54 protein-coding genes, 1 pseudogene and 1 other annotated feature (1 of these 56 cut by a window edge) are annotated in these 56,080 nt (G+C 56.8%); of the genes and pseudogenes, 17 read left to right on the top strand and 38 right to left on the bottom strand.

Annotated elements, in window-relative coordinates; translation table 11 throughout:
- A protein-coding gene (locus FZF21_RS00275) for a LacI family DNA-binding transcriptional regulator (RefSeq protein WP_003861033.1) crosses the window boundary here: on the bottom strand, window positions 1-175 show its beginning. Its footprint begins 776 nt before the window's first position; 175 of the gene's 951 nt are visible here — the first part of the coding sequence; its start codon is at window positions 173-175; its stop codon lies beyond the left edge, outside the window.
- Between the two features lie 293 nt (window positions 176-468).
- Between FZF21_RS00275 and FZF21_RS00270 the strand changes: the two genes are divergently transcribed.
- The 6 genes from FZF21_RS00270 to FZF21_RS00245 all read left to right on the top strand — a co-directional run bounded on the left by FZF21_RS00270 (window position 469) and on the right by FZF21_RS00245 (window position 6,379).
- Window positions 469-783 (top strand): PTS sugar transporter subunit IIB, encoded by a 315-nt coding sequence (locus FZF21_RS00270; RefSeq protein WP_032668892.1) that lies wholly within the window; start codon window positions 469-471, stop codon window positions 781-783.
- Window positions 784-794: 11 nt separating this feature from the next.
- Window positions 795-2,120 (top strand): PTS cellobiose transporter subunit IIC, encoded by a 1,326-nt coding sequence (locus tag FZF21_RS00265; protein ID WP_017694004.1) that lies wholly within the window; start codon window positions 795-797, stop codon window positions 2,118-2,120.
- Between the two features lie 17 nt (window positions 2,121-2,137).
- Window positions 2,138-3,514: a glycoside hydrolase family 1 protein gene (locus FZF21_RS00260; RefSeq protein WP_047741037.1), complete on the top strand. Its 1,377-nt coding sequence runs from the start codon at window positions 2,138-2,140 to the stop codon at window positions 3,512-3,514.
- 5 nt (window positions 3,515-3,519) lie between these two features.
- Window positions 3,520-3,822: a PTS lactose/cellobiose transporter subunit IIA gene (locus tag FZF21_RS00255; RefSeq protein ID WP_208971016.1), complete on the top strand. Its 303-nt coding sequence runs from the start codon at window positions 3,520-3,522 to the stop codon at window positions 3,820-3,822.
- 137 nt (window positions 3,823-3,959) lie between these two features.
- Window positions 3,960-5,339: a carbohydrate porin gene (locus FZF21_RS00250; RefSeq protein WP_086524143.1), complete on the top strand. Its 1,380-nt coding sequence runs from the start codon at window positions 3,960-3,962 to the stop codon at window positions 5,337-5,339.
- A 134-nt stretch (window positions 5,340-5,473) separates the two neighbouring features.
- The gene (locus tag FZF21_RS00245; RefSeq protein ID WP_017383673.1) at window positions 5,474-6,379 is read left to right on the top strand and encodes an EamA family transporter; all 906 of its coding nucleotides are present in this window, start codon (window positions 5,474-5,476) and stop codon (window positions 6,377-6,379) included.
- Window positions 6,380-6,427: 48 nt separating this feature from the next.
- On the opposite strand, the gene nepI is transcribed toward FZF21_RS00245, so the two are convergent.
- The 3 genes from nepI to FZF21_RS00230 all read right to left on the bottom strand — a co-directional run bounded on the left by nepI (window position 6,428) and on the right by FZF21_RS00230 (window position 8,856).
- Window positions 6,428-7,618 carry a purine ribonucleoside efflux pump NepI gene (gene nepI, locus FZF21_RS00240; RefSeq protein ID WP_023302830.1) on the bottom strand — a complete coding sequence of 397 codons (1,191 nt, stop codon included), beginning with the start codon at window positions 7,616-7,618 and terminating at the stop codon, window positions 6,428-6,430.
- A gap of 169 nt (window positions 7,619-7,787) precedes the next feature.
- A complete protein-coding gene (locus FZF21_RS00235; protein ID WP_017694007.1) occupies window positions 7,788-8,306 on the bottom strand; it encodes an SRPBCC domain-containing protein in 519 nt (172 codons plus the stop codon).
- A 97-nt stretch (window positions 8,307-8,403) separates the two neighbouring features.
- A complete protein-coding gene (locus FZF21_RS00230) occupies window positions 8,404-8,856 on the bottom strand; it encodes a DUF1198 domain-containing protein (protein WP_045333531.1) in 453 nt (150 codons plus the stop codon).
- Between the two features lie 99 nt (window positions 8,857-8,955).
- On the opposite strand from FZF21_RS00230, the gene FZF21_RS00225 reads away from it, so the two are divergent.
- The gene (locus FZF21_RS00225; protein WP_015570111.1) at window positions 8,956-9,858 is read left to right on the top strand and encodes a LysR family transcriptional regulator; all 903 of its coding nucleotides are present in this window, start codon (window positions 8,956-8,958) and stop codon (window positions 9,856-9,858) included.
- On the opposite strand, the gene FZF21_RS00220 is transcribed toward FZF21_RS00225, so the two are convergent.
- The 10 genes from FZF21_RS00220 to FZF21_RS00175 all read right to left on the bottom strand — a co-directional run bounded on the left by FZF21_RS00220 (window position 9,846) and on the right by FZF21_RS00175 (window position 19,130).
- Window positions 9,846-10,850, bottom strand: a complete 1,005-nt coding sequence (locus FZF21_RS00220; protein WP_032667760.1) for an alpha/beta hydrolase — start codon at window positions 10,848-10,850, stop codon at window positions 9,846-9,848. The genes FZF21_RS00225 and FZF21_RS00220 overlap by 13 nt on opposite strands.
- Window positions 10,851-11,020: 170 nt before the next feature.
- Complete coding sequence (gene uhpT, locus FZF21_RS00215) at window positions 11,021-12,412, bottom strand: hexose-6-phosphate:phosphate antiporter (RefSeq protein ID WP_126506923.1); 1,392 nt, start codon at window positions 12,410-12,412, stop codon at window positions 11,021-11,023.
- Window positions 12,413-12,544: 132 nt separating this feature from the next.
- On the bottom strand, window positions 12,545-13,855 hold the full coding sequence (locus tag FZF21_RS00210) for an MFS transporter (protein WP_017383677.1): 1,311 nt from the start codon (window positions 13,853-13,855) through the stop codon (window positions 12,545-12,547).
- On the bottom strand, window positions 13,848-15,353 hold the full coding sequence (gene uhpB / locus FZF21_RS00205) for a signal transduction histidine-protein kinase/phosphatase UhpB (RefSeq protein ID WP_126542953.1): 1,506 nt from the start codon (window positions 15,351-15,353) through the stop codon (window positions 13,848-13,850). The genes FZF21_RS00210 and uhpB overlap by 8 nt, the downstream gene beginning before the upstream one ends.
- Window positions 15,350-15,943 carry a transcriptional regulator UhpA gene (gene uhpA, locus FZF21_RS00200; protein WP_003861054.1) on the bottom strand — a complete coding sequence of 198 codons (594 nt, stop codon included), beginning with the start codon at window positions 15,941-15,943 and terminating at the stop codon, window positions 15,350-15,352. Before uhpA ends, uhpB begins: the two co-directional genes overlap by 4 nt.
- Window positions 15,944-16,068: 125 nt before the next feature.
- Window positions 16,069-16,356, bottom strand: coding sequence for an acetolactate synthase small subunit (gene ilvN, locus FZF21_RS00195; protein ID WP_015570113.1), 288 nt, complete (start codon window positions 16,354-16,356; stop codon window positions 16,069-16,071).
- A gap of 3 nt (window positions 16,357-16,359) precedes the next feature.
- Window positions 16,360-18,048, bottom strand: coding sequence for an acetolactate synthase large subunit (gene ilvB / locus FZF21_RS00190; protein WP_032668900.1), 1,689 nt, complete (start codon window positions 18,046-18,048; stop codon window positions 16,360-16,362).
- Between the two features lie 106 nt (window positions 18,049-18,154).
- Window positions 18,155-18,253 (bottom strand): ilvB operon leader peptide IvbL, encoded by a 99-nt coding sequence (ivbL, locus tag FZF21_RS00185; RefSeq protein WP_057979964.1) that lies wholly within the window; start codon window positions 18,251-18,253, stop codon window positions 18,155-18,157.
- A 146-nt stretch (window positions 18,254-18,399) separates the two neighbouring features.
- A complete protein-coding gene (locus tag FZF21_RS00180) occupies window positions 18,400-18,816 on the bottom strand; it encodes a helix-turn-helix domain-containing protein (RefSeq protein ID WP_047737389.1) in 417 nt (138 codons plus the stop codon).
- Window positions 18,816-19,130, bottom strand: coding sequence for a type II toxin-antitoxin system HigB family toxin (locus tag FZF21_RS00175; RefSeq protein ID WP_023302825.1), 315 nt, complete (start codon window positions 19,128-19,130; stop codon window positions 18,816-18,818). The genes FZF21_RS00180 and FZF21_RS00175 overlap by 1 nt, the downstream gene beginning before the upstream one ends.
- A 486-nt stretch (window positions 19,131-19,616) precedes the next feature.
- Between FZF21_RS00175 and tisB the strand changes: the two genes are divergently transcribed.
- From tisB to emrD, 4 genes are all read left to right on the top strand, one after another.
- Entirely contained in the window at window positions 19,617-19,706 is a 90-nt protein-coding gene (gene tisB / locus FZF21_RS22305; RefSeq protein ID WP_017383683.1) for a type I toxin-antitoxin system toxin TisB, read from the top strand.
- Between the two features lie 64 nt (window positions 19,707-19,770).
- Entirely contained in the window at window positions 19,771-20,217 is a 447-nt protein-coding gene (locus FZF21_RS00165) for a GNAT family N-acetyltransferase (protein WP_149121134.1), read from the top strand.
- A gap of 62 nt (window positions 20,218-20,279) precedes the next feature.
- Window positions 20,280-21,113, top strand: a complete 834-nt coding sequence (locus FZF21_RS00160; RefSeq protein WP_015570117.1) for a DMT family transporter — start codon at window positions 20,280-20,282, stop codon at window positions 21,111-21,113.
- A gap of 175 nt (window positions 21,114-21,288) precedes the next feature.
- Complete coding sequence (gene emrD, locus FZF21_RS00155; protein WP_047737387.1) at window positions 21,289-22,473, top strand: multidrug efflux MFS transporter EmrD; 1,185 nt, start codon at window positions 21,289-21,291, stop codon at window positions 22,471-22,473.
- On the opposite strand, the pseudogene FZF21_RS00150 reads toward emrD, so the two are convergent.
- Window positions 22,379-23,464: pseudogene (locus tag FZF21_RS00150) on the bottom strand (cellulase family glycosylhydrolase); the annotation flags it as partial. The gene emrD and the pseudogene FZF21_RS00150 sit on opposite strands and share 95 nt — an antisense overlap.
- A gap of 84 nt (window positions 23,465-23,548) precedes the next feature.
- Window positions 23,549-24,475, bottom strand: a complete 927-nt coding sequence (gene dsdC, locus FZF21_RS00145) for a DNA-binding transcriptional regulator DsdC (protein ID WP_023302824.1) — start codon at window positions 24,473-24,475, stop codon at window positions 23,549-23,551.
- Between the two features lie 204 nt (window positions 24,476-24,679).
- On the opposite strand from dsdC, the gene dsdX reads away from it, so the two are divergent.
- On the top strand, window positions 24,680-26,017 hold the full coding sequence (gene dsdX, locus FZF21_RS00140; RefSeq protein WP_040117013.1) for a D-serine transporter DsdX: 1,338 nt from the start codon (window positions 24,680-24,682) through the stop codon (window positions 26,015-26,017).
- Window positions 26,018-26,034: 17 nt separating this feature from the next.
- Window positions 26,035-27,324, top strand: a complete 1,290-nt coding sequence (gene dsdA / locus FZF21_RS00135; RefSeq protein ID WP_047737247.1) for a D-serine ammonia-lyase — start codon at window positions 26,035-26,037, stop codon at window positions 27,322-27,324.
- A gap of 3 nt (window positions 27,325-27,327) precedes the next feature.
- On the opposite strand, the gene FZF21_RS00130 is transcribed toward dsdA, so the two are convergent.
- From FZF21_RS00130 to FZF21_RS00110, 5 genes are read right to left on the bottom strand one after another with little or no spacing between them, the layout of a single operon-like run.
- On the bottom strand, window positions 27,328-28,413 hold the full coding sequence (locus FZF21_RS00130; protein ID WP_033487026.1) for an anaerobic sulfatase maturase: 1,086 nt from the start codon (window positions 28,411-28,413) through the stop codon (window positions 27,328-27,330).
- A gap of 17 nt (window positions 28,414-28,430) precedes the next feature.
- Window positions 28,431-28,790, bottom strand: coding sequence for a DUF202 domain-containing protein (locus FZF21_RS00125; RefSeq protein WP_032668910.1), 360 nt, complete (start codon window positions 28,788-28,790; stop codon window positions 28,431-28,433).
- Entirely contained in the window at window positions 28,780-29,127 is a 348-nt protein-coding gene (locus tag FZF21_RS00120; protein ID WP_032668912.1) for a DUF202 domain-containing protein, read from the bottom strand. The genes FZF21_RS00125 and FZF21_RS00120 overlap by 11 nt, the downstream gene beginning before the upstream one ends.
- Window positions 29,128-29,136: 9 nt before the next feature.
- Window positions 29,137-30,633, bottom strand: a complete 1,497-nt coding sequence (locus tag FZF21_RS00115; RefSeq protein WP_033487027.1) for a sulfatase-like hydrolase/transferase — start codon at window positions 30,631-30,633, stop codon at window positions 29,137-29,139.
- The gene (locus FZF21_RS00110; protein ID WP_033487028.1) at window positions 30,630-32,345 is read right to left on the bottom strand and encodes a solute:sodium symporter family transporter; all 1,716 of its coding nucleotides are present in this window, start codon (window positions 32,343-32,345) and stop codon (window positions 30,630-30,632) included. The genes FZF21_RS00115 and FZF21_RS00110 overlap by 4 nt, the downstream gene beginning before the upstream one ends.
- 173 nt (window positions 32,346-32,518) lie before the next feature.
- Here FZF21_RS00110 and FZF21_RS00105 point away from each other — a divergent pair, with 173 nt between their 5' ends.
- Window positions 32,519-33,412 (top strand): helix-turn-helix transcriptional regulator, encoded by an 894-nt coding sequence (locus tag FZF21_RS00105; protein WP_032668915.1) that lies wholly within the window; start codon window positions 32,519-32,521, stop codon window positions 33,410-33,412.
- Here FZF21_RS00105 and FZF21_RS00100 read toward each other — a convergent pair.
- On the bottom strand, window positions 33,409-34,731 hold the full coding sequence (locus tag FZF21_RS00100) for a 6-phospho-alpha-glucosidase (protein WP_015570123.1): 1,323 nt from the start codon (window positions 34,729-34,731) through the stop codon (window positions 33,409-33,411). The two genes, FZF21_RS00105 and FZF21_RS00100, sit on opposite strands and share 4 nt — an antisense overlap.
- Window positions 34,728-36,350 (bottom strand): alpha-glucoside-specific PTS transporter subunit IIBC, encoded by a 1,623-nt coding sequence (locus FZF21_RS00095; RefSeq protein ID WP_017694019.1) that lies wholly within the window; start codon window positions 36,348-36,350, stop codon window positions 34,728-34,730. Before FZF21_RS00095 ends, FZF21_RS00100 begins: the two co-directional genes overlap by 4 nt.
- Window positions 36,351-36,572: 222 nt before the next feature.
- On the opposite strand from FZF21_RS00095, the gene FZF21_RS00090 reads away from it, so the two are divergent.
- Complete coding sequence (locus tag FZF21_RS00090) at window positions 36,573-37,319, top strand: GntR family transcriptional regulator (protein ID WP_017383690.1); 747 nt, start codon at window positions 36,573-36,575, stop codon at window positions 37,317-37,319.
- Here the strand turns inward: FZF21_RS00090 and FZF21_RS00085 are convergent.
- From FZF21_RS00085 to ibpA, 3 genes are all read right to left on the bottom strand, one after another.
- Window positions 37,287-38,948, bottom strand: a complete 1,662-nt coding sequence (locus FZF21_RS00085; protein ID WP_017694020.1) for a putative transporter — start codon at window positions 38,946-38,948, stop codon at window positions 37,287-37,289. The genes FZF21_RS00090 and FZF21_RS00085 overlap by 33 nt on opposite strands.
- Window positions 38,949-39,139: 191 nt before the next feature.
- On the bottom strand, window positions 39,140-39,568 hold the full coding sequence (ibpB, locus tag FZF21_RS00080) for a small heat shock chaperone IbpB (protein ID WP_015570126.1): 429 nt from the start codon (window positions 39,566-39,568) through the stop codon (window positions 39,140-39,142).
- Between the two features lie 136 nt (window positions 39,569-39,704).
- The gene (gene ibpA, locus FZF21_RS00075; protein ID WP_006177605.1) at window positions 39,705-40,115 is read right to left on the bottom strand and encodes a small heat shock chaperone IbpA; all 411 of its coding nucleotides are present in this window, start codon (window positions 40,113-40,115) and stop codon (window positions 39,705-39,707) included.
- Window positions 40,109-40,183 (bottom strand) — a sequence feature (ROSE (Repression Of Heat Shock gene Expression) occurs in the 5'-region of heat shock genes and acts as an RNA thermometer to modulate expression.). (Overlaps the previous gene by 7 nt.)
- Before the next feature lie 247 nt (window positions 40,184-40,430).
- Between ibpA and FZF21_RS00070 the strand changes: the two genes are divergently transcribed.
- Window positions 40,431-40,763, top strand: a complete 333-nt coding sequence (locus FZF21_RS00070) for a YceK/YidQ family lipoprotein (RefSeq protein WP_017383693.1) — start codon at window positions 40,431-40,433, stop codon at window positions 40,761-40,763.
- Here the strand turns inward: FZF21_RS00070 and FZF21_RS00065 are convergent.
- From FZF21_RS00065 to FZF21_RS00030, 8 genes are all read right to left on the bottom strand, one after another.
- Window positions 40,760-41,989 carry a DUF3748 domain-containing protein gene (locus tag FZF21_RS00065; protein WP_074173133.1) on the bottom strand — a complete coding sequence of 410 codons (1,230 nt, stop codon included), beginning with the start codon at window positions 41,987-41,989 and terminating at the stop codon, window positions 40,760-40,762. The genes FZF21_RS00070 and FZF21_RS00065 overlap by 4 nt on opposite strands.
- A 51-nt stretch (window positions 41,990-42,040) precedes the next feature.
- Window positions 42,041-43,378: an MFS transporter gene (locus FZF21_RS00060; RefSeq protein ID WP_015570129.1), complete on the bottom strand. Its 1,338-nt coding sequence runs from the start codon at window positions 43,376-43,378 to the stop codon at window positions 42,041-42,043.
- Between the two features lie 118 nt (window positions 43,379-43,496).
- Window positions 43,497-44,645, bottom strand: coding sequence for a galactonate dehydratase (gene dgoD / locus FZF21_RS00055; protein WP_003861103.1), 1,149 nt, complete (start codon window positions 44,643-44,645; stop codon window positions 43,497-43,499).
- Window positions 44,642-45,259: a 2-dehydro-3-deoxy-6-phosphogalactonate aldolase gene (locus FZF21_RS00050; RefSeq protein ID WP_017694025.1), complete on the bottom strand. Its 618-nt coding sequence runs from the start codon at window positions 45,257-45,259 to the stop codon at window positions 44,642-44,644. Before FZF21_RS00050 ends, dgoD begins: the two co-directional genes overlap by 4 nt.
- Complete coding sequence (locus FZF21_RS00045; protein WP_003861107.1) at window positions 45,243-46,121, bottom strand: 2-dehydro-3-deoxygalactonokinase; 879 nt, start codon at window positions 46,119-46,121, stop codon at window positions 45,243-45,245. The genes FZF21_RS00050 and FZF21_RS00045 overlap by 17 nt, the downstream gene beginning before the upstream one ends.
- Window positions 46,118-46,807, bottom strand: a complete 690-nt coding sequence (gene dgoR / locus FZF21_RS00040; protein WP_003861109.1) for a D-galactonate utilization transcriptional regulator DgoR — start codon at window positions 46,805-46,807, stop codon at window positions 46,118-46,120. The genes FZF21_RS00045 and dgoR overlap by 4 nt, the downstream gene beginning before the upstream one ends.
- A 226-nt stretch (window positions 46,808-47,033) precedes the next feature.
- On the bottom strand, window positions 47,034-47,846 hold the full coding sequence (yidA, locus tag FZF21_RS00035; RefSeq protein ID WP_023295661.1) for a sugar-phosphatase: 813 nt from the start codon (window positions 47,844-47,846) through the stop codon (window positions 47,034-47,036).
- Window positions 47,847-47,959: 113 nt separating this feature from the next.
- Window positions 47,960-48,985 (bottom strand): NAD(P)-dependent alcohol dehydrogenase, encoded by a 1,026-nt coding sequence (locus FZF21_RS00030; RefSeq protein ID WP_047737235.1) that lies wholly within the window; start codon window positions 48,983-48,985, stop codon window positions 47,960-47,962.
- 113 nt (window positions 48,986-49,098) lie between these two features.
- On the opposite strand from FZF21_RS00030, the gene FZF21_RS00025 reads away from it, so the two are divergent.
- A complete protein-coding gene (locus FZF21_RS00025) occupies window positions 49,099-50,034 on the top strand; it encodes a LysR family transcriptional regulator (protein ID WP_017694028.1) in 936 nt (311 codons plus the stop codon).
- Window positions 50,035-50,067: 33 nt separating this feature from the next.
- Here FZF21_RS00025 and gyrB read toward each other — a convergent pair whose 3' ends face one another.
- Genes gyrB through dnaA form a run of 4 tightly spaced genes read right to left on the bottom strand, consistent with a single transcriptional unit; the run spans window position 50,068 to window position 56,080 of the window.
- Window positions 50,068-52,479, bottom strand: a complete 2,412-nt coding sequence (gene gyrB / locus FZF21_RS00020; RefSeq protein WP_047737230.1) for a DNA topoisomerase (ATP-hydrolyzing) subunit B — start codon at window positions 52,477-52,479, stop codon at window positions 50,068-50,070.
- Window positions 52,480-52,507: 28 nt separating this feature from the next.
- Window positions 52,508-53,581, bottom strand: coding sequence for a DNA replication/repair protein RecF (gene recF, locus FZF21_RS00015; protein ID WP_149121135.1), 1,074 nt, complete (start codon window positions 53,579-53,581; stop codon window positions 52,508-52,510).
- Window positions 53,581-54,681: a DNA polymerase III subunit beta gene (gene dnaN, locus FZF21_RS00010; protein ID WP_003861122.1), complete on the bottom strand. Its 1,101-nt coding sequence runs from the start codon at window positions 54,679-54,681 to the stop codon at window positions 53,581-53,583. Before dnaN ends, recF begins: the two co-directional genes overlap by 1 nt.
- Before the next feature lie 4 nt (window positions 54,682-54,685).
- A complete protein-coding gene (dnaA, locus tag FZF21_RS00005) occupies window positions 54,686-56,080 on the bottom strand; it encodes a chromosomal replication initiator protein DnaA (protein ID WP_003861124.1) in 1,395 nt (464 codons plus the stop codon).

The raw sequence follows: 56,080 nt of genomic DNA, 5'->3' as shown, positions 1-56,080 counted from the left end.
TCGACTGGCTGAGCAGCGACTGGGCGATCACGTTGGGACGATAGTTCAGCTCATCCACCGCTTTCAGAACAGCCTGGCGGCTGGCTTCTTTAACGCCACGCGACCCGCTCAACACCCGTGATACCGTGGCTTTGGACACCCCGGCCAGACGCGATACATCGTTGATTGTAGACATCTCTCTCCCCTGTCAGACGCAACTGGCGTCTGTAATTTCCATCACCGCTACGGCTCACATTATAGCCAGAACGGAGTATATCCGTTTCCGTTTTCCATGGAAACCGATTTTCCGTTTCCACTCAATTTGATGCCAAAACAGCCAAATTATGTGACCCACATCCGGTTAATTAGCCTCATAAGTATTGGATCTTGATGGTTATCACACTTCTGTCTTTTATAAATGGAAACCGGTTTCCGTATCATGTCCAATCATCCTCGCAATAACTTTTTACATTTTGAGGATGGTTGTCGATGTTCAAGATTATGCTGTGCTGCTCTGCCGGGATGTCCACCAGCCTGCTGGTCAGCAAAATGATCGATGTTGCAAAAGAACGGGGCTTGCCCGTGAAGATAGATGCGTATGGCGTATCCGAATTTGATACGCAGTTTCCGTACTATCAGGTGGTGCTTCTCGGACCGCAAGTGAAATACATGTTAAAGACGCTCTCAGACAAGGCAGCGACGCAAGGCATTCCGGTGCAGCCCATCGACATGATGGATTACGGCATGCAGCGTGGCGATAAAGTACTGGACTATGCTCTGTCGCTCATCGAAGCGGCACACTAAAAGGTGTTCACATGAGTTCGTTATATCAATCCATGGTCGCGGTGATTGAGCAGTCAATTACGCCGCTGGCCGCGAAGCTCGGTCAGCAAAAGTATGTGATTGCCATCCGCGACGGCTTTACCGCTGCGCTGCCGTTTATGATCATCGGCTCGTTTATGCTGGTGTTTATCTTCCCGCCGTTTTCGGCGGATACCACCAACAGCTTCGCCCGCGGCTGGCTGGATTTCTCCGAGACCTACCGCGAACAGCTGATGCTGCCGTTTAACCTCAGCATGGGCGTGATGACCTTCTTCATCTCGGTGGGGATTGGGGCGAGCCTGGGGCGTCAGTTTAACCTCGATCCGGTGATGTCCGGCCTGCTGGCCTTTATGGCCTTCCTGCTGGTCGCCGCGCCCTATGCCGATGGCAAAATTTCGACCCAGTATCTCTCCGGTCAGGGGATCTTCACTGCGCTTATCACCGCGATCTACTCCACTCGCGTCTATGCGTGGCTGAAACAGAACAACGTCACCATCCGCCTGCCGAAGGAAGTGCCGACCGGCGTGGCGCGTTCGTTTGAGATCCTGATCCCGGTGATGGTGGTGATCGGAACGCTGCACCCGCTGAACCTGTTCATTGAAGCGCAGACCGGGATGATCATCCCGCAGGCGATTATGCACCTGCTGGAGCCGCTGGTGTCGGCGTCTGACTCGCTGCCCGCCATTCTGCTCTCCGTGCTGCTGTGCCAGATCTTCTGGTTCGCTGGTATCCACGGGTCGCTGATTGTCACCGGCATCATGAACCCGTTCTGGATGGCGAACCTCTCTGCAAACCAGGCGGCGCTGGCGGCGGGCGCGGCGCTGCCGCACGTTTATCTGCAAGGTTTCTGGGATCACTACCTGCTGATTGGCGGCGTGGGCTCCACCCTGCCGCTGGCGTTCCTGCTGCTGCGTAGCCGCGTTACCCACCTGCGCACCATCGGCAAAATGGGCGTGGTGCCAAGCTTCTTTAACATCAACGAACCGATTTTGTTCGGCGCACCGATCATCATGAACCCGATGCTGTTTATCCCGTTCGTGTTTGTTCCGCTGGTCAACGCCTGCCTGGCGTACGGCGCAACCAAACTCGGCTGGCTGGCTCAGGTGGTTTCGTTAACCCCGTGGACCACCCCCGCGCCGATTGGCGCCTCGTGGGCGGCGAACTGGGCGCTGAGCCCGGTGGTGATGTGCCTGGTCTGCATGGTGATGTCCGCCCTGATGTACCTGCCGTTCCTGCGCGCCTATGAGCGTACGCTCATCAAAAATGAAGAGCAGAAAGCCCAGGCAACCGTCGGCACCGCTGAAACAGTCAGTAATTAAGTCAAAGAGGAAGGGTCATGAAATACGCATTTCCCGATAACTTCTGGTGGGGCAGCGCAAGCTCCGCTCTCCAGACGGAAGGGACACGAGAGGGTGAAACCACGTGGGATTACTGGTTTGCCCGCGAGCCGAACCGTTTTCACAACGGCGTGGGGCCGCAGCACACCTCCACGTTTTATCAGCACTGGAAAACGGACATTCAGCTGTTAAAGCAGCTGAACCACAACAGCTTTCGTACCTCGATTAGCTGGGCGCGCCTGATCCCTGACGGTATCGGTGAAGTGAACCCGGACGCGGTCGATTTTTACAACCAGGTCATTGATGAGCTGAATGAACAGGGCATCACGCCGTTTTTCACCCTGTTCCATTTCGACATGCCGATGGCGATGCAGGAGATTGGCGGCTGGGAAAACCGCGACGTGGTGGACGCATACGCCCGCTATGCGCAGATGTGCTTCGAGCTGTTTGGCGATCGCGTGCTGCACTGGTTTACCTTCAACGAGCCGATCGTGCCGGTAGAAGGCGGTTATCTGTACGACTTCCACTATCCGAACGTGGTGGATTTTCGTCGGGCAGCCACCGTGGCGTATCACACCGTGCTGGCCCATGCGAAGGCGGTGCAGGCCTACCGCGCCGGGCATTACGCGGGGGAGATTGGCATCGTGCTGAACCTGACGCCGTCATACCCGCGTTCGCAGAATCCGGCAGACGTGAAGGCGGCGCACATAGCGGACCTGATGTTTAACCGCAGCTTCCTCGACCCGGTGCTGCGCGGGGAGTATCCGGCGGACCTGGTGGCATTGCTGAAATCTTACGATCAGCTGCCCGCCTGCAAGCCGGAAGACGGTTTCCTGATTGCGGAAGGGAAAATCGACCTGCTCGGCGTTAACTACTATCAGCCGCGTCGCGTGAAGTGTCGCGACAGCGCGGTGAACCCGCAGGCGCCGTTTATGCCGGAGTGGTTCTTTGATAATTACGAGATGCCGGGCCGTAAGATGAACCCGTACCGCGGCTGGGAAATCTACGCGCCGGGTATTTACGATATTCTGGTTAACCTGCGCGACAATTACGGCAACCCACGCTGCTTTATTTCTGAAAACGGCATGGGCGTCGAAAATGAGCAGCGCTTTATTGAAAATGGCCAGATTAACGATCACTACCGCATCGAGTTTATTTCCGAACATTTAGCCTGGCTGCATAAGGGTATTAGCGAAGGGTGCAATTGTCTTGGTTACCATATGTGGACGTTTATTGATAACTGGTCGTGGTGTAACGCGTATAAAAATCGCTACGGATTTATCCAGCTCGATTTAAAGACGCAGCAGCGCACCATTAAGAAAAGCGGAGAGTGGTTTGCCGCCACCGCCTTAAATAATAGCTTTGATAAAGAGTAATGATGATGATCGCACTAGAAGAAGCCGTAATGGAAATTATCGTCAACGCCGGCCAGTCCCGCAGCCTGTGCTTTGAAGCACTGCACGCGGCGCGTCAGGGCAACATTGACGAGGCCAAAAGCCTGCTGCGCGAAGCCGACGGCTATTCGCGCCAAGCGCACAAGATGCAGACCAAACTGATCGAGCAGGATGCGGGCGAAGGACGTCAGCCGATGACGTTAATCATGGTGCTCGCGCAGGATCATTTAATGAATTCCTTATTAGCGCGTGAATTATCCGAAGAAATTATTCATTTATATCAGAGATAGTCTATGGCGAAATAAATTACTGTAATACCTCTTTACCTTAAATAGAATTCCACTTGTTCTGATGATAGCGACATACTCTGTCAGATCGGAGCGGGATGGTTATTGTCTGAATAAAATTAAACTATATTGAGATAACCATGAATACGATTAAAAAACTTCCATTAACCATGGCGGTTATCGCCGCGCTTTGCCCAATTTCCGTTCTCGCTCAGGAATTCACTCAGGAGCAAATCGACGCCATTGTGGCAAAAGCGGTGGATAAAGCCCTGGCAGAACGTCAGGCCAAAATGGACGCGGCGGTCGCGAAAAAAGCGGACGTGGTGACCGAGCCGCAGAGCGCGGCGCAATCTCCGGATATGGCGATCCCGTTCGGGGTTAAATTTACCGGCTACGCCCGCTACGGCGCGCACTTCCAGGCCGCCGATCAGAAATACGTGGCGGTGGACGGCTCCTACAACGGCGCGTCCGCCATTGGTCGTCTGGGTAACGAAGGCAACGGCGGCGAGTTCCAGCTCTCTAAAGCCTTCAAGGGCGAAAACGGCGCCATCTGGGACATCAACGTGATGATCGACCACTGGGGCGACGAAGTTAACCTCAAGAAAGCCTACGCCGGCGTGACCAACATTATGGCCTCCAACCCGAACGCCTACTTCTGGGCGGGTCGCGACTTCCACCAGCGTCCGCAGCAGGGCATCAACGATTACTTCTGGATGAACCACGACGGTCAGGGCGCCGGGGTGAAGAACTTCGACATCGGCGGCGTGCAGTTTGACGTGGCCGCCGTGGCAGCGGTGGAATCCTGTAGCCCGGAAGTGATGGAGGACGAAGCGAACCCGTCGCGCATCACCTGTACCGGCGGGTCCGGCACGGGCGACAAAGGCAACTACGCCGCGACGTCTAAAATCCACGGTGTGAAGCTCGGTCCGCTGGATCTGGAGCTGTACGCCAACTACGGCTTTGACTCGAAAGCGGTGGAGAGCGACGAACGTCTGAACGCCTGGCAGGGCGGCGTGGTGCTGAGCCACACCAACGACAGCGGCGTGAACAAGGTGATTGCCCGCTACTCCGATAACGCGGACAACAGCGTGTTCAACAAAACCGAGGATCTGACCACGGTCTACGCCAGCTTCGAAGGACTGTACAAATTCACCCAGGCGACGCAGGTGGAGTACCTCCTCGCCTTCCACGACTACGACAACAGCCGCGATAAGACCGACAACCGCAAGAACTACAACGCCATCGTGCGCCCGATGCACTGGTGGAACGACGTTCACTCCACCTGGCTGGAAGCGGGCTGGCAGCACGTGGATTACGACAACGGCGGCGACAACAAGGGCTGGAAGCTGACCCTGTCGCAGAACATGTCTATCGCCATGGGGCCGGAGTTCCGTCCGATGCTGCGCTTCTACGTGACCGGCGGCAAGGTGGATAACGAACGTACCGCGCGCGTGAACAATACCAAAGATGAGACGCTGGACGACTTCAACGTCGGCGCGATGTGGGAGGCGTGGTTCTAGTACAGCGTCGTTTGTTTCGCCCGGCGGCGCTGCGCTTGCACGGGCCTACAAGGTTTTGTAGGCCGGGTAAGCGCAGCGCCACCCGGCAAGATCCCATGTTATGCTACAAAAAAACCAACATAACAGGGGAGAACATGGGTTCCACACGCAAAGGGATGCTCAACGTCCTGATCGCCGCCGTTTTATGGGGCAGTTCCGGGGTTTGCGCGCAGTACATCATGGAGAAAAGCCACATCTCTTCGCCTTACCTGACCATGGTTCGTCTGCTGTTTACCGGCGTGATCCTGCTGACGCTCTCCTTCGTTCACGGCGACAAGATTTTCTCGGTCGTCAAAAACCGCAAAGACGCCCTCAGCCTGCTGTTTTTCTCGCTGGCTGGCGCGCTTACCGTGCAGCTCACCTTCCTGCTGACAATTGAAAAATCCAACGCCGCGACGGCCACCGTGCTCCAGTTTCTGTCGCCGACCATTATCGTGGCATGGTTTGCGCTGGCGCGGAAAACGCGTCCCGGCATATTTGTCTTATCCGCGATTTTCACGTCGCTTGTGGGTACCTTCCTGCTGGTAACCCACGGCGACCCGACGTCGCTCTCCATCTCGCCGGCCGCGCTGTTCTTCGGTATCGCCTCGGCGTTTGCCGCGGCGTTTTATACGACGTACCCGTCGACGCTTATCGCCCGCTACGGCACGCTGCCGATTGTCGGCTGGAGTATGTTGATTGCGGGACTAATGCTGACGCCGTTCTACGCCGGACGCGGCACCACCTTCGTGATCGACGGGGGCCTGCTGCTGGCGTTTTTCTACCTGGTGGTGATAGGTACCGCGCTGACGTTCAGCCTGTATCTGAAAGGCGCACAGATGATCGGCGGGCCGAAGGCGAGCATTCTGAGCTGCGCCGAGCCGCTGAGCAGCGCGCTGCTGTCGGTGGTGTTGCTGGGGGTGGCATTCACCCTGCCGGACTGGCTGGGGACGCTGCTGATTGTGTCGTCGGTGGTGTTGATTTCGATGGATTCGAGAAGACGGGTTCAGACATCGGCGTAGCCTGATGCCCTCACCCCAACCCTCTCCCACGGGAGAGGGAGAAAAGCACTACTTCGCCTTAACCTTCCCCGCCACCAGCAGCGCGGTCAGCAGCATCAGCGTGCCGGAAATTACCAGCGGCGAGGTCAGCCCCAGGTGGTCGAGCGCTACGCCGCCCACCGCCGCGCCGCAGGTATTCGCCAGCTGGATCACCGCCACCTGAATCGACCCGGCTTTTTCCGCCTGATCGGCAAGCGAGCGGGTGATCCACGTCGACCAGCCCACCGGCACCAGCGCAAAGGCAAAGCCCCAGATAATCGCGATCGCCGAAGCCACCCACTTATCGCTGCCCCACAACACCAGCGCCGCGGCGCTGATCGCCAGCACCAGCGGGGCACCCGCCAGCGCCACCTTCAGGGAGCGCTTCAGGAACTGGGACGACAGCGAGGTGCCGACAAAACTGGCGATCCCGAAGCTCAGGAGCACCAGCGTCAGGCCGTCCACGTCAAAGCCCGCCATGGTCATATACACCGGGCGGATATAGGTGAAGAAAGCAAACTGCCCGGCAAAGGCCATGAAGATGGCGGTCATCCCCGCCAGCACGCCCGGGCGCTTCAGCAGCGCGAACATGTTCTGTTTGTGGTGCGCCGCTTCCCCCGGAAGGGACGGCAGCGCCTTCCACACCCAGATAATACACAGCACGCCCATCACCGCCGCCGCGTTAAAGACGTTGCGCCAGCCGATAATTCCACCGAGGAAACTGCCCAGCGGCGCGGCGATCACCAGCGCGATGGAGACCGCGCCGAAGATGACGGACAAGGCTTTTGGCACCGTACGCGCGGGCACCAGGCGCATGGTCAGCGAGGCCGACATCGCCCAGAAGCCGCCTAATCCCAGCCCCAGGCAGGCACGGCCGAGCAGCAGCAGGGTGAAGCTTTCAGCGAAAGAAACCAGCAGGCAGGAGAGCGTCAGCAGCACGCTGAACAGAATGACCACCTTGCGGCGGTCGATGGTGCCGATCGCCTGGGTGATAAACAGGCTGGCGAACATCGCCACAAACGCGGTGACGGTCACGGACTGCCCCGCCACGCCCTCGGAAATGCCCAGATCCTGCGCCATCGGCGTCAGCAGGCTGACCGGCAGGAACTCGACGGTGATCAGGCAGGCGACGCAAAATGCCACGGAGAAAACCGCCGACCAGTTGGGGCGTGAAACCTCTTTGGCCTGCGGTGTAGTCGTGGGCTGGGTATGTTCTGTCATGGCATCACCTGAAGATAAAAACGTGCGGAAAAGTCGCGCAGTTTATCATCAAAAGTGTGACGAATTTAACGTTTCGACAACTTTTGTCGTTTTTTAATGCCGGGCGGCGCTGCGCTTGCGCCGGCCTACGGGCTTGTAGGCCCGGTAAGCAAAGCGCCACCGGGCAAAATTACCCGCGAGCCTTAAGAGCGGCATTCGCTAATCCCACGATCCACTCCTGATGCCCGTTAATCATTGGGTTCGGCACCGTGCGCGCTAATTCCTGCGCCGGCACGCCTTTCTGCGACTCCTGAGTCAGAATGCGCACGCGGTTTCCCGGCAGGTCTTCAAACAGCCAGGCGTGGATCACGTCCAGACGCGAATTTGCATCCCCTTCTACCCAACCGTGCCACGCGATACGCGCGGCTTCGCCCTCCACGGGCGGAACATACTCCGTCACCTGCGCCTCAACCGGGAAGCCAAAGGTGGTGAAGCGGAAGCGGGCGTTGGCGCTCAGCGCCGGGCCGCTGCCGTCGTGAAAACGGATATCTTCGGCGTTGCTGTAGTAGTTCGGCCACAGGGTGGTGTCGTTGAGCTGCGCCCAAATCTCTTTTGCGCTCAGCCCGGCGACGATGATTTCGTTGGAGGCAAAGTTATCGGTGGTGCCGGGCAGGTAGTCGTTCGGCCAGATAATGGCGGATTGTTTCATGGTTCACCTCATCGGTTAGTTGATAAGGTGATGGTGCGCCTGCGGGTGATATAAATCTAATGACGATGCTTTATACTCTTCATCGCGTTTCGTGATATCAGTGCAGGTAAAACACGCCCTCTTCCGGCAGGAAAAGCTGGTTGTAGCGCAGCTGGAAGGCGTTAAGCTCCTGCGGGTCAGGCTCTATCTCGCGCATAAAGCCGAGCGCGAGGCGGATTTGCGCGTCGGTGATCGGCGCGGCCAGACGGGCTTTACGCAGCATGCGGTGCCAGGTATGCAGATTCTCTTCGCTGGCGTCGACGATGCAGACCTGCCAGATCAGCAGCACCTGAGCGGCATTTAGCAGATGCGCCTCGTCGGGGCGTTCAAGATAGCGGATAAACTCATTGCCCGGCGTTTTACCGAACTGGTCAATCATCGACTCGACCGGCATCGGGGTGATCCCCAGCCGCTCGCTTAAACGTTTGATGGCGCGGCGGGAGTCTGAGGTCAGGACACGAAATCCAACCACAAACACCACGGCAAGCGTTGCCAGCATTATCCAGACCATGCGTTCTCCTTAGACTAGCCGCCCATCATAGCGGGAAACGCAGCGCGTCAACAGCGGGCAGCGCCATAATAGTAAACGGAAAAGAGGTGGAAAAACGTCATGAAAGCGGATCTGCGCACGCTGGATCTTAACCTGCTGAAAACGCTGGATGCCCTGCTGGACGAACGCAGCGTCACCCGCGCGGCGGCGCGTCTTGCCCTGACCCAGCCAGCGGTAAGCGGCATGCTTAACCGCCTGCGGGATTACTTTGAAGACCCGCTGTTTATCCGCGCGCCGCACGGCATCGTGCCTACCACCCGGGCGGAAGCAATGGCGGCTCCCGTCAAACGCATTCTGGCAGATATCGACGAGCTGCTTCAGCCGATCGCCTTTGATCCGCTCACCGCAACGTTCACCTTCACGCTTGCCGCGACCGACTACGCCCTGCGCGCGGTCGTCGTGCCGTTTATCGCTGCGCTTAAGGTGCAGGCGCCGGGTATTCGCGTGCGCGTGGTGCCTGTGGAATCTGACCGTCTGGTCAGCCAGCTCGAACAAGGCTCTGTCGACGTGGCGCTGATCACCCCGCACACCACGCCTGACGAGCTTCACAGCCGGGCGCTTTATGATGAACGGTACGTTTGCATGATGCGTGCCGATCATCCGGATGCCGGACAGCCCATGACGTTAGACCGGTTTTGCGCCCTGGAGCATGTGCTGGTCTCTTACGAGGGCGACGGTTTTCGCGGCGTAACGGATGGCGCGCTGGAGAAAACTGGCCGAACGCGGCATGTTGGCTTATCGGTGAGTAACTTTTTAGTCCTGCCGGACGTGCTGGCCCTCAGCGATATGATTGCCGTTGTGCCATCACGCATAGCGGAAAAGCAGACGGGGATGTTCGTCTGCGAGACGCCGGTTCCCGTGCCCGGTTTTACCAAAAGCATGGCCTGGCACGGCAGAACGCACCGCAACCTCGCGCAGGCGTGGCTGCGCGGGCTGTTGCTGGAGACCAGTCAGCGCGCCTGAAGCCCTTTCAGCAGCGCCTCGTGGAAGCGGGCAGGATCCTGCATCTGCGGCGCGTGGCCCATGTCGTTAAATTCAACCAGCGTCGCGTGCGGAATGCGCTTCGCCGTCTCTTTACCCAGCACCGCGTAATTGCCGAGCGTCTTGCGGATCTCCGGTGGGGCGAGATCTTTCCCGATGGCGGTGTTGTCCTTCGTGCCGATCATCAATAATACCGGCATCTTCAGCTCGTTAAATTCATAGACGACCGGCTGGGTATAAATCATGTCGTAGAGCAGCGCCGAGTTCCACGCCACGCGCGCTTTGCCCGGCCCGTTGTTCAGCCCGGCGAGCATGGTGACCCAGCGCTCGTACTCCGGCTTCCACTCCCCGGCGTAGTAGGTGTTTTTCTCGTACTGACGAATGCCGTCGGCGCTGACTTTCAACTCGCGCTGGTACCACTGGTCGACCGTAATATGCGGCACGCCGCGCGCTTTCCAGTCTTCAAGCCCTATTGGGTTCACCATCACCAGCTGCTCCACCTGCTGCGGCCACATCAGCGCGTAGCGGGTCGCCAGCATGCCGCCGGTCGAATGGCCGATGACCGTCACGCGATCGACGCCCAGCGTTTTCAGCAGCGCGTGGGTGTTATCCGCCAGCTGCTGGAAGGTGTACTGATAATGCTCCGGCTTGGTGGATTTGCAGAAGCCGATCTGGTCGGGTGCGATCACGCGATACCCGCTGGCTGAAAGCGCGCGGATCGTGCCGTCCCAGGTACCGGCGCAGAAGTTTTTTCCGTGCATCAGCACCACGGTGCGGCCGTTGGGTTTTTCCGGCTTCACGTCCAGGTAAGCCATATCCAGAGGCTGGTTCTGCGAGGTAAAGGTAAAGTGTTTTACCGGCCAGCCGTAGTCAAAACCTTCCAGCTTCTCGCCGTAGGTGGGGGCATTCGCGGCCATTGCGGGGGAGGCCAGCGCCATCAACAGCGCCAGGCAGGACAATCGTCGGGTCAACATGCAAGCTCTCCGTTAGCAAAAAGGGCTAAGGCTGCACGAAAAGCGGCAGCAAAAAAAACTGTAGAGCATACGGGGGAGCGGGTGTGTAAAGCGGGGTAAAGGTAAAAGGCAGGCCGTGAAAAATAAAAAAGCCCGGCATCACACACCGGGCAAAGAAGTTACCTGCACACTCAGGCTACTTTTAATTTCTGCGCACGATTCTCGCGGCGGATCTTACGCTCTTCCAGCACCGCAACCATCGCCATCAGGACGATACAGCCAATCGCTGCCGCATCCAGCGCGGCAAAGGTGCCCGCCCAGCCGGTGAGGCCGAAAATTGGCGTGCCGTCGGCGATCATGCCCAGACCGAGCTTGGCGAAGCTGTCGCCGATCAGGTAAGCGAAGGTGCCCTTAATCCCATCGGCTGCGCCGATCGCTTTTTTCGGCACAAAGCCAACCGCCGCCACGCCGATCAGCAGTTGCGGACCGAACACCAGGAAGCCGAGCGCAAACAGCGACGCCAGGTAAACGTACTGGTTGCTGGCGTGCTGGTAAACGCCGAGCGTGGCGATAATCAGCGCCAGCGCGACGCAGGCCACCAGCGCGCGACGGCCGTTGGCGAGGTCCGAGAGCCAGCCCCACAGCAGGGTACCGACCAGCGCGCCTACTTCGAACAGGGTGAAGCCCTGAATCGCCACCTCTTTCGAGAGCTTCAGCTCCTGGAAGGCATACACGGTGGACCACTGGTCGATACCGATACGCACCACGTACAGGAAGATGTTCGAGAAGCAGAGCAGCCAGATCACTTTGTTTTTCAGCACGTACTCAACAAAGATCTGCCATTTGGACATCTCGTTTTCTTCGGTCTCTTTGTCCTCCTCGCTGATCTCCTCCCCGAACAGCTCTTCAGCTTTGCCGAGGCCGTAGGATTCCGGGGAATCGCTGCCGTAGCGCAGGCCGATAAAGCCGACAATCAGGGCGATAATCGACGGGAAGATAAACATGCCAATCACGTGGCCGTCGAACAGGTAGTTCGCACCGAACAGCGCCACGCCGGCCGCGCCCGCTCCGCCGAGGTTGTGGGAGATGTTCCACATGCCGAGGTACGAACCCCGCTTGCGGCGCGGCGTCCATTTGGTGATGGTGGAGTAGCTGCACGACCCGCCGGTACTCTGGAAGAAACCGCTCAGGGCGTAGAAGGCGATCATCAGGAACAGGCTGACGGAGCCCGCGCCCATGCTGGCGCTGAAGCCGAGCATACAGATAGCGGAGAGGATCAGCATAAACGGCAGGAACTGCTTGGTATTTTTGCCGTCCGCGTAGTAGGACACAACCGTTTTCCCCACGCCGTAGGTGATGGAGAAGCCCAGGCCAATCATCCCCAGCTGCGTCATGCTCAGCCCGTAGGTGGAGATCATGTCGTTCTGCGCGATGTTAAAGTTTTTGCGGATCAGGTACATGGTCAGGTAGCCGATGAAGACCACCAAATAAGACTGCATGAACGGTTTGAACCACATCTTGCGCCGCACGTCGAGCGGCAGCTCCAGGGTCGGCTTGCGCACCTGATTTAAGAAGGCCAGCATGACTGAGTTACTCCTGAGCTGATTTTTGCAGCATTGTAAAAACCAGCCAGGAGAGATGCCTGAGACAGCGTCCAGGTGAAACCGGGAAAATTTCTTAGTTTTGCGCTTCTCGGCAGCAAAAGGTGAGGCGCGTCACGCTTCGCGCGGTGCCTGCGCGTGCAAAAACGGCAGCAACAGCAGGGCGGAGATGCCCGCCGCGATGGCGATCACCGCGAAGAACCCGCTCCAGTGCCAGACGTCGATCACCCGCGCCAGCGGCCAGCCGGAGAGCGATGCGCCAAGGTAGGCAAACAGCCCGACAAAGCCCGTCGCCGCGCCTGCCGCCTCTTTGTGGGAACACTCCGCCGCCGCCATGCCGATCAGCATCTGCGGGCCAAAGACGAAAAAACCGATGGTGAAGAAGCACGCCGCCTGCATCACGTAGCTGGCGAACGGCATCAGCCACAGCGAGCCGACGGAGAGTAAGATCCCGGCAGCAAAAATCAGGTTCATCGGCCCGCGGTTACCGTTGAACAGCTTATCCGAGCCCCAGCCCGCCACCAGCGCGCCGATAAACCCGCCCAGCTCGAACATCGTCACCGCCGAGTTGGCGGTCACCAGGTCCACGCCGAGCGTCTCGGACATGTACAGGTTGCCCCAGTCGTTGATGGCCGCACGCACCACGTAGACCAGCACGTAGCAGAGCGACAGCAGCCAGATGTACGGGTTTTTCAGCACGTATTTGGTGAGGATCTCCTGGCGGGACAGCCCCGCGCCTTCCTGCTGCTGGGCGATCTCCATCTCGTCGTGCCGCCAGTCGCCCACCGGTGGAAGGCCGACGGTTTGCGGCCTGTCGCGCAGGCGCCAGCAGAGGAACAGCCCGGCGACAATCGCGAGGCCACCGGCAATCATCATCCCCGCGCGCCAGCCGTAGTGCAGCGCCGCCGCGCCGACCACCATCGGGATCAGCGCCCCGCCGACGTTATGCGCGGTATTCCATATCGCCCACCAGCCGCCGCGCTCGTTGCGTGAATACCAGGCGGTGAGCAGGCGGGCGCAGACCGGCGCGCCCCAGCCCTGGAAAAAGGCGTTCAGCGCCCACAGCAGGGCGAAGGCCCACAGCGAGGTGGAGAAGCCAAACAGGATGTTCACCACGCCGGTGGCGATCAGCCCAACGCCCATAAAATAGCGCGCGTTGGAACGGTCGCTGACGATGCCGGAGAAGAACTTCGACAGGCCGTAGGTGATGTAAAACAGCGTCGCCAGCAGGCCGATATCGGTGCGCGTCATCACGCCGCTGGCGAGGATTTCCGGCGCGGCGGCGTTGAAGCTTTTGCGGGTGAAATAGAACAGCGCATAGCCGAGCCAGATGGTAATCAGGATATGGCGACGCCAGTAGCGGTAGCGGGCATCGATTTCCGCTTTGTTGCTTAGCGGGGCGGCGCTGGCGGGGGTTTTAAACATGGTGCGTCCTTAACGGCAAACTGACGCTGACGCGCGTCCCGTGGGTGCAGGAGATGCTCAGCGTGCCGCCCAGCGCCTTTACGCGCTCGCGCATGCCCGCCAGGCCAAACCCCTGCTGGCCGGAGCCCGGCGGCAGGCCGCAGCCGTCGTCTTCAATCACCAGCATCAGGCGCTCGTCCTGCTGCCATCCCTGGATCGTTACCGCGCTGGCGCTGGCGTGCTTGACGATGTTGTTCAGCCCTTCCTGGCAGACGCGGAACAGCGTCACACGCTGGCCTTCACTCAGCGCAGGTTCGTTAATGCGCCAGTCGAGATGGCTGACAATCCCGCGGCTCTCCAGCTCCATCTCGCGCATCAGAGAGCGTATTGCCTGCTCGAGCGAGAGATCGTCAAGCTGGCGCGGGCGCAGCCGCCCTAACAGGCGACGAACGGAATCATAGACGCCCAGCGAAAGCTGTTCGATATGCGCCCCGCCCTGCTTCACGCCCGCGTTTTCTGCCGCCAGGCGCTGAACAATGCCCGCCTGGGTGCGGATGGCGGTGATGGTCTGGCCGATATCATCGTGCAATTCGCGAGCAACCTCCTGGCGCACGCTCTCTTCCGTCTCCAGCAGACGCTCCGCCAGACGGCGGTTGCGCGCCAGCTCGGCTTGGAGGGACTGGTTCAGCTCGCGCAGGCGCTGTATGCCCGCGCCGAGCAGCAGCCCGGTCAGGCTCTGGGCCAGCAGCGAGAGCAGCAGATCTACCGGGTGATCGTGCCAGGTCTGGCTGGCAATCAGCGCGATGGCGTTCATCAGCGTGGCGATCAATGCGCCCTGCCAGCCGTAATGCCAGGCAAGGGCGATGATCGGCAGCGCCAGACAAAACGGCGTGAAGCGTGATAATTCAGCGGGCAGACCAAGCTGCAACCACAGGCTCACCACAAACAGCAGCAGATACCAGATCAGGTGCCGGGCGCGCCAGTTCACCGGCTGGGAGACCAGCGCCGGGCCGAGCGGCTGCCAGACGGTGCTGGTAAGGTAATGCCAGATCACAAGGCAGGTCGGGGCCAGCGTCAGGCCGCCGGTGAGGGTCAGCAGCAGGGCGTTGAGCCCCTCCTTTTCACCCACCCACGGCAGGGACTGCAACAGCGCGGCGGCAATCAGCGCCGCACCCTGACGCAGCAGCGTGCGCCAGTCGCGCTGGTGACGGTAGCGGGAAATCAGGGCGACCGGGATAAGCGTGAGCAGGCTTCCGGTCATCAATAAAGGCAGGTGCGCGAGGGCCACTTCCTGCGCCAGCCAGATCAGCATCAGCCACTCTGCGCCCAGCAGCACCGGCCAGTAGCCGCGCGGGCATTGCAGCATTAGCCCCAGCCGCAGGCCAAAGGGGAACAGCAGCACCGCCAGCTCCGGGCGCTCGACAAGATGCAGGCTGATACTCCACAGACAGAACCACGCGGCGGAGAAGATGAAAAAGCTGGCAACAACGGCGATCAGCCGCGAAAACAGGGAGTTCATTGCCAGCTATCAAACATACGGCGCGCCAGCTCGACATCGTTACTGACGTTGAGTTTTTCCATCAGGTTGGCGCGATGAACGTGAACGGTCTTTGGCGACAGCCCCAGCTCTACGGCAATCTCTTTCACCGACATGCCCTGGGCAAGTTTCTCTGCCACCTGGCGCTCGCGTCTGGTGAGCGGATCCTGCCGTCCCGCCGCCAGCTTGATGGCAATATCCGGCGTCAGGTAGCAGCCGCCGGTGGAGACGGTACGCACGGCGGCAATCAGCTCGTCCGGGCTACAGCGTTTAGAGAGAAACCCGCGCGCCCCCGCGTTGAGCGCCTGCTCGACCAGCGCCGGGCTGTCGTGGACCGAGAGCATGATCGTCGCCATCCCTTTCGGCAGTTGGCTTAACAGCTCCAGCCCGGAGAGGTCCGGCATTGAGATATCGCAGATACAGACCTGCACCCCGCGTCCCGGCAGACCCGCCAGCGCCTCGCGTCCTGAGCCAAACTCGGCCACGACCTGAAAATCCGGTTCGAGGTTTAAAAGCTGGGCAAAGCCGGAGCGAACGATAAGGTGGTCGTCGATAAGGGCGATGGTGGTCATGGTTTGATCCTGATGCGTGAACGCGCCGGATGGCGGCGCAAACGCCTTATCCGGCCTACGTGTAACGTCCTTGCAGGCCGGATAAGCGCAGCGCCATCCGGCAAAAGCCTCTTACCTTAAGTGATTTACTCAAAAAACACCGCAATTTTGTTAAACATGGTGGGATCGGACTGGTTGCGTGCCACTTTGGTGACGTCCTCCAGCTTGTCGATCTGCGCCATCATCTGCTCCAGACGCTGGTCGTCGTTCACCAGTAGCCAGATGCGGCTGTGCTCGCTGCCCTGAATCGGCAGGCACAGAATGCCTTCCACGTTAAACGCCCGACGGGCAAAGAGCCCACAGACGTGGGTCATGACGCCTGGGTGGTTGCGGACGGTGAGTTCCAGAATGACGTTATCACATTGTTTCTGCATGGCTTATTCCCCCACCATCTCAGTATTTGCCGCACCCGGCGGCACCATCGGATACACTTTTTGTTCAGGGTCGATACGCACGTGGATCAGCGCCGGGCCAGGGCGAGAAATCGCATCCTGCAACGCCGCGTGGGCATCTTCTTCGGCGTTCAGATCGCAGGTGTGCAGGCCAAAACCAGCGGCAATCTGCATAAAGTTGATCATCCCCGGATAGGTCGCCGCAAACACGCCCTGCTTGTAGAACAGGCTCTGCTGCTGGTGCACCAGACCCAGCGCCTCGTTGTTCATCAGAATGATTTTGACGTCTAACTGGTTTTCGGCCGCCGTCGCCATCTCCTGAATATTCATCATCAGGCTGCCGTCACCGGAGAAGCAGATCACCTTGCGGTCCGGGTTGGCGAGCGCCGCGCCAACCGCTGCTGGCAGGCCGAAGCCCATGGTGCCAAGGCCGCCGGAGGTCAGCCACTGACGCGGACGGTTCAGCGGATACGCCTGAGCGGTCCACATCTGATGCTGGCCGACGTCGGTGGTGATAATCGCGCTGTCATCCACGCAGGCGGCGACGGCGTTGATAAGACCATAGTGGCTCAGCGGGTCGCCCTCGGTTGGGATAGCGCCCGGGAACTCCCGTTGCAGATCGGCCACCAGCTGGCGCCAGTCGGCGCGGTCGGTTGCCTCCGTCTGCGGGATCAGCTGCGCCAGCACCTCGGCCACGTCGCCCTGGATCGCCACGTGCGGCTGCTTGATTTTACCCAACTCGGCGCGGTCGATATCCACGTGAATGATTTTGGCGTTCGGGCAGAACTGCTCGGTTTTGCCAATCGCCCGGTCATCAAAACGCGCCCCCATAACTATCAGCAAATCCGCCTCTTGCAGGATGTAGTTGGTGCTGCGCGCGCCGTGCATGCCCAGCATGCCGAGAGAGAGCGGGTGCGCTTTTGGCAGCATACCCAGCGCCATCAGGGTCATAGTGGTGGGCAAATTAGCTTTTTCAGCGAACTGGCGGATTTCATCCGCAGCGTTGATCGTCCCGCCGCCCAGATAGAGCACCGGGCGTTTGGCGGCGTTGATCATCGCCGCCGCATCGCGCACGCTCTCAGCGCTGAATTCTGGCGCGGGGGCACGGTCACTCGGCTCCGGCAGAACGTCGATTTCAATTTCTGCGGTCTGGACATCCTTAGGAATGTCTATCCACACCGGGCCCGGGCGGCCAGACTGGGCAATGCGAAACGCATCGCTGATCACCTGAGGCAGCTCGCTGATATCGCGAACTAAATAGTTATGTTTGGTGATGGGGATAGAGATGCCGTAGGTATCGACTTCCTGGAACGCATCGGTGCCGATCATCGAGGACGGTACCTGGCCGGTAATGCAGATCAGCGGAATGGAGTCGAGACGCGCGTCGGCGATGGCGGTCACCAGGTTAGTGGCGCCCGGCCCGCTACAGGCCATACAGACCGCCGGTTTACCCTGGGTACGCGCCATGCCCTGGGCGATAAAGCCTGCGCCCTGCTCGTGGCGCGCCAGCACGTGGCGGATCTGTGTGCTTTGGCTTAACGCATCATACAGCGGCAGTACGGTCCCACCCGGGATGCCCGCAACGGTGGTGATGCCCTGTCGTTCCAGTAAATGAACAATCAGCTGCGCGCCTGTAAAACGCGTCTTGGTGGATGTTGTGCCCGAACTTGCCATGCTCCAGTCCTTTTCTTCTGAGCCAGCCTTCCGGGGAGGGTCCTAAACGAAAAACCCCGCCCGGTTTGCGCCGGCGGGGTTTTGGATTCGTGTGTTGATCCAGTCCCTACGGCGCATTGCCGACGACCACCACCACACGCACGACGACCACTGCGGCAGGTTGCGCAGTTTTTAGTAGGGTCGAAGTGAAGATGGATGAAGTCATTGGGGACCTGTGTTTGGAATCATTGATTGAATTTATACAAACACAGGTTTTCGGATGTGACAATGGAAATATTTTCATCTGCGCAAAAATGCGTCAGGGATCACGTTTTGTTTGTTGGGTGGTGACACTCAATAAAGGGTTTTTACTCACTCAATAAATAACGCAGGTGATACCCCAAATCTGGCCGCCAGCTTTTTAATATGGTTCAGGGTAAGCTGTCTCTGACCATTCAGAACCCGTGAAACCATCGATTTACTACCAATTTCATCCTTAAAATCCGATATCGTCAGATTGTATTGATCCATCAAGGTTCTTAAAACTGCAATTCCGACGGGAAAGGACTCCATCTCCTTGCGTAATGCGACTATCTCTGGCCGATTAGCTTCGTAACGGCTAATTCTGGCGCACACAATATCCAGCAAGGGGCTATTGGGCTCGTTCATAAGGAGATACTCAACCAGCTCAAGCGCATCCTTATAATCTTTCTCGCTCGGCTGTTCACCCAGTAAAGGAACGGCCGCAACAAGGGCGTGCGTAGCTTTCATTGCATCAGCGACGATCATCATTTCTTCCCCTTAGTGCGATGTTTCTCCGTAAAACGGTCATATTCCTTATGAGTAAAAACATGGCGCACATAAAACTTTTGGCTTTCAAAGAATATGAGAGCCACTACTCTGAGATTGTTATTTGCAATATCAATAACATAATGCTTATCAAGATACTTGAAGTTATCCAGCGTTGGGAAAAGTTTTCTCAGTGCAGCGGGCGTCGGGCAGTGGCTCTTTTCAATAACTCGTCCTAAAAAGAGAAGCTCTTCTCTGTGTTGCGGGAACTGGCTTACCGCATCCAAAATTGCCTTCATTGAGATTAAATGCATCCTGCTTGCCTGCCGCGTCCATTGCCATTATGGCAACGATAACACCTGTTGCCAATAAGTCAACGAAGGATACTATTTTCACTTCGTCAGAAAACAAAAAACCCCGCCTAAGCGAGGTTTTTATCAGGGTTTTGCGGTTGGTTGCCGCAGAACACACTGTGTTACGTCAACGCGAAAAGTATACGCGATCGAAGACGAACGCGCAATTCCGGCACGGATTTTGACGTTTTTGAGTATGGATCGCCTTCCAAATTTTGTCCATAAAATACTGTTCATACATACAGTATTTATCTATACTGAGGGTGTTCGCAGTGAGCGAGGGGGCCGCAGTTTACCGGCGCAACGAAGTCCTGGCTGAAACGGGTGGTGCCGTCAGTGCCTTAACCCCTGAAGTGAGCACACTGTGTTACGTCAATCCAGGTGCTGGCCACAGGCGGCGGAAAGGTACGCCAGCATCGTGCTCCTTTTAACCAAAAGGAGACGCGTATGAGCGTCGTGGATATGGTCATACTTGTCCTCAAACTCATTGTTGCTGTATTGCAACTGCTTGATGCTGTCCTGAAATACGTTCGGTGATTCAGGTTCAAGTCGCACCTGAGAGGGGCGGGCAACCGCCCCTCTTTAATAACGAGGGAATGCTATGTCGCGTCTGTTAATTGAGCCCGTCACGCCCGATGAACCCGGGTATATCGCCCTGAAGGCGCAGAGTATCGCGTTGAATTTCAATATGCTGCGCAGGCTGGAAGAGAACTGGCAGCGGGGTGAAAACCGCTTTAACGCGCCGGGTGAAAAACTGCTGGGGGCGTTTCTTAACGGCAGGCTGGTGGGCGTGTGCGGCCTTAATCGCGATCCGTTCAGCCAGCAGCCGCGCGCCGGACGTATTCGTCATCTCTACGTCAGCGAGAAGTGCCGTGGGCAGGGCATAGGCAAACAGCTTTTGACCGTGGTGATGGCGGATGCCAGCATCTGGTTTGATTTTCTTAATACCCATGCGCCGGAAACCGCGTACGGATTTTACCATCGGGCGGGCTTCAGGCTGGTGTCAGACGAACCCCGGGTGACGCACCGCCTTTTTTGCGCAGTGTAAGCGGCTGGCAGCATCGACGGGTGAATGTTACAGTTGGATGACATTTCACCAACCGATACGCCATGACCATCACCGTTTTCTGCATTTTACTGTTCGCCGCACTGCTGCATGCCAGCTGGAACGCCATCGTTAAAGCCGGAACGGATAAACTCTACTCGGCGATCGGAGTCAGCGGTTCAGCCGCGCTTATTGCCCTGATTTTACTGCCCTTCTCTCCTCAGCCAACTGCCGCAAGCTGGCCATATTTGTTCGTCTCCTGTGCGTTACAGGTGGTGTACACCGTGCTGGTAGCGAAGACCTATCAGGTCTCCGACATGAGCCAGACCTACCCCCTTATGCGCGGGACGGCCCCTCTGCTGGTGGCGCTGATCAGCGTATTGGTGCTCGGGGATCATCTCTCCTGGCTTGCCTGGTCCGGCATTGGGGTCATTTGTCTGTCGATTCTGGCCATGGCGATGAACGGCCGCATGCAGTCACGCAAGGGGATCTGGCTGGCGCTGCTGAACGCCTGTTTTATCGCCGGGTATACCCTGGTGGACGGCACCGGTGTGCGACTCTCGGACACTGCGCTGGGCTATACGCTCTGGACCTTCTTCATGAACGGTTTCTGCCTGCTGAGCTGGGCAATGGTGGCGCGGCGTCGCGAAGCGTCCAGCTACCTGCGCCTGCACTGGAAAAAAGGGCTGCTCGGCGGTGTCGGGACGATGGGATCTTACGGTCTGGCACTCTGGGCGATGACCCAGGCACCGCTGGCTGTGGTCGCGGCACTGCGTGAAACCTCTATCCTCTTCGGCGCATTAATCGCATTTGTGCTTTTAAAAGAGAAGGTTGCCGGCCTGCGCATCGCGGCGGCACTGGGTATTGCTGCCGGTGCGGTCCTGCTGCGCCTGGCGTAATTCGCTGGCAACATTAGTTGCCGATCTTGTTTACAAATCCTGCCTTCACGCCTTCTGTCATTCATCACAGTAATGCTTAAATTGTCATCTCTCTGTGGTAGATTCCTCGCGCATTTATGGGAATGCGTAGTCACTTATTCTTTATTTATCTCTTTTGGCAAAAGTATTCAGCGACATGAAAAAGCAACGGAACGTGAACTTATTGTTGATGCTGGTGTTACTGGTGGCCGTCGGGCAGATGGCACAAACCATCTACATTCCGGCGATTGCCGATATGGCAAGAGATCTGAGCGTCCGCGAAGGTGCAGTCCAGAGCGTGATGGCAGCCTATCTGCTGACCTATGGCGTTTCACAGCTGGTTTATGGTCCCCTGTCCGATCGCGTCGGGCGTCGTCCGGTTATTCTGGTGGGCATGAGCATTTTCATGGTAGCGACGGTGATTGCCATTACCACTCACAGCCTGACCGTCCTGATTGCCGCCAGCGCCCTCCAGGGCGTGGGCACCGGCGTCGGCGGGGTTATGGCGCGTACCCTGCCGCGTGATATGTACCAGGGCACACAGCTTCGTCACGCCAACAGTCTGTTAAATATGGGTATTCTGGTCAGCCCGCTGCTGGCCCCGCTGATTGGGGGTCTGCTGGACACCGTCTGGTCCTGGCGCGCCTGTTACGCCTTCCTGCTGGTGCTGTGCATTATTGTCACCTTCAGCATGGCGCGCTGGATGCCGGAAACCCGCCCAAAAGACGCGCCGCGCACGAAGCTCATCGCCAGCTACAAAACGCTGTTCGGTAATGGGTCCTTTACCTGTTATCTGTTGATGCTAATCGGCGGCCTGGCGGGCATTGCGGTGTTTGAAGCCTGTTCCGGCGTGCTGCTGGGCGCAGGCCTTGGCCTGAGCAGTATGGTGGTGAGTATTCTGTTTATACTGCCGATCCCGGCGGCGTTCTTCGGCGCATGGTTCGCCGGACGTCCGAACAAGCGTTTCTCCACGCTGATGTGGCAGTCGGTGATCAGCTGTCTGCTGGCCGGGCTGATGATGTGGATCCCGGGGCTGTTTGACGTGATGTCGGTCTGGACGTTGCTCATCCCGGCGGCGCTGTTCTTCTTCGGCGCGGGCATGCTGTTTCCCCTCGCCACCAGCGGCGCGATGGAGCCGTTCCCGTTCCTCGCAGGCACAGCAGGCGCGCTGGTGGGCGGTTTGCAGAACATCGGTTCCGGCGCGCTGGCCTGGCTTTCGGCTATGATGCCGCAGACCGGGCAGGCGAGTTTAGGCTTACTGATGACCCTGATGGGGCTGCTGATTTTGCTGTGCTGGCTGCCGCTGGCGTCGCGTGTCTCGCATCACGAACAGCCGGTTTAACCGCATGATGGCCCGGCTTCTCGCCGGGCTTTTCACAGACGGGCGCAATCATCGCCTGCAATAGCCGCTCTGGGGCAGGCCGCCACGCCCCCTCTTCCCCGTCATAAAACTGAACATCGGCGTTTATCGCATACGGGATGTTGGCCTGTTGCAGCTCGCACGCCATAAACGTGGCAAACGCCATCTGCGAGGCGGTTGGCGTCAGGCTTTTCGATTCGCCCCCCCCCCAGCCGCCAACCCAGCTCACATGCCCGGTTTTTTGTTGCCAGTGCAGCGCGGCGTTGATTCGGTTACGGATAGCCGCTTTCTCAGCAGCAGTTCCGGACGTCCACGGGTATTTACCGTTCGTTTTCAGCGGGCCCCAGGGGAAAATATGCCACTCCGCCAGCAGGTAATTCTGGCTGTGCGCGGGCAGCTTCAGGCTGGATAAATCCTCCGGCGCGGCGCGCAGACGAGGGGCGATAAAAATCATGCGGCTGGCATCAATGGCGTGAATGTCTTTGATCGCTTTCTCATACACCCGGTTGAGCGAAGCAACGTTGTGGTTGAGCTTGTCCGCCGGTTCGTAGATCAGGTCAAAGCCCAGCAACGGCGAGCGCTGACCAAAATAGTGCGCCACGGCAATCCACCAGTTAATCACCTCTTTTTCGGTATCCGCTTTCGGGTCGTTTTTATATTCATCGGCCTGATAAGCGATGATGGGGATGACGCCGTATTGCTCGCAGGCCTCCACCAGCTTACGCAGGTGAATCAGCCGCGCTTCCGTCGGTTCGCCCGCCACCCGAATACGGACATGGTGTATGCCTTTCGCCTGAAAATCACGGACCACCAGCGGGTCGAACTCGCGGATACCGCGCTCGGTGCGTGCCCAGTCGACATCCATTCCGACGCCCAGCATCTGCGCGTAACGGGCAGCCGTCAGCGGCGGCTCAGCGGCAATCGCCCAGCCGGAAGAGAGTAAGATCGCAGTGGCAATAAAAGGCTTTAACACGGTTTACCCTGGATAAATCAAAAGCATTACCTGTATTTAGCACGCTTTTTCACATTTGGTGTAGAGCGAAAGCGTAATAATTCTTCAACCCGCCAGTTCTCTTAGCCAGCCGATAAAGGCGTCAATTTTCGGCCACTGACGGCCGGGAAGCGTTGAGACGTAATAATGCTGATGGCACTTGAGAGTTTTCCCATCAAAGGGTGCGATCAACTCCCCTCGTTCGAGACGTTTTTGCACCAGCCGCTTTCTCCCCATCGCCACCCCCACATTATTCATGGCCGCGATAATGGCTAAATCAGAGCGATCGAAGCCAATACCCGATGATAACGGCATATTCGCCGCGTAATGCTGCGCCCAGCTCAGCCACTCATCCGTACCGGAATCATTGCTCCAGGCCTGACGGTCGTGCAGTAACGTGCAGTGGCTGAGGTTATGGGGGTTTTTCAGCAGTTCATGCTCCCGGGCATACGCCGGCGAGCAGACGGGCAAAATCTCTTCATCCATCAAAAAGTGATGAGAAAGGTGGTTTGGCGGCGTATCGTCGAAATAGAGCGCCAGATCGATGCCGGTTCGCTGCATGTTGACGTAATCATTACCAGTCAGAATAGTAAGTGAAATCGACGGGTAGCGGCGGGTAAAATCCCCCAGCATCGGCACCAGCCAGCACTGGGCGATCGACGGCCGGGAGTACACCGTTAGCGTACCTGACAGCGCCTGGTTTTTAATATCCAGGATCTCCTGATTCAGGGTGTCGAGGGACGATTTCAGCGTCCAGTAAACGCGCTTGCCTTCCTGCGTCAGCTCCACTTTACGGTGTGAGCGGACAAACAGCTGAATGCCCAGCTCCTCTTCCAGCAGATTTATGCGGTGGCTCACCGCGCTGGGGCTGAGCGACAGCTCCGCCGCCGCCAGCGCGAAGGACTCATGCCGGGCGGCCACTTCAAAGGTGTACATTTTCGACAGTTGCCAGCCGTTTAACAGCCGGTTTCTGCCTTCATTCGCATCGGTCATCACAATTCCCATACGTAATTTCTGCGTTCAGCATACCGCTCAAGAATGAATTTATGTGAACCTAATACGAGTTAAGTGCGCTTTTTAGAGTCCAGTCACTCAGTTGATCCAATCTGGCTCATCTGAACGCCAATTTATATCGTTTGTCAGCCCACGCCGTTTTTTCGTCCAATACCCCCAGATGACATAAGGGTGAGGTGAGATATGGGATCTCAGGTCTGGGTTGTGGCAACGCTGCTTGTCAGCATCGTATTGATTGTTTTAACCATCGTAAAACTGAAGTTTCACCCGTTCCTCGCGCTGCTGCTGGCAAGCTTTTTCGTCGGCGCGATGATGGGGATGAGCCCGCTGGATATGGTGAACGCCATTGAGAGCGGGATTGGCGGTACGCTGGGCTTCCTGGCGGCGGTTATCGGTCTTGGCACTATTCTCGGCAAAATGATGGAAGTCTCCGGCGCGGCAGAGCGCATCGGGATTACATTGCAGCGCTGCCGCTGGTTGTCGGCGGACGTGATTATGGTCCTGGTCGGCCTGATCTGCGGCATTACGCTGTTTGTGGAAGTGGGCGTGGTACTGCTGATCCCGCTGGCGTTTTCCATCGCCAAAAAGACCAACACGTCGCTGCTCAAGCTGGCCATTCCGCTCTGTACCGCACTAATGGCAGTGCACTGCGTGGTGCCTCCGCATCCGGCCGCGCTGTTTGTCACCAATAAATTAGGGGCGGACGTCGGGACGGTGATTGTCTACGGTCTGATGGTGGGCCTGATGGCGTCTCTGGTTGGCGGCCCGCTGTTCCTGAAGCTGCTCGGCGATCGTCTGCCCTATAAGCCGGTTCCGGCGGAATTTTCAGACCTGAAGGTGCGGGAAGAACACACGCTGCCGTCGCTGGGCGCCACGCTGTTCACCGTGCTGCTGCCGATTGCCCTGATGCTGGTGAAAACCATTGCCGAGCTGAACATGGCAAAAGAAGGCTCGCTGTATACCCTGCTGGAGTTTATCGGCAACCCTATCACCGCGATGTTTATCGCCGTGTTTTTTGCCTACTACCTGCTGGGGATCCGCCAGCACATGGGCATGGGCGCAATGCTGACCCATACGGAGCACGGCTTTGGCTCTATCGCCAACATTTTGCTGATTATCGGTGCGGGCGGCGCGTTCAACGCCATCCTTAAAACCAGCGGTCTGGCGGAGACGCTGGCGCATATTCTCTCGAACCTGCATATGCACCCTATCCTTCTCGCCTGGCTGGTGGCACTGGTGCTGCACGCCGCCGTGGGTTCGGCAACGGTAGCGATGATGGGTGCCACGGCGATAGTGGCGCCGATGCTGCCGCTCTACCCGAACGTAAGCCCGGAGATCATCACCATTGCCATCGGGTCCGGCGCTATTGGCTGCACGATCGTGACCGATTCTCTCTTCTGGCTGGTGAAGCAGTATTGCGGCGCGACCCTGAATGAGACCTTCAAATACTATACGACGGCGACGTTTATCGCCTCGGTGCTTGCACTTGGCGGCACATTCCTGCTTTCTTTCATTATCTGAGCGCGAAGAGACGTATTATGGAAAACGCAACTATCACTACTTTAACCGCACAGTTTCCTCTGGTTGAGGATCTGATTGCCCTGAAAGAAACCACCTGGCTTAACCCGCGCACCACGACGCTGGCGGAAGGGTTGCCGTATGTCGGGCTGACGAAAGCCGACGTGGACGACGCGCACGCGCGCCTGAAACGCTTCGCGCCGTATCTGGCGAAAGCGTTCCCGGAAACGGCGGCAACGGGCGGGATTATCGAATCCGACCTGGTCGCGATCCCGGCGATGCAGGCGCGGCTGGAGAAAGAGTCCGGTAAGGCCATTTCAGGCACGCTGCTGCTGAAAAAAGACAGCCATCTGCCGATTTCCGGCTCGATCAAAGCGCGCGGCGGCATCTATGAGGTGCTGACTCATGCGGAGAAACTGGCGCTGGACGCCGGGTTGCTGAGCCTTGAAGACGACTACAGCGTTCTGCTGGAGCCGCGCTTTAAGAACTTCTTCAGCCAGTACAGCATCGCGGTGGGCTCAACCGGCAACCTGGGGATGTCCATCGGCATTATGAGCGCCCGCATTGGCTTTAAGGTGACGGTGCATATGTCCGCCGACGCCCGCGAGTGGAAGAAAGCCAAACTGCGCAGCCACGGCGTGATCGTCGTGGAATATGAGCAGGATTACGGCGTGGCGGTGGAGCAGGGACGCAAAGCGGCGGAAAGCGATCCGAACTGTTTCTTCATTGACGATGAAAACTCCCGTACGCTGTTCCTGGGCTATGCGGTTGCTGGCGAGCGCCTGAAGGCGCAGTTTGCCGAGCAGGGCCGCGTGGTGGATGCCGATCATCCCCTGTACGTCTACCTGCCGTGCGGCGTCGGCGGTGGCCCCGGCGGCGTGGCGTTTGGCCTGAAGCTGGCCTTTGGCGATAACGTCCACTGCTTCTTCGCGGAGCCAACGCACTCACCATGTATGCTGCTGGGCGTTTATACCGGGCTGCACGATGAGATTGCGGTGCAGGATCTGGGCATTGATAACGTGACGGCGGCGGACGGTCTGGCGGTAGGGCGTGCGTCCGGCTTCGTGGGCCGCGCGATGGAGCGCCTGCTCGACGGGTTCTATACCCTCTCCGATCAAAGCATGTACGACATGCTCGGCTGGCTGGCGCAGGAGGAAGGGATTCGCCTGGAGCCGTCGGCGCTGGCGGGGATGGCCGGGCCGCTGCGCGTCGATGCCGATGAGAACGTTACCCACCTGGTGTGGGCGACCGGCGGCGGCATGGTGCCGGAGGATGAGATGGCGAAGTACCTGGCGAAGGGAAACGCCTGATCGTCAGCCGCTCTGCCGCAGCTGTTTCATCAGTTCAGCGGGCGAACGTTGATGCCTGATGAGGTCGCGCATGGCCCGCATGTACGGCGCGCTGTGAAAAAAGAAATCACGGTAGCCCTCGCATAGCACGCTTTTACCGTTCAGGCGATGGCGGGGGCAGTCGCCATTGCACAGGGGAAGAACAGAACACTGCCTACACTCATCCGTGAGCGAATCGTGCTTAATTTCGCCAAATGCACGCGCCGCGGCGGTTTGGTTAAGAACAGATATCGGCATTTGATGAATATTTCCCAGACAGTATTCAGGATAAACATAGTGGTCACATTGATAGAGATCGCCATTGGCCTCTAGTGCAAAGGCATGCCCGCAGCGTTCGGCCAGTGAGCACATCTGTGCGGGATAGCCACTCCAGACGCCCAGCATTGAGTCAAAGAGCTGCACAAAAACGCGCCCCACATCTTCTCTTACCCAGAGGTCGAAGATTGCCTTCAGGAATGTCCCCCACTCCCTGTCACTCACTGATGACGGATTACCCTGCTCTACCAACGGAATAAACTGCAAAAATGGGGTGCCGAGCGCGCGAAGAAAACGGTACACCCGCTCCGGCTGTTGGCTGTTTTGTTGATTGACCACCGTCAGAAGATTGAAAGAAACCTGATGAATACATAGCTTTTCAATGGCTGCGAGAACTTTTTGGTGAGTCGAATTGCCGCGACGGTTAACGCGATAGGCATCGTGCAATTCGGCAGGACCATCGACAGAGATACCTACCAGCCAGTCGTTTTCGCGAAAAAAACGGCACCATTCATCGTTGAGCAGTACGCCGTTAGTCTGAAAAGCGTTCATGATGCGCTTTCCTTTCCCGTGGCGTTGCTGCAACGCCACCACGTTACGAAAAAAATTGATGCCGCACAGCGTGGGTTCACCTCCCTGCCAGGCAAAGTGAACGTCATCATCCGGCTGGGCAGCAATCTGTTGGCAAATAAACGCCTCCAGAGTGGCCTCGCTCATTTGGGGTTGTTCGGGTTTATCGATATAAAAACAGTAACGGCAGTTCAGGTTACAGCGAGAGCTGGCCGGTTTGGCCATCACATGACATCCTGTCATTATTTTTCCTCTATAAAAGAGATAATCTGATGTAAGTGCGTAATAGCAAACAATATAGAGAGGGAGAGAACAGCGACAGCGATCAAAAATTTGTCACGTACGGCTTTAGGTTGTGCGAAATCACCATGCTCAACGTCCATCAGATTACGACTGCGCGTGTAGCGCCAGAGGATAACCGCCACCAGCGCAAGTACCACAAGTGAAATCCAGAATGGAAGCCCCGTGTGGTGCCAGTTGTGTTTAATCGCCAGCGCGATAAGCGCACCGTAGCCCAGTAACGTGCGCAGCCAGGCCAGCGACGTTCGCTCCGGCTGTAGACCTGGGTCGGCCTCACGGCGCGCTTTGCGGCTACCCGACATAGAGCACCAACCCCATCACCACTACGGCAACCACCAGTAATATAGTGCTAATCACAAGCAGGCCGCGGGTGTAGGGTAAATCCTCTTTAAGTCGCATCGCTTTTTCGTTTCGCAGCCAGCGCAGGTAGCCGTAAACCGCCAGCACCCCTGCGAAAAGGCACAGCAGTAATGCCAGCAATTCACGGATCAGTGGCGTAGCGAAATCGGGTGCAAGCTGATCAAGACCCACGCCTGCGGCCAGAAAACCTAGCGCGGTGCGGATCCACGCCAGATATGTGCGTTCATTGGCCAGCGAGAAGCGGTAATCCGGCGCTTCACCGACGCGGGAAATTTTCATCTTGTCTCCTTAAAACTTCTGCTTTTTCTCTTCCACTTTTACCCCCTGCGTGGGCAGTCCGGTGTCGTAATCACGCACCACCGGAGAATAGCCATCTCCCGGCCGCGGACGGAAAGCCCCCATCCAACGAGGGATAGCGTCCGCTCTCCACGGTCGACACGCCCATTGATAGGTACGGAACGGGTCGCGGATTTTATCCATATAATCCAGCAGCGCATCATGCAGCTGATTGCGCTGCTCAGCATAGCGCGGCGAGTCAATCAGATTATGCATCTCGTTTGGATCGTTGCGGCGGTCGTAGAGTTCATCAGTTGTGAACAAGTTCAGCACCAACTTGAATGCATCCGTTACCCAACAGCGTACCGGAATAAATCCGCCAAAGCTGTCATGTTCTATCTCGTAGCGGTTAAATTCCACCATCACTCCGCGCTCTGGCTCTGTCGCCAGAATATTGTCACCCGGCAGGATGTCAGGTTTAGGTATCCCCGCCAGCGCCATCATGGTCGGCAGTAAATCGATATGGCTGACCGGCGTGTCGACTTGCTTCGGTGCGCCCTGTGGGGGGCGTATAATCAACGGGATGCGGGTAATATCGTCGTACATAGCCGCACCTTTGCTGATAAGCCGATGTGCTCCCATCATCTCGCCATGGTCAGAGGTATATATGACCCATGTGTTCTCGCATTGTTCGGGGGTGAGTGCGTTAACCACACGACCAATCTGATCGTCCACAAAGTCATTACAGGCGAAATAAAGCGGGTGATGGTAATACCGGCTGCCATCTTCAACTGGTGACGGCATGGCCTGCGACCAGAGGCGATGATGTACGGGCTTATCCACCAGCGTATCCTGAGCCTTTTCCCCTAAATCGTAGTAAAAGTCCTGATATTTCTCGAGATACTGAACCGGGCATGTGAAGGGATGATGAGGTTCGTCGTAAGAGACCACCATCAAAAAGGGTTCGTCCTCCGGGTGAGGGCGCTGTAAAAAATCGATCGCGCGATTGCTGATGCGGTACGCCCAGGTAAAGGTCTCATCGATATTATTAGCCTGCAATTCCTCTACGCTATTAAGGCCGTTGCGCCACAGATTAATCTGCTCTTCGGTAAGTTCTGCCAGATAGTTAGCGCCGTCAAACCAAAACTCGTCATTCCATTCGGGAGGACAAACGCCGGTGCCAAAATAGTCATGACCATCAAGATGCCATTTACCGATGTAGCAGGTTTGATAGCCCGCATCCTTGAAGTAGCGCCCCATCGTTGAGATGTTCTTGCCTGGTGCAACATTGTTGGTCCACGGTCCGGACTGATTAGCGTAGATCCCGGTGAACAGCCCCGCACGCGCGGGGGTGCAAACAGGGGAGCAGGTATAAGCAGCATTGAAGCGAATCCCCTCTTCCGCAAGCTGATCAATATGGTGGGTGTTCAGGGGTTTACCACTATAACAGCCCACCATATTCGTGGCCTGAGTGTCGGTCATGATGAACAGAAAATTCGGGCGTTTCATGGCTTTTCCTTAACGTCGGAAACATAAACAAGCGAAGGGTTACGGCGCTGACGGATGGCATCGATAATGAGATAAATCACGACCCCTGCGGTGATGGAGTAGCTGACGATGGCAAGCCATTGAGTGGAATACCCCCCAAATTGGGCCAGCCCGGCGTAGACGCCAATCATGGCGAAGAGAATACCCACCGAGGCAATTTTCGCATTACGCCAGGGTGACATGTCCACGGCAAACGCGTCATGGAAGGTAAACGGCGTGTCGCGCGGTTTGAGCCAGCCGATAATCAACATTACCGCCACGTTGATGCAGAACGTGCAGGCCAGAACATAGAGAAAGTGAAAATCGAATTTCACCAGATAATTAATTACGATGTAGCTGCAAATGCCGATAAACAGCGCCACTTTCGCGGCGAGGGCTGGAATGCGCGGGAAGAAAAAGCCCATAATGATGATAGTCACCAGTGGAACGTTATAGATGCCGTTTAGCTGTTTCATCCATGAATAAAGCCCCTCCGGCGCATTGGCAATCCACGGCGCTACTATTACAGATACCACTGCGATAAACAGGCCAAACCGGCGTCCTACCTGCACCAGTCCGTCCGGCGTCGCATCAGGCTTCAGGATGCGACGATAAATTCCCATACTAAAGAGCGTACTGGCACTATTCAGGAACCCGTTGAACGTACTGATAACTGCACCAAATAAAACGGCACCAAAAAAACCCACCAACGGTGTCGGCAGGACTTTGTTGACCAGAGCAGGATAGGCCATGTCCGCACTCGGCAGATCGCTGTACAGGTGGAACGCAATCAGGCCAGGAAGCACCAGAATTAGCGGGTCGAGCATTTTTAACACGGCGGTTAACAAGGCCCCTTTTTGTCCCTCAGCGAGACTTTTCGAGGCCAGCGTTCGCTGCACAATTCCCTGATTCGTACACCAGTAAAAGGTATTCACCAGGATCAGGCCCGTAAACGCCGCGCCGATAGGCAACGGATCGGTGCTTACGCCAATGGAATTTAACTTCTCGGCGTGTACGGTGGTCAGACGCTCAACTCCCTGTAAAAAACTGCCATCCCCCATCACAATCAGACCAAACACGGGTACCAGCAGACCACCGATCACCAGACCAATGCCGTTAATGGAGTCCGCAATCGCCATGGCGCGCATTCCGCCTATAACGGCATACACAATTCCGGCCAGCCCCAGCAGAATGACCAGCAACCAGATGGCTGCGGCCTGCGAAAGTCCAAGCGCATCGCCGACGTGAAACAGGCTATTCAACGCCAGCGCGCCGGAGTAGAGCACAATCGGCAGGAAGCAGACGCCCGTCGCGATAAGAAAACAGAAATCAATAATGATGCGTGTCGTTTTGTCGTAACGCTCTTCCAGAAAATCGGGAATAGTGGCAATACCGCGTTGCAGATACTTCGGCAGGAAGATCAGCGCCAGAAAAATCAACGTAACCGCTGACGTGACCTCCCAGCCCATCACCGACATGCCGCTTTTATAGGCCTGGCCAGACAGACCCACCAGTTGCTCTGTGGACAGGTTGGTCAGCATCAGTGAAGCAGCAATCACTGGCGCTTTCAGCGACCGGCCCGCCAGAAAGTATCCCTGCTGCGAAGCGGTATCCACTTTACGTATCTTCCACCAGGTGATAAACGCCACCAGCAGCGTAAAGGCAATAAAGCTCACAATTTGCTGAATATTCATCTTGTTGCCCTTAATTATGATTATGACCCGGTAGTTCGCTGTACAGAGGAATTTAACGCACCGGACCCAGGCTATTCGATATCTTAAAATACAAGACTGGTTTCCCCATCACGGTAATTTTCTGATAAATTCCGCTACAGGTTGTGGGCATAATTTGCTGACGGGAAATTAAAATGAATGGAAAAATTCAAATTTCGCATGTAAAAAACGAAACAACGTACAATATTCCCTTAGTTCTTGATGAAAGTGTGATCTCAAGCGGAATTTCACTGATCTCACTCTGGCATACGCTAGCCGACGAGAGCTACCGCGTTATCTGGCCTCAGGATAAGAAAAAACCGCTGATTGCTAACTCCTGGGTGGCGGTTTATACCGTGCAAGGGTGCGGGAAAATCAGGCTCAAAGATAATTCTGAAATTATGCTTAATGGAAATAACGTTATATTCTTAAAACCTACCGATATAACGTCGTACTACTGCGACGGTCTGATCTGGGAACAATACTGGATGGAATTCATCCCCACAAACATGATGGAAATCCCTATATTACAAACTGGCATAATTTATAATGGCGACGAGTTTAATAAAGAACTTTCAGAAGTTGCTGAATTACTCGCTTTGCGGTCCCCCATAAAAAATAATTTAGCCGTCGCGTTTCTCACAAAAATTATCTATCAGTGGATTTGTCTTATTTCCGAAAATGGTAGGAAAGATCGGGAACTGCTGCGTCTGGAAAATCTGTTGGCCGAGTTGCACGCCAGTGTGCAAAAGCGCTGGAGCGTCACAGAAATGGCACAGCGGATGCAGTGCAGCGAGCCCTGGCTGCGGCGGATCTTTTTACGATACACGGGTAAAACGCCGAAAGAATATTATCTTGACGCACGCCTCGAACTGGCGCAATCGCTGCTGCGCCAGGAGGGAAATACGGTAAACAAGGTGGCTGACATGCTCAACTTTTTTGATTCGTTTCACTTCAGCAAAGCGTTTAAGAATAAGTTTGGCTATGCGCCGTCGGCGGTCAGCAAGTTTAAGGACCGGCACCTCAATGATGCCGGTCAGGAAAATTAATGCAGTTCCGGCCAGTACTCTTTGTTGGCTTCAATCAGATCGTCCAGAATCGCCTTCGCCACCGACGCGCTCGGTACGGTTTTCGACAGGGTAATCGCCTGCCAGAGTTTCTGATACGAGCGCTGCTCCCAGGCGTCCACCACCAGTTTTTCCACTGCCACCTGCTGGCTCATGAGCCCTTTCTGGAAGTGCGGAATATCACCAACGGTCAGCGGCTCCGGTCCGTTGTGGCCGACCAGACAAGGGATTTCTACCATCGCGTCGGCGTCAAAATTATGGATAGCCCCATTGTTAGGCACAATCAGCAGCATGCGTTCCTGGGTATTAAAGGCGATCGCGGTCGCCAGATCGACGATGTACGACGCATGTTCGTCGATTTCCAGTTCACCGGCAGAAGAATGACCGGCTTCGATAATCGCCCGGCATGAACTGAATACATGCTTCTCACGGTGATCCATCACTTCATTGGCGCGGGTACGCTCCGGGTTGGAATGGGCGACCACATAGTCCGGGAACAGGTAATACTTCAGGTAGGTGTTCGGCATGGTGTCCGGATCCAGCGCCTGTACGTCTTTAGCCTTGGCGAAAGTATCATTCCAGCTCGCTTCAGTATGCGCATCTTCCGAAGGCGGAACATAACCGTTTTTCGCCACGTATTCGCGCAGTTTCGGCATAAGATCGTTGCCGTTCAGATCTTCAATCGACGTCCACCAGCCGAAGTGGTTCAGACCGTAGTAGCGCACGCGCATCTCTTTGCGGTCTTTCAGACCGACGATTTGCGCCATACGTCCTTCAATGCCGATCGGCATGTCGCAGATGTTGAGAATTTTCGCGTTCGGACGCAGGCGGCGCGTGGCTTCCGCGACAATCGCCGCCGGGTTGGAGTAGTTCAGCATCCACGCGTTCGGGGAGTACTGCTCCATGTAATCCACCAACTCCAGCACGCCGCCGATGGAGCGCATGCCGTAGGAGATGCCGCCCGGCCCGCACGTTTCCTGGCCCAACACGCCGTGGCGCAGCGGGATTTTTTCATCTTTTTCACGCATGGGGTATTTGCCCACGCGAATATGCGCCATCACGAAATCCACATCGGTAAAGGCCGCTTCAGGATCGGTGGTGTAACTAAATTCAATCTCCGGCGCCTGCTCCTTAAGGATGATTTTGCACGCCTCGGCGATGATCTCCTGACGTGCTCCGTCATTGTCATAGAACTTCAGCGCACGCAGCGGGAAACGGTCACGGTTGGCTAACAGCATCAGGACGATACCAGGCGTGAATGTACTGCCGCCGCCTGCAATAACAACTGAGAATTTTTTCATGATATAGCCTCTGTCAGAGTGGTTTGTTCGTTTGTTAAAGGGGTTTTCATCAGCGATTCCAGCTGGTCGCGCACCTGAGGAACGTGCAGACCGACAATCACCTGTATGCCGTTGCCGCGCCGCACCACACCGTGTGCGCCCAGGGCTTTGAAGACGTCGTCGCTTTGGGTTTTCGTCATATCCACCAGGGCGATACGCAAGCGGGTGGCGCAGTTATTGATACTTTCGATATTTGCTGCGCCGCCGAGCGCCTGTAAGAACCCAGCAGCCTGCCCGACCTGCTGGCTGGCTGCCGCCGGGGCGGTGGTTTGCCCGCGCGCGGCCTTATAGTCGGCTTTGTTGTAGAGTTTGATTTCGCTCTCTTCCCGGCCCGGCGTTTTGAGATTCAGACGTTCGATAAGCGTTCTGAAGACCACGAAGTAGATCCCGGTGAAGCAGAGGCCGATGCCAATCTGGGTGAATACCGTCGAGGCGTGGTTATGGAACATCGGGATCCAGTTTTGCGGCAGGAACTGGTCCAGCAGACCGCCCCCCATGTTGCCCACCACCCCGAAGGTATACATCACCGTCGCCATCGTTGCGGCCAGCACGGCGTGGATGGCAAACAGCAACGGCGAGATAAACAGGAAGGTGAACTCCAGCGGTTCGGTAATGCCCACCAGCACGGCGGTAAGCGTGGCCGGGATCAGCAGACCTGCCACTTTGACGCGGTTCTCCGGCGACGCGGTATACCAGATAGCCAGCGCAATACCGACTGAGCCAAACACCTTAGAGTTGCCGTGCAGCGCGAATCCGCCCTCCGGGAACAGCGTTTTCAGCGGCACAGTGCTCTGGCTGAATTCCTGAAGGTGCTGTGCCCAGTAGACCTGAATGCCGCCTTCTACCGCAGCCGGGCCGAAGATAAACGGGCCGTAGACAAAGTGGTGTAATCCAGTTGGGATCAGAATGCGTTCCAGGAAGGTATAAACCCATACGCCCAGCGCGCCAGCGGTACGTAGAAAGGCCTGCAACGACTCAATGCCCATCTGCACTTTCGGCCATCCCAGCAGCGTCAGCCAGGCGCAAGGGATCATGACGAAGAACGCGAGGATAACGACAAACGAGGTGCCCTGGAAAATCCCCAGAAAGACCGGCAACGGCTTGTCGAAAAATCGATTGTGGATGGCGGTGACGAGCCCGGAAATGATAATCGCCCCGATGATGCTGGTATCAAGCGTTTTGATTCCGGCAATCATCGCCAGCCCGCTGCCGGCAGTGGGTTCAGCAGAGAAGTCGACGCCAAAGAAGTGACCCCAGGTCATCCCCATCGCGTTGATAAAGTAGTTCCAGGTCAGGAAGCTAATCAGCACCGCCAGACAGGCGCGGCCCTGCGCCTGCTTTGCCAGGCCAATCGGTAAGCCGACAGCAAAAATCAGCGGCATATTACGGAACACCGCCCAGCCGCCCTCTTCGATGATGTGAACAATTTGCGCGAACAGATTATCCGGCGCGGTTAAGGCCTCACCGACAAACAGCGGATTGCGAAGCATGATGGCGATCCCAACCACGATCCCGGCAAAGGGAAACAGCAAAACCGGGGTGAACATGGCGCCGCCAAAACGTTGTATTTGACTGAGCATTTTTAAATCCTCATGAAACAACCTGTAGGGGATAGAGGCCTTTATGGTTTTTTACTGGCCTGAGGTGAGCATAAGAACTTACTGATGCAGCAACATGGTATGCCGCTGCGATTCGTGATCGCATTCATGGTTTTAATTTGACCAATCAGGTCTACTTTTTAAAATAAAAATAGACAAGTTAAGACGTAATCCACGCCATGATGTGCGCAGAGAGGTCTACTGGTGATCTACAAATCAATTGCCGATCGGCTGCGGCTGCGGCTGAATTCCTCGGACTACAACATTGGCAGTCCGTTACCCGGAGAAAAAGCGCTGGCAAAGGAGTTTGGCGTAGCCCGGATGACCATCCGCAAGGCGCTGGATCTGCTGGTAAGCTGGGGGCTGGTTGAACGTCGACACGGCAGCGGGACGTTCGTGGCGCGCAAAGACGTTCATCATGAAACGACTAACCTGACCGGGCTGGTGGAGGTGCTGCGCCAGCAGGGGAAAGAAGTGCAGAGCAAGGTGTTGCAGTTTGAAGTGATGCCCGCGCCGCCCGCTATCGCCAGCCAGCTGCGGATTCAGGTTGATGAGCGGATCTATTTTTCAAGGCGGGTGCGTTACGTGGACGGAAAACCGCTGATGCTGGAGGACAGCTTTATGCCGGTGAAGCTGTTCCGCAATCTTTCCCTGGCGCATCTCGAAGGGTCTAAGTTTGATTACATCGAGAAGGAATGCGGGATCACCATCAGCGGCAACTACGAGAGCCTGACGCCGGTGCTGGCAGATAAACAGCTGGCCGGTTATATGAATGTGCCGGAACAGACGCCGCTGCTGCGCATCACCTCCCTTTCCTACAGCGACAGCGGCGAGTTCCTCAATTATTCCGTGATGTTCCGGAACACCAGCGATTACCAGGTGGACTACCATCTGCGGCGCATCCACCCGGAAGACTTGTTAGCCCATCCCCCAGAACAGCACCGCCAGTAGCTGCGGGGTGATGATGCGCAGAAACATCACCAGCGGATAAACCGTGGCGTAGGACAACGCCGCCGCGCCGCTGGTGGCGTGCAGGTTGTTGGCGAACGCCAGCGCGGGCGGATCGGTCATGGAACCGGCCAGCATGCCGCACAGCGTGAGATAGTTCATTTTAGCGAAGATACGTGCCAGTAATCCGACCGTTATCAGTGGGATAGCGGTAATAAATATGCCGTATCCTACCCAGCTCATCCCTTCGCCGTTCACCAGGGTATCGACAAAATCGCCGCCGGATTTCAGCCCCACCACTGCCAGAAACAGCACGATGCCTAACTCCCGCAGCGCCAGGTTAGCACTCGGCGGCATAAACCAGTAGAGCTTACCGATGGAGCCGATACGCCCGAGGATCAGCGCCATAATGAGCGGCCCGCCTGCCAGACCCAGCTTCAGTGCTACCGGGAAGCCGGGCACGTACAGGGGGATGGAGCCAAGCATGACGCCAAGCCCGACGCCGATAAAGACCGGCAGCATCTGCACCTGCTGGAGTTTTTGCTGGGCGTTGCCTACCATGTCCGCTACGGCATCAATGGATGAGGGACGCCCGACGAGGTTGAGAATATCACCGAATTGCAGGCTGGCATCCTGGCTGGCCACCAGCTCGACACCGGCGCGGTTAAGCCGGGAGATCACCACGTCATAACGCTCTTTAACCTGCAAATCGCGTATTTTCTTGCCCAGGACTTTCTCATTGGTCACTACCACGCGCTCCACGCGCATGTCCGTTCCACGGGTTGAGAGTGAGGTATCCACCTCCTGACCAATCACCAGCCGGGCATTGTTTAAATCCGCCGGTTGCCCTACCAGATGCAGGAGATCACCGTGCTGAATAAGGGTATCCGGTGAAGGCACCATCAGCGTTTCATCACGTTTCAGGCGGGAACAGATAATGGTCGCGCTGTTCAGAATGGGAACATCCTGTATCGCCATATTGTTCAGGTTGGGGTTTTCGACGCGAATGTTGATGGTTTTAATGAGCGCATGGCCGTTGGTCAGCGTGCTTTCATGCTCTTTTGCCTCCTGCTCGACGTTAACGCGGAACAGCACGCGCACCAGCCACATCGAGAGCAAAATACCGCAAATGCCAAACGGATAGGCCATGGCGTAGCTCATCCCCATCTGATCGACGACATCAGCAGGGATACCCAGATCGCGCAGAATTTGCTGGCCCGCCCCGAGCGCGGGCGTATTCGTGACGGCGCCGGAGAAGATGCCCAGCACGACGGGCAGCGGAATCGCGAAGAGTTTATGCAGAATGGCGGTAACCAGCCCACCCATCACGACGATGCCGAAGGCAAAGAGATTAAGGCGTAAACCGGAGACGCGCAGGGAAGCGAAGAAGCCCGGCCCCACCTGAATACCGATGGTATACACAAAGAGGATCAGGCCGAACTCCTGGATGAAATGCAGCATATCGGCGCTGAGCACCCACCCAAGCTGGTCGGCAAAATGGCCGACAAAAATCCCGCCGAACAGCACCCCGCCGATGCCAAATCCGACGCCGCGGATTTTGATATTCCCCAGCCATAGCCCCACTACCGCGACAAGGGCCAACACGCTAACGGTTAACGCGATATCACTCATGATCCACATCCTGTGTATAACCATAGTTATGCTAAGGATTCTCTCAGAGCTGACGGCGGTTGTATGGGCGATGGCGCACAAAAAAGCCCTGCCGGGGCAGGGCTTCATGGCATCTGTGAGCGAGTCGGGTGGCGGCTGCGCCTTACCCGACCTACAGGATCGGCAGGTTTGCCACCCGGCAAAAACGTGGTTTAGCTGTTCAACGCCGGGCGTTCGCTAATGGCGATGCGCTGAGGCGCAATGGCTTCCGGCACGTTACGGGTGAGGTCAATGTTCAGCAGCCCGTTAGTGAACGTCGCGCCAGAAACTTCCATATGGTCTGCCAGGGTAAAGCTCAGGCTAAACGGCTGAGTGACAAGCCCCTGATGCAGCCATTTGGTCTCGGTGTCTGGTTTTTCCGGTGACCCTTTCACGGTCAGGCGCGTACCCTCAAGCTGGATGTCGAGATCTTCCTGGCGGAACCCGGCCAGCGCAAGCGTGATGCGGTAGTGGTTATCATCGCTTTTTTCGATGTTGTACGGTGGAAAGGTCTGCTGTTCGGTTGCGCTTTGCAGCGCGTTAGCCAGTTTGTCAAAACCTATCCACTGACGCAGCAGGGGGGATAAATCGTAGTTACGCATACTAAATCTCCTTCTGAGAAGCGAGTTCGGCACAGTTTAATTTTGTGCACAGTTGTACCTGCAAACCCTTGCGGATTCGCATATGCTCCCGTTACGGCAAGCAAGTTCGGGTGGGCCGCTCACGCGACCCGCGTAATTAGTTGATTTCGATACGACGCGGTTTTTTCTCTTCCGGAATCACACGTTCCAGTTCGATAAACAGCAGGCCGTTCACCAGGTTCGCGCCCTTGACGTGGATGTTCTCAGCCAGCTGGAACTTGCGCTCAAAGTTGCGCTCTGCGATGCCCTGGTAGAGGTAGGTTCGTTCTTTCTGCTCGGCCGTATGGGAGCCTTTCACCACCAGCAGATTGTCCTGCGCGGTGATCTCCAGTTCGCTCTCTGCGAAACCGGCAACAGCAATCGCAATGCGATAGTGGTTTTCGTCAACCAGTTCAACGTTGTAAGGTGGATAGCCGTTGCTCTGGCTCTGGTTGTTTTCTAAGTGGTTGAACAGACGATCGAAACCAATGGCAGAACGGTATAGCGGAGAGAGATCGAAATTACGCATGGATAAATGCTCCTGAAATCAGCGAGAAAATGTAGCCTTCCACCATGGACAGGCTTCTGCTTCCCCGAACACCCATCAGGCGTGTCCGTTATCGGGTTACATTCTTAAAATGGGTCTGGATACGGCCTTTTCAAGACTGTTGATGTGAGATTTTTTTGCACTTTGCTGGTTGTCGCATAGACTCAGGGGCACAGCACAAAGGGTTAAATTGCGATGACGACCACAGTGCGGGAGTTTTGAGCTATCCATTTTGGACGCGCCTCGCTATAACCCTGAGTTGCAGGTCAATGCCGTGCTACTAAAGATGACTGAGTGATGATGAGAAATGTTCTGATTAAGCTGGCGTCGTTCAGCGGGGTTGTTTTACTTTGCGGGTGTTCGAGCGTGATGTCGCACACCGGCGGTAAAGAAGGAACATATCCGGGGACGCGCGCCAGTGCCGCAATGATCTCTGATGATGAGACAAACTGGGGTACCAAATCTCTGGCGATTCTTGATATGCCGTTTACGGCGGTTGCCGATACGCTTCTGCTGCCGTGGGATATGTTCCGCACCGACAGCTCAGTGCGTTCGCGCGTTGAGAAAAGCGAGCAGGAAAAGCTGGCGACCAATTCCGTCATCCCGCCCGCAGAGATGCCTCCACGCTAATTCTGTGCGGTTTCCGTTAGCCACAGCTGGCGGAAACCGTCCTTCTCTTCCATCCATGCAATAAATCGTCCGTCCGGGGAAAACACCACAGCGTCAGCAGACGGCGGATTGCCGTGATCGGACGTCAAAAACGTCACCTCTCCGGTCTGCGCATCGCAGCAGGCAATACGGCCTGCAAGCACAAATCCCAGCCCGTTGCCGGAAGGATGCCAGTTAAAGGCCGACTGAATATCACGCTCAGTGTGGGTCAGCTGACGCGGCTCGCCGCCCTCAGGGGAGATAAGCCACAGCTGCACAACGCCGTTATCGTCCCGCATTAAAAACGCAATCTGCGTCCCCTGCGGATTGCTGCGCACCCAGTGGCGCGGTACGTTCACCAGCCCCGGATACGCCTTCTGATGGGTGAAGGTTAAGCGACGTTGCGTTACGCCCGCAGGCGGCGCGGGCATTGTATCAGGCGTTCCCTGCAACGGCGCATCGCCCGCCCGTTTCCAGCCCTGCTCGTCTTTGGGGAGATCGACAATAAACAGTTCGGGCACTTTCTCGCCTTTCGCAGACACCGTATCGCCGATAAACGCCAGCCTGTCGTTGCCCACCCAGCCCTCTTCATAGGCGCGGTTTACCTCATCGCTGCCCGGTTTCGGGTTCGGCGTTGTACGGCTTACCAGTACGCTCCAGAAGGTGCCGGCATATTCCCGCGGATGGTTCCCCTGTGGGTTTACTGGGCCAAAAGGCGCCGCCACCCCGACGTTACGCAAATCCAGCTGCGGATCGCGCGCGTGCAGCACATGGTCGTTGTAGGTAAAGCTGACGAACTGCCCGTTCGGGCTAAAAACGTGGACGTGGCTGCCGCCACGCAGCGCCCCTGCGGTGTAAGGCGCGGTGATATCCATTGCATCAAGATTGCTCACCTGACCATTGTGCGCAATCACCCCCTGACGATGGTGAAAATCATACTGCCAGTCTGCATCCGGGTTTTTCGGGCCGTGGATAAAAACATATTTGTCCTGCGCCGGATGAACGGTTACCACGCCGACATGCGCGCCGTCAATCGCACGGTAGATCGCCTCAACCTCGCCCGTACTAACATTGACCCGCTCAATGGTTTCACCGGTAAACGACGCGCCGGACGGGCGGACATCATAGACAAGCCACTGGCTGTCTGGCGTCCAGGTGTTGATGTTGGTGAGCTGGTGGTTGCGGGAAGCGAAGGTGATTTGTTTCATGAAAATACCCTGATGCGCGGTTATCGCATCAGGGTAAAACATCCGAAGGGATTAGCCTACTCGTTTAACGTCGCCGACCAGCAGGATGTAGGAGAGCGCCCCGATCAGCGCCACGGCAGAGATATACACCAGAGCCGGACCAAAGCCGTAGTCCTGCGCCAGGTAACCGATGACCAGCGGTACGGTGATCCCGCCCAGGCCGCCAACGAAGTTAAACACGCCACCAGTCAGGCCGATCAGACGCATCGGCGCCAGGGACGACACCAGCGACCAGGTGATGGAGGCAAAACCGTTTCCGAAGAACGCTACCGCCATCAGGGTCATGATCCACACCGGATCGTTGGTGTAGTTCGCTCCCATGATGCAGGTAGAGATCAGCAGTCCGCAGATAATCGGCGTTTTACGCGCAACGCCCAGCGAGAAGCCTTTTTTCACCAGCTTATCCGCCAGCCAGCCCGAGAGCAGGACGCCGAAAAACGCCGCAAGGAAGGGTACGGTGGTCATAAAGCCTGCCTTCAGCGCGGTAATACCTTTTTCCTGGGTCAGATAGTTCGGGAACCAGGTGAGGAAGAACCACAGCGTGGAGGTCACCGCGAACTGTCCCAGATACACGCCCACCAGCTTACGGTGGAAGACCAGCTTCCAGTCCGCTCTGGTCAGCGGCTGGCGCGCCTCTTTTTTCACGGGCGCATCGCCATCCACCAGGCCACCGCCGTCGCGGATGTAGTCCAGTTCGGCTTTGGTGATGCTTTTGGTCAGGCGCGGCGGCTGATAAACCTTAAACCAGATGAGCGACCAGATAATGCCGATCCCGCCGGTGACGATAAACACCCAGTGCCAGCTCAGCAGCTCCTGGATCCAGATTAACAGCGGCGTCAGAAACGCCAGACCAACAAACTGCCCGGAGGTGTAAAAACCAACAGCGGAAGCGCGTTCGTGTTCAGGGAACCAGCTGGTCACCATGCGGTTGTTGGTCGGAAACGCCGGCGCTTCAAACACCCCGGTGATGGCGCGCAGGCCAATCAGCGACATCAGCCCGGTCGCGAAGCCCTGGAACAGGGTCGCCACGGACCAGCCAAAAATAGCGATAAAGTAGGTCAGACGTGAACCCACGCGGTCAAGGAACCAGCCACCAGGGATCTGACAGAGCGTATACAGCCAGGCAAACGCCGAGAAGACGTAGCCCATTTCCGCTTTGGTGATGCCAAACTCTTCCTGAATATGAGCCGATGCCACGGCAAGGTTGGCGCGGTCGACATAACAGATGACCACGGTAATAAAGATCATGATCAGCGTCAGGTAACGACGACGCCCGGTTTTTGCAGCAGTAACTGGAATATCCATCGCAATCTGTCTCCAGATTTTGGGCATAGCGAAGCCGCTCACCATGCCCTGTAATTTACAGAGGGTTATATTTTTTCTATGTACGTTTTTTTTTTGCCCGGTGGCGCTTCGCTTACCGGCCTACGAGAGAGTAGGCCGGATAAGCGTAGCGCCATCCGGCGATTTACCACTCGGCTACGGAACCGTCTTCATGACGCCACAGTGGGTTACGCCAGTCCGGCGCACTTTTACTCAGCTCAATGACTTTGGCTTCGTCGATCTCCACGCCAAGGCCCGGCTTCGTTAACGGTTTAAAGAAACCACCTTCCATGCTGAAGTCTTCTTTGTTTTTCACAAAGTCGAGCAGCTCCGCGCCCTTGTTATAGTGAATGCCCATGCTTTGTTCCTGGAACACCGCATTGCGGGAGACGAAGTCGACGTGCAGGCAGGCCGCCAGCGCAATCGGCCCAAGCGGACAGTGCGGCGCCAGCGCCACATCGTAGGCTTCTGCCATTCCGGCAATTTTGTAGCATTCGGTGATGCCGCCCGCGTGGGAGAGGTCCGGTTGCAGGATCGCAATGCCGCCCGCTTCCAGCACGCGTTTAAACTCGAAGCGCGAGAACATGCGTTCCCCCGCCGCGATGGGAATGTGCGTCTGTTCAGCCAGTTTCGGATAGTATTCCGCCTGCTCGGCCAGCACCGGCTCTTCGATAAACAGCGGGCGATACGGCTCCAGCTCTTTAATCAGCACTTTGGCCATTGGCGCGCTGACGCGGCCGTGGAAATCCAGACCAAACTCAATCTCGTTGCCGAAGGCTTCACGGATTTGCGCCACGGTATTCACCGCCCGGTCTACCGCGCGCGAGTTGTCGATAACGCCCATTTCTTCGCAGCCGTTGAGTTTGAAGGTGTCAAAACCGATGTTGCGCAGTTGCCGGATACCGTCGATCACTTCCGCAGGGCGGTCACCGCCCACCCAGCTGTAGGCTTTGATTTTGTCGCGCACCAGGCCGCCCATTAATTGCCAGACCGGGGCATTGAGCACTTTGCCTTTGATATCCCACAGCGCCTGATCAATACCGGCGATGGCGCTCATCAGAATCGGCCCCCCGCGGTAGAAGCCCGCGCGGTACATCACCTGCCACAGGTCGTTGATGCGCGCCGGATCCTGGCCAATCAGGTATTCGCCCAGCTCGTGCACCGCGGCTTCAACGGTGCGCGCACGGCCTTCAATCACCGGCTCGCCCCAGCCAACCACGCCTTCGTCGGTTTCGATTTTCAGGAACATCCAACGCGGGGGTAAACGGTACGTGGTGAGTTTGGTTATTTTCATTGCACTGCCTCTCGATACGCTTTCACAAATGCTGCCGCCTGCTGTGCGGTACGCTCAACGGGCTGACCGGCACGATAGAGATCGCTGCCCAGCCCCGCGCCCACACAGCCCGCGCTCATCCACTGGCCCAGGTTTTCCGGCGTGACGCCGCCCACGGCAAAGACCGGCACGCTGGCGGGTAAGACCGCTTTCAGCGCTTTGATGTAATCCGGACCAAAGGCCGACGACGGGAAAATTTTGAGAGACTGTGCGCCCGCATCGAGGGCGGCAAAGGCTTCTGTGGCCGTGGCGCAACCCGGGCAGACGGTCATGCCGTAATCCACCGCCCGGCGGATCACCTCGGGGTTGATATTCGGTGTGACGATAAGCTTGCAGCCCATTTTCGCCAGTTCATCCACCTGCTCCGGTTGCAGCACGGTGCCTGCGCCAATCAGCGCCTTATCACCAAACGCCTTCACAACTGCCGGAATGCTTTTTTCCCACTCCGGGGAGTTGAGCGGGATTTCCACCGCGTCGAACCCGGCGTCGATCACCGCGCCAACGTGCGCTAAGGCCTCACCGGGCGTGATACCGCGCAAAATCGCGATCAGGGGAAGTTCAGTTTGCCACTGCATGAGCGATGCTCCTTATGCCTGCCTGAAATGCCGTGTCGCCTTCCACCGCAGCAACATCCCGTCCGATAGCGTGGAACGCCTGGCGGTAACGAGACGTCAGCGATGAACCCGCGACGAGCGTGATGGCCTGCTGCCCGGCGAACGCGTCGCTCAGAGTGGCGACTTCTGCGCCAATCAGCAGGCCGGACAGAAATTCGCTGACCTGTTCGCGCGGGAGATTTCCCAGCACGTGCGAGGCGCGAACCTCAAAAAGTTGCGGCAAAACGGCAGGGGATGCGATCCCGCGCTCAAGCCCGGCGGCAAACGCTTCCGGCGAAGGGGTCTGCTCCGGCAAACCGGCCCCCACCAGCGAATGCTTAAGCAGCAAGTGGTGCAGTTCGCCGGTCATCACGGTGCGGAAATCATGAATTTGCTCAGCATCCGCCTGGACCCATTTGCAGTGCGTCCCGGGCATGACGTAGACAGAAGAAGGAGAAAGGGTGCGCGCCCCGAGCAGCTGCGTCTCTTCGCCGCGCATCACATTATGGTTATCGTCGCGAGAGACGCATAAACCGGGAATAATCCAGACATTGTCGCCAACGGACGTTAACTGCTCGCCAACGGCGGTGAAATGCACCGGAACTGACAGGTAAGGCGCGACCTTCCACCCCACGTTACTGCCGACCATTCCGGCCATCACCACTGGCGTAGTACCGTCGCGCCAGTTTTGTGTCACTTCTGCTAACACCGCTGCGGGGGATTTACCGTTCAGGCGCGTCACACCTGCTTCTGATTGCCTGCTTTCCAGGCACTGCTCACCCTGGTAGAGCCAGGCGCGCAGATTGGTCGATCCCCAGTCAATTGCGATGTAGCGTGATGTCATGTGATTTCCTTCAGCCTTCGTGTCGAGCTGGCGATCATGGTCAGCGCCGCCTGCTCTGCCGCATCGCCGTCCTGATGCCGTATCGCATCGAACAGCGCTTTATGTTCCTGAAGCGTTTTCGGCATGTTGGCCTCATCGCCCATCCAGGTACGTTCAAATACTGCTCGCTGTAGCGAGCTGATCGCCACGCTAAGCTGCTGTAAAACCGGGTTATGCACCGACTGCAATACCGCTTCGTGGTAACGAATGTCCGCTTCGTTGAACGCCTCCCGATTCTGGTTATTGGCGATCATGTCGTTTAAAGCCGACTCAATCTGTGCCAGGTCACCTGACGTTGCGCGCTCTGCCGCCCAGCGGGCGATGGCCGGTTCCACCAGATTTCGGACTTCGCTCATCGCGCCGATGAGCCGTGGGTCGTAGTCGTTTTCCAGCACCCATTGCAGAACATCGGTATCGAGGTAGTTCCACTGGTTACGCGGCGCCACAAACGCGCCGCGATAGCGCTTCATTTCAATCAGCCGCTTCGCCATCAGCGAGCGGAACACTTCCCGAATGATATTGCGCGAGGTTTCAAACTCCTCGCACAGTTCCGCCTCTGCTGGCAGCGGCGAACCGGGAACGTATTTGCCACCCACAATCTGAGTGCCCAGCGTGATGACAATGCGATCGGTTTTATTGAGTGTCATGGAGAGTCCTTGTGCTCTGTAAGTCCATCACTACTTTACCGCGACCGCTGAATTTCGCCTCACTTTTGCAGTACAAACGTGAGGCCTTTCGTCTTTGCCGTGGTGACAATGTAGTACAATCAGTTAATCTTGTACTACAATCCAGATCACAAAAAGAACAATTTGATAAATTCAGGGCCAAAAAAAGCCCCGGTTAATAACCGGGGCTAATCTTTCAAAGCACTTGTTACGACAGAACGAATTTCTCGATCGCCCAGGCAACGCCGTCTTCCAGGTTAGATTTAGTCACGAAGTTCGCCACTTCTTTCACCGACGGGATGGCGTTATCCATCGCCACGCCCATGCCCGCATATTCGATCATCGCAATATCGTTTTCCTGGTCGCCCAGCGCCATGATCTCCTCAGGCTTGATGCCCAGCGCATCGGCAAGCGATTTGACGCCCGTGCCTTTATTGACGCGTTTATCAAGGATTTCGAGGAAGTACGGCGCACTTTTCAGCACGGTGTATTTCTCTTTTACCTCAGCCGGAATGCGTGAGATGGCTTTGTCGAGAACCGCAGGTTCATCAATCATCATCACTTTCAGGAACTGGGTCGCCGGGTCCATTTTCTCCGCTTCGCAGAACACCAGTGGAATGGTTGCAACGTAGGACTCGTGCACCGTGTAGTAGCTGATATCGCGGTTGGCGGTGTAAAGCGTATTGCGATCGAGCGCGTGGAAGTGAGAGCCCACGTCGCGGGAGAGTTTTTCCAGGAAACGGTAGTCATCATAGCTCAGTGCAGTTTGCGCCACCGTGCTGCCATCGGCTGCCTTTTGCACCAGCGCGCCGTTATAGGTGATGCAGTAATCGCCAGGCTGGTTCATGTGCAGCTCTTTCAGGTAACTGTGCACCCCGGCATACGGGCGTCCGGTGGTGAGCACCACGTTCACGCCTTTTTCGCGTGCGGCGGCGATCGCATTTTTAACGGCAGGAGAGATAGTGTGGTCTGGCAGCAGCAGCGTGCCGTCCATATCGATTGCAATGAGTTTGATAGCCATGAGGTCCCCGGGATAAATGAGTGCTACCTCATGCTAACGCGATTAAGCACACAAAAATAGAGCTACCTTGCGCAACAAAAAGCCCCTTTTACGTTTATCCCGGGAACGCGAACTCACTCGCGGGTGAGAACGATTTTGCCAAACGCACCGCGATCCAGATGTTCAAGCGCCTGTTCCAGCTCGTCAAAGCGGTAGCGATGCTCAATCACCGGTTTTAACTCCGTGACATCAACAGCACGGACAAAATCTTCCAGCGCCCGGCGGTGTCCAACCCCAATCCCCTGAATGACGGGAGATTTCAGCAACAGCTCGCTTGCAGGCAGAGAAATTTCTGTCCCGGCCAGCACGCCAATGACCGATATCCGCCCATGAACGGCAACGGCGCGCAGGGAATGTCTCAGGTTCTCCCCACCCACCGTTTCGATAATATGGTCGATGCCGCGATCCTGCGTCAGTGCCAGCGTATTTTCAGCCCAGTCGCCTTTCAGTCGGTTGATGCCCTGGCTGGCCCCCAGCTTTTTGGCCCGCGCCAGTTTTTCATCACTCCCCGACGTAACAATAACTTCTGCGCCGTGCGCTTTTGCTATCTGCAAAGCGAATAGCGCCACACCGCCCGTCCCTTGTACCAGCACCGATTGCCCGGCGCGTAAATGACCGCGCTCCACCAGCGCGAACCATGCGGTAAGCCCCGCGCAAGGAAGCGTGCTGGCCTCAGCGTCATCCAGGCTTTCCGGGGACGCCACCAGCGCGTTTTCACTCACAATCACATATTCGGCCAGTATGCCCTGGAAGTATCCACCGGACGTTTTATAGGGCAAATCGCGCGCGTCTGCCTGCGGCTTGCCGTCGATCCATTCCGGGAAGAAGGTTGAGATGACGCGTGCGCCGGGCTTGAAACGCGTAACGCCTTCGCCGATGCTGTCCACCACGCCTGCCATGTCAGATGCTGGGGTAAACGGGAAGGAAAGCGGAATCGGCATCGTGCCTTCAATCACCATTTTATCCCGGTAGTTGAGCGCAACGGCATTAACCCTTACGCGAACCTCCCCCGGGCCTGGCTGTGGAACAGGCTCCTGAACGAGCCTGAGGCTTTCACGACCAAGGGCATCCATTGACCAGCGTTGCATTGTTTCAGTCATTTTTTTCTCCTGTCATCAGATGATTTTCAGTTCTGACAGTCTACCGTTGACTCAGCGTCGCCAGTGGCGATAAGTTTTCCCTTCATTGATGACCAAATTGACACAATCCGTCCATGACCGATACGCTGAAAGATATTCCCGTTTTCGTTGCCTCCGTTGAGGCAGGAAGTTTTGCCCAGGCCGCCGTCCGTCTGCATTTGTCGCGCTCGGCGGTAGGAAAAAGCATTGCTCGTCTTGAAGAGAGGCTGGGGGTTCGTCTGTTTCATCGGACCACCCGCAGTCAGAGGCTGACCGATAACGGCGCGCTTTTTTATGAACGCTGCCTGCGCGCGCTGGAGGAGATCCGTGGCGCTGAATCGCAGCTTGAAACCGGAAAACATCAGGTCAGCGGTCGGCTGCGTGTTGCCGTGCCGGTGCTGTTTGGTCGCCAGTGTATCGCCCCGCTGCTAATAGAGCTGGCGCAGGAGCATCCCGGGCTTGAGCTTGAAATGTCCTTCAGCGACCGCGTCGTGGATCTCGTGGAAGAAGGGTTTGATATGGCGGTGCGCAATGGCGCTCTGGCTGACAGCAGCGTGCTGGTCGCCAGAAGGCTGGGGGAGCACCGGATGGTTCTGTGCGCCGCGCCGGATTATCTGCTTAAGAATGGCCAGCCGCAAACCGTTGATGATCTACGCCAGCATACGGCCATTAACTACACGCGTGCGGGCAGAGTCCTACCCTGGCAGCTGATGGATTACGATGGCACGTCGCGCACGTTTATTCCCCGCTCATCGCTCAATATGGATGATTTGCAGGCGATCTGCGACGCGGCGCTGGCCGGCCACGGCCTTGCATGGTTACCCTGCTGGATGGTCATTAAAGAAATTCAGCAGGGAGATCTTGTCCCGCTCTTAAAGCAGGCCCCGGATGTACGCTTCGACGTTCATGCCGTCTGGCAGCAGACGCCACACCTGCCGCTAAGGGTAAGAATTGCCATAGATATGCTGGTCAAACGTTTACCGGCAGTGATGTCGCTGGAGTTTCCTGCGTCCATAAAAAAGCCGCGCTGAAGCGCGGCCAGTTATGCTGTCGTAAAGCGACGATTAAATATCGATATTCGCCGCCTTCAGGGCGTTCTCTTCGATGAAGGCGCGACGTGGTTCAACCGCATCGCCCATCAGGGTCGTGAACAGCTGATCCGCTGCGATTGCGTCTTTAACGGTGACGCGCAGCATGCGACGGCTTTCCGGATCCATGGTGGTTTCCCACAGCTGATCCGGGTTCATTTCGCCCAGGCCTTTATAACGCTGAATAGAGAGACCACGACGGGACTCTTTCACCAGCCACTCCAGCGCCTGTTCGAAGCTGGCTACCGGCTGACGACGTTCGCCACGTTCGATAAACGCATCGTCTTCGATCAGACCGCGCAGCTTCTCGCCGAGGGTGCAGATACGACGGTATTCCGGACCGGTCACAAATTCGTGCTCCAGCGGGTAGTCGGTATCGACGCCGTGGGTACGCACGCGGACGATCGGCTCGAACTGCTGCTCAGCGTTCTGCTGGACGTCGAACTTCCACTGGCTGCCATGCTGCTCTTTCTCGTTCAGCTCGCTCACCAGGGCGTTCACCCAGCGGGTGACGGTCTGCTCGTTGCTCAGATCGGCTTCGGTCAGGGTCGGCTGGTAAATCAGCTCTTTCAGCAGCGCTTTTGGATAGCGACGCTCCATACGGCCAATCATTTTCTGCGTGGCGTTGAACTCGGAGACCAGACGCTCCAGCGGCTCACCGGCCAGCGCTGGCGCGCTGGAATTTGCGTGCAGGGTCGCACCATCAAGGGCGATCGCGATTTGGTACTGATCCATCGCGTCGTCATCTTTAATGTACTGTTCCTGCTTGCCTTTCTTCACTTTGTACAGCGGCGGCTGGGCAATGTAGACGTGGCCGCGCTCAACGATTTCCGGCATCTGACGATAGAAGAAGGTCAACAGCAGCGTACGAATGTGCGAGCCGTCGACGTCCGCATCGGTCATGATGATGATGCTGTGATAGCGCAGTTTGTCCGGGTTGTACTCGTCGCGACCAATGCCGCAGCCGAGCGCGGTGATGAGCGTCGCCACTTCCTGAGAAGAGAGCATCTTGTCGAAGCGCGCTTTCTCAACGTTAAGGATTTTACCCTTCAGCGGCAGAATCGCCTGGTTCTTGCGGTTACGGCCCTGCTTCGCAGAACCGCCCGCGGAGTCCCCTTCCACAAGGTACAGTTCAGACAGCGCCGGGTCGCGTTCCTGACAGTCAGCCAGTTTGCCCGGCAGGCCTGCCAGGTCCAGCGCGCCTTTACGACGGGTCATTTCACGCGCTTTACGCGCCGCTTCACGGGCACGCGCCGCATCGATAATTTTACCCACCACGATTTTCGCGTCGGACGGGTTTTCCAGCAGGTATTCGCTCAGCAGTTCGTTCATCTGCTGTTCAACCGCCGATTTCACCTCAGAAGAGACCAGCTTGTCTTTGGTCTGTGAGGAGAACTTCGGATCCGGCACCTTCACGGAGACCACGGCAATCAGGCCTTCACGGGCATCGTCACCGGTGGCGCTGACTTTCGCTTTTTTGCTGTAGCCTTCTTTGTCCATGTAGGCGTTCAGGGTTCGGGTCATCGCCGCGCGGAAGCCCGCCAGGTGCGTACCGCCATCGCGTTGTGGAATGTTGTTGGTGAAGCAGTAGATGTTTTCCTGGAAACCGTCGTTCCACTGCAAGGCCACTTCCACGCCGATACCGTCTTTTTCAGTAGAGAAGTAGAAGATATTCGGGTGAATTGGCGTTTTGTTCTTGTTCAGATACTCAACGAACGCCTTGATACCACCTTCGTAATGGAAGTGGTCTTCTTTGTTGTCGCGTTTGTCGCGCAGACGAATCGACACGCCGGAGTTCAGGAACGACAGTTCACGCAGGCGTTTCGCCAGAATGTCGTACTCGAATTCGGTGACGTTGGTGAAGGTTTCGAGGCTCGGCCAGAAACGCACCATGGTACCGGTTTTATCGGTATCACCCGTGACGGCCAGCGGAGCGTCAGGCACGCCGTGCTGGTAGATCTGACGGTGAATTTTGCCTTCGCGCTGGATAACCAGCTCCAGCTTCTGCGACAGGGCATTTACTACGGATACGCCTACGCCGTGCAGACCGCCGGAAACTTTATAGGAGTTATCATCGAACTTACCGCCTGCGTGCAGAACGGTCATGATGACTTCCGCAGCAGATACGCCCTCTTCCGGGTGAATACCGGTTGGGATACCACGACCGTCATCGGTAACGGACACGGAGTTGTCCGCATGGATCGTGACCACGATGTCTTTACAGTGACCCGCGAGCGCTTCGTCGATAGCGTTATCTACCACCTCGAATACCATGTGGTGCAGACCGGTGCCGTCATCCGTGTCGCCGATATACATACCCGGGCGCTTACGCACCGCATCCAGCCCTTTCAGGACTTTGATACTGGAGGAGTCATAAGAATTCGACATCAACGTTTCTCGCTCATTTCAACTTGGGTTAATCCGTTATTTTACCCTTTTCCACGGTAAACATCTTCGAATTTTCGTCCGACATGTCTATAACGTGTTCAGCGCTAATGGCGCTGACGAAAACCTGCGACTGCGTGGCTTTTAAGCGGCTGGAAAGCAGCCCGCGCCGCGCGTCGTCAAGTTCCGAGGCAAAATCATCTATCAGGTACAGGCAGCGTCGCCCGCTCTCTCGAGTGAGGAACTCCCCCTGCGCCAGGCGCAGCGCGCACATCAGGAGCTTCAGCTGCCCGCGCGACAGCGTGTCTTCCACCGGCGCACCGTCGGCACGAATGCGGAAATCCGCCTTGTGCGGGCCGTGCGCGGTGTAGGTCAACATGCGATCGCGCTCGAAGCTTCTCTCTAACACCTCGGCATAATCCGTCTCTTTTTCCCAGCCACGCTGGAAAGAGAAGGTGAGAGAGAACTCGGGTAAAAACTGTTTGCAGGTGTCGGCCATGTCTTCGGCGATACCTGCGCTGTATTCGGCACGCCAGCGGCTGATTTGTTCCGCAAGAGGGATGAGTTCCATGTCCCACGGACGCAGCTGAGCGTAGCGCGTGACCTGGCGCAATGCGGCGTTACGCTGTTTAAGCAGACGCTTCAGGTTGCTCCAGGCGTTAAAGAAACCGGCTTCATTGTGAAAGCATCCCCAGTCGAGGAACGCTCTTCTGTATTTGGGGCCGCCGTTGAGTAAAGTAAACCCCTCGGGCGTAATCAGCTGCATCGGCATCAGCAACGCCAGCTCCGCCACCTTGTGGCCATCGGTGCCGTCGATACGCACCTTGCTGTCGCCCTGCTTGTCTTTGGTCAGGCCGATGGCGGTTTCCCGCTCTGCGCCCTGCAAACGCCCGTGCAGAACAAAAGATTCCTGCTCGTGGCGAATCACGCGACCAATCTGCAAACTGCGAAACGCCCGGCCATGGCCGAGCGTATAGATGGCTTCCAGCACGCTGGTTTTGCCGCTGCCGTTCGCGCCAACCAGGAAGTTAAAGCCAGGGGATAAAGCGAGATCCGCGCTTTCGATATTGCGAAAGTCGCGGATCAACAGACGGGTGAGCGACATTACAGTCTCATTGGCATGACAACATAGGCAGCCGACTGTGATGCGGCATCTTCAATCTGTACGCTCGAAACGGAGTCAGTCAGCAGGATGCGAACGTTCTCGCATTTCAGTGCATTCAGCACATCCAGCACATAGCTGACGTTGAAGCCGATTTCCATCTCAGCCCCGGCGTAGGTGACGTCCAGAATCTCTTCTGCCTCTTCCTGCTCCGGGTTGTTGGCGGTGATTTTGATCTGGTTTTCACTCACGTACAGACGTACGCCGCGGAATTTCTCGTTGGAGAGAATAGCGGCACGCGCGAACGCCTGCTTGAGGATGTCGCAACCCGCCTCCAGCGTTTTATCCGGGTTCTTCGGCAATACGCGGCGATAATCCGGGAAACGACCGTCTACCAGCTTCGATGTGAAGACAAAATCGCCCACATGGGCACGAATATTGTTGCTGCCAATTTGCACGCGTAGCGGCGTGTCGCCGCCGTCGAGCATACGCATCAGTTCAATCACGCCTTTACGCGGCACGATCACCGAATGGTTCGGCAGTGAATCACCAATCGGCATAGAACAGACCGCCAGACGGTGACCGTCGGTCGCCACGGTACGCAGCTCTTCACCTTCGGTTTCGAACAGCATGCCGTTTAAGTAGTAACGAACGTCCTGATGCGCCATGGAGAACTGCGTGGCTTCAATCAGACGCTTCATCGTCGCCTGCGGCAGGGTAAATTCAACTTCGCTCTGCCAGTCATCCAGGTTCGGGAAGTCCGCAGCGGGCAGCGTGGAGAGGGAGAAACGGCTGCGGCCAGAGCGCACCAGCATGCGGTCGCCCTCCAGCTGCACGGCGATTTCAGCGCCTTCCGGCAGCCCACGGCAAATATCAAAGAATTTACGTGCCGGAACCGTGGTCGCGCCCGCGTCGTGCGGCTGAGTCAGCGTAACGCGCGCGATCATTTCCATTTCCAGATCTGTGCCGGTCAGCGACAGCGTACCGTCCGCGACCTGAAGCAGCAGGTTTCCAAGAATAGGCAGCGTAGGGCGGCCGCCTAATGGGCCACTCACCTGTTGCAGCGGTTTTAATAAATGTTCACGTTCAACGGTAAATTTCATAGCGTCACGATGATAATGTTCTGATTAAATTGGAAAAATCTTCTTTTATGTCGTGGCTTTCTTCGCGTAACTGCTCGATCTTGCGACAGGCGTGCAGCACGGTCGTATGGTCACGGCCACCAAACGCATCACCGATTTCCGGCAGGCTGTGGTTGGTTAGCTCTTTTGCCAGCGCCATCGCCATCTGACGCGGACGCGCCACCGAGCGGGAACGACGTTTAGACAGTAAATCTGCCACTTTGATCTTGTAGTACTCAGCCACCGTCTTCTGAATATTGTCGATAGTGACCAGTTTTTCCTGCAAAGCCAATAAATCGCGCAGCGCTTCACGCACAAAATCGATGGTGATCGCCCGACCGGTGAAGTTGGCGTTGGCGATAACGCGGTTCAGCGCCCCTTCCAGCTCACGCACGTTGGAACGCAGGCGCTTGGCAATGAAGAACGCCACTTCACCCGGCAGGCGAATGTCGTTCTCGTCGGCTTTTTTCATCAGGATCGCGACGCGGGTTTCCAGCTCCGGCGGCTCGATCGCCACGGTCAGGCCCCAGCCGAAGCGGGATTTGAGACGATCTTCAACGCCGTTGATCTCTTTTGGATAACGATCCGAGGTCAGAATGATCTGCTGATTGCCTTCCAGCAGGGCGTTAAAGGTATGGAAAAACTCTTCCTGCGATCGTTCTTTATTGGCAAAGAACTGAATGTCATCGATCAGCAGCGCATCAACGGAACGGTAGTAGCGTTTAAACTCTTCGATCGCATTGTTTTGCAGGGCTTTTACCATGTCCTGAACGAAGCGTTCGGAGTGCATATACACCACTTTGGCATTGGGCTTACGCGCCATAATGCCGTTGCCCACCGCATGCAGCAGGTGCGTTTTACCGAGACCCGTGCCGCCATACAGAAACAGCGGGTTGTAAGCGCCACCGGGGTTATCGGCTACCTGGCGAGCCGCCGCGCGCGCCAGCTGGTTCGACTTACCTTCAACGAAGTTATCGAACGTGTGTTTCACGTTAACGTTAGAGCGGTAGGTAGGCTCAGCGGGGGCCGGAACGTTATCCCAGCCCTGACGAGCCGGTGCAACGCGAGGCGCTGGCGCGGGCGCCGCCTGTGCAGGGGCTGCCACATTGACAACTTCACGAACGGTTTGGGTGACCGGCTTTGTGCCCACTTCAAAACGCAGCTGTGGGGCATCTGACCCGCAGAAATCGTTCAGCAGTCCATTGATGTTATTAAGGTATTTATCCCTTACCCAATCGAGCACGAAACGGTTTGGCGCATACAAAGCCAGCGTGTTATCGCTCAGTTCCGCCTGCAACGGGCGGATCCACATACTGAATTCTGTGGCTGGTAACTCATCCTGCAATCGGGCAAGACACTGCTGCCAAAGCGAAAGTGACAC

The sequence above is a fragment of the Enterobacter sp. LU1 genome (genome assembly GCF_008271405.2).
In the GTDB taxonomy this organism is placed as follows: Bacteria; Pseudomonadota; Gammaproteobacteria; order Enterobacterales; family Enterobacteriaceae; genus Enterobacter; species Enterobacter hormaechei_C.
The sequence above is the reverse complement of the archived record's forward strand: the minus strand, read 5'-3'. Positions and strand labels throughout refer to the sequence as shown.

What these genes read in the sequence shown, in the direction of transcription:
- FZF21_RS00270 (WP_032668892.1), top strand. Translation starts at nt 469, where the DNA reads ATGTTCAAGATTATGCTGTGCTGCTCTGCCGGGATGTCCACCAGCCTG.
- FZF21_RS00265 (WP_017694004.1), top strand. Translation starts at nt 795, where the DNA reads ATGAGTTCGTTATATCAATCCATGGTCGCGGTGATTGAGCAGTCAATT.
- FZF21_RS00260 (WP_047741037.1), top strand. Translation starts at nt 2,138, where the DNA reads ATGAAATACGCATTTCCCGATAACTTCTGGTGGGGCAGCGCAAGCTCC.
- FZF21_RS00255 (WP_208971016.1), top strand. Translation starts at nt 3,520, where the DNA reads ATGATCGCACTAGAAGAAGCCGTAATGGAAATTATCGTCAACGCCGGC.
- FZF21_RS00250 (WP_086524143.1), top strand. Translation starts at nt 3,960, where the DNA reads ATGAATACGATTAAAAAACTTCCATTAACCATGGCGGTTATCGCCGCG.
- FZF21_RS00245 (WP_017383673.1), top strand. Translation starts at nt 5,474, where the DNA reads ATGGGTTCCACACGCAAAGGGATGCTCAACGTCCTGATCGCCGCCGTT.
- nepI (WP_023302830.1), bottom strand. Translation starts at nt 7,618, where the DNA reads ATGACAGAACATACCCAGCCCACGACTACACCGCAGGCCAAAGAGGTT.
- FZF21_RS00235 (WP_017694007.1), bottom strand. Translation starts at nt 8,306, where the DNA reads ATGAAACAATCCGCCATTATCTGGCCGAACGACTACCTGCCCGGCACC.
- FZF21_RS00230 (WP_045333531.1), bottom strand. Translation starts at nt 8,856, where the DNA reads ATGGTCTGGATAATGCTGGCAACGCTTGCCGTGGTGTTTGTGGTTGGA.
- FZF21_RS00225 (WP_015570111.1), top strand. Translation starts at nt 8,956, where the DNA reads ATGAAAGCGGATCTGCGCACGCTGGATCTTAACCTGCTGAAAACGCTG.
- FZF21_RS00220 (WP_032667760.1), bottom strand. Translation starts at nt 10,850, where the DNA reads ATGTTGACCCGACGATTGTCCTGCCTGGCGCTGTTGATGGCGCTGGCC.
- uhpT (WP_126506923.1), bottom strand. Translation starts at nt 12,412, where the DNA reads ATGCTGGCCTTCTTAAATCAGGTGCGCAAGCCGACCCTGGAGCTGCCG.
- FZF21_RS00210 (WP_017383677.1), bottom strand. Translation starts at nt 13,855, where the DNA reads ATGTTTAAAACCCCCGCCAGCGCCGCCCCGCTAAGCAACAAAGCGGAA.
- uhpB (WP_126542953.1), bottom strand. Translation starts at nt 15,353, where the DNA reads ATGAACTCCCTGTTTTCGCGGCTGATCGCCGTTGTTGCCAGCTTTTTC.
- uhpA (WP_003861054.1), bottom strand. Translation starts at nt 15,943, where the DNA reads ATGACCACCATCGCCCTTATCGACGACCACCTTATCGTTCGCTCCGGC.
- ilvN (WP_015570113.1), bottom strand. Translation starts at nt 16,356, where the DNA reads ATGCAGAAACAATGTGATAACGTCATTCTGGAACTCACCGTCCGCAAC.
- ilvB (WP_032668900.1), bottom strand. Translation starts at nt 18,048, where the DNA reads ATGGCAAGTTCGGGCACAACATCCACCAAGACGCGTTTTACAGGCGCG.
- ivbL (WP_057979964.1), bottom strand. Translation starts at nt 18,253, where the DNA reads ATGACTTCATCCATCTTCACTTCGACCCTACTAAAAACTGCGCAACCT.
- FZF21_RS00180 (WP_047737389.1), bottom strand. Translation starts at nt 18,816, where the DNA reads ATGATCGTCGCTGATGCAATGAAAGCTACGCACGCCCTTGTTGCGGCC.
- FZF21_RS00175 (WP_023302825.1), bottom strand. Translation starts at nt 19,130, where the DNA reads ATGCATTTAATCTCAATGAAGGCAATTTTGGATGCGGTAAGCCAGTTC.
- tisB (WP_017383683.1), top strand. Translation starts at nt 19,617, where the DNA reads ATGAGCGTCGTGGATATGGTCATACTTGTCCTCAAACTCATTGTTGCT.
- FZF21_RS00165 (WP_149121134.1), top strand. Translation starts at nt 19,771, where the DNA reads ATGTCGCGTCTGTTAATTGAGCCCGTCACGCCCGATGAACCCGGGTAT.
- FZF21_RS00160 (WP_015570117.1), top strand. Translation starts at nt 20,280, where the DNA reads ATGACCATCACCGTTTTCTGCATTTTACTGTTCGCCGCACTGCTGCAT.
- emrD (WP_047737387.1), top strand. Translation starts at nt 21,289, where the DNA reads ATGAAAAAGCAACGGAACGTGAACTTATTGTTGATGCTGGTGTTACTG.
- dsdC (WP_023302824.1), bottom strand. Translation starts at nt 24,475, where the DNA reads ATGACCGATGCGAATGAAGGCAGAAACCGGCTGTTAAACGGCTGGCAA.
- dsdX (WP_040117013.1), top strand. Translation starts at nt 24,680, where the DNA reads ATGGGATCTCAGGTCTGGGTTGTGGCAACGCTGCTTGTCAGCATCGTA.
- dsdA (WP_047737247.1), top strand. Translation starts at nt 26,035, where the DNA reads ATGGAAAACGCAACTATCACTACTTTAACCGCACAGTTTCCTCTGGTT.
- FZF21_RS00130 (WP_033487026.1), bottom strand. Translation starts at nt 28,413, where the DNA reads ATGGCCAAACCGGCCAGCTCTCGCTGTAACCTGAACTGCCGTTACTGT.
- FZF21_RS00125 (WP_032668910.1), bottom strand. Translation starts at nt 28,790, where the DNA reads ATGTCGGGTAGCCGCAAAGCGCGCCGTGAGGCCGACCCAGGTCTACAG.
- FZF21_RS00120 (WP_032668912.1), bottom strand. Translation starts at nt 29,127, where the DNA reads ATGAAAATTTCCCGCGTCGGTGAAGCGCCGGATTACCGCTTCTCGCTG.
- FZF21_RS00115 (WP_033487027.1), bottom strand. Translation starts at nt 30,633, where the DNA reads ATGAAACGCCCGAATTTTCTGTTCATCATGACCGACACTCAGGCCACG.
- FZF21_RS00110 (WP_033487028.1), bottom strand. Translation starts at nt 32,345, where the DNA reads ATGAATATTCAGCAAATTGTGAGCTTTATTGCCTTTACGCTGCTGGTG.
- FZF21_RS00105 (WP_032668915.1), top strand. Translation starts at nt 32,519, where the DNA reads ATGAATGGAAAAATTCAAATTTCGCATGTAAAAAACGAAACAACGTAC.
- FZF21_RS00100 (WP_015570123.1), bottom strand. Translation starts at nt 34,731, where the DNA reads ATGAAAAAATTCTCAGTTGTTATTGCAGGCGGCGGCAGTACATTCACG.
- FZF21_RS00095 (WP_017694019.1), bottom strand. Translation starts at nt 36,350, where the DNA reads ATGCTCAGTCAAATACAACGTTTTGGCGGCGCCATGTTCACCCCGGTT.
- FZF21_RS00085 (WP_017694020.1), bottom strand. Translation starts at nt 38,948, where the DNA reads ATGAGTGATATCGCGTTAACCGTTAGCGTGTTGGCCCTTGTCGCGGTA.
- ibpB (WP_015570126.1), bottom strand. Translation starts at nt 39,568, where the DNA reads ATGCGTAACTACGATTTATCCCCCCTGCTGCGTCAGTGGATAGGTTTT.
- ibpA (WP_006177605.1), bottom strand. Translation starts at nt 40,115, where the DNA reads ATGCGTAATTTCGATCTCTCTCCGCTATACCGTTCTGCCATTGGTTTC.
- FZF21_RS00070 (WP_017383693.1), top strand. Translation starts at nt 40,431, where the DNA reads ATGATGAGAAATGTTCTGATTAAGCTGGCGTCGTTCAGCGGGGTTGTT.
- FZF21_RS00065 (WP_074173133.1), bottom strand. Translation starts at nt 41,989, where the DNA reads ATGAAACAAATCACCTTCGCTTCCCGCAACCACCAGCTCACCAACATC.
- FZF21_RS00060 (WP_015570129.1), bottom strand. Translation starts at nt 43,378, where the DNA reads ATGGTGAGCGGCTTCGCTATGCCCAAAATCTGGAGACAGATTGCGATG.
- dgoD (WP_003861103.1), bottom strand. Translation starts at nt 44,645, where the DNA reads ATGAAAATAACCAAACTCACCACGTACCGTTTACCCCCGCGTTGGATG.
- FZF21_RS00050 (WP_017694025.1), bottom strand. Translation starts at nt 45,259, where the DNA reads ATGCAGTGGCAAACTGAACTTCCCCTGATCGCGATTTTGCGCGGTATC.
- FZF21_RS00045 (WP_003861107.1), bottom strand. Translation starts at nt 46,121, where the DNA reads ATGACATCACGCTACATCGCAATTGACTGGGGATCGACCAATCTGCGC.
- dgoR (WP_003861109.1), bottom strand. Translation starts at nt 46,807, where the DNA reads ATGACACTCAATAAAACCGATCGCATTGTCATCACGCTGGGCACTCAG.
- yidA (WP_023295661.1), bottom strand. Translation starts at nt 47,846, where the DNA reads ATGGCTATCAAACTCATTGCAATCGATATGGACGGCACGCTGCTGCTG.
- FZF21_RS00030 (WP_047737235.1), bottom strand. Translation starts at nt 48,985, where the DNA reads ATGACTGAAACAATGCAACGCTGGTCAATGGATGCCCTTGGTCGTGAA.
- FZF21_RS00025 (WP_017694028.1), top strand. Translation starts at nt 49,099, where the DNA reads ATGACCGATACGCTGAAAGATATTCCCGTTTTCGTTGCCTCCGTTGAG.
- gyrB (WP_047737230.1), bottom strand. Translation starts at nt 52,479, where the DNA reads ATGTCGAATTCTTATGACTCCTCCAGTATCAAAGTCCTGAAAGGGCTG.
- recF (WP_149121135.1), bottom strand. Translation starts at nt 53,581, where the DNA reads ATGTCGCTCACCCGTCTGTTGATCCGCGACTTTCGCAATATCGAAAGC.
- dnaN (WP_003861122.1), bottom strand. Translation starts at nt 54,681, where the DNA reads ATGAAATTTACCGTTGAACGTGAACATTTATTAAAACCGCTGCAACAG.